The sequence below is a fragment of the Streptomyces sp. NPDC088745 genome, assembly GCF_044751045.1.
GTDB classification, from domain to species: domain Bacteria; phylum Actinomycetota; class Actinomycetes; order Streptomycetales; family Streptomycetaceae; genus Streptomyces; species Streptomyces cremeus.
In genome coordinates this window covers 118,457-176,127 of the sequence record NZ_JBIVLB010000009.1, presented here as the reverse complement: position 1 = coordinate 176,127, position 57,671 = coordinate 118,457, and the positions used below count along the sequence as shown (strand labels likewise).

The 57,671-nt window shown below is 73.4% G+C and carries 48 protein-coding genes (2 of these 48 running past the window's edge); 36 read left to right on the top strand and 12 right to left on the bottom strand.

Translation table 11 applies throughout. From position 1 onward, the window contains the following. From ACIP93_RS24075 to ACIP93_RS24065, 3 genes are all read right to left on the bottom strand, one after another. Positions 1 to 620, bottom strand: the 5' portion of a protein-coding gene (locus ACIP93_RS24075; RefSeq protein ID WP_401761582.1) for an ATP-binding cassette domain-containing protein. 367 nt of this gene lie to the left of the window's left edge; only the first 620 of its 987 coding nucleotides appear in the window; it begins with the start codon at positions 618 to 620; its stop codon lies off the left edge, out of view. 53 nt (positions 621 to 673) lie between these two features. Continuing rightward, positions 674 to 943, bottom strand: a complete 270-nt coding sequence (locus tag ACIP93_RS24070; RefSeq protein WP_345226072.1) for a hypothetical protein — start codon at positions 941 to 943, stop codon at positions 674 to 676. A 90-nt stretch (positions 944 to 1,033) separates the two neighbouring features. After that, positions 1,034 to 2,704 carry an AMP-binding protein gene (locus tag ACIP93_RS24065; RefSeq protein ID WP_401761580.1) on the bottom strand — a complete coding sequence of 557 codons (1,671 nt, stop codon included), beginning with the start codon at positions 2,702 to 2,704 and terminating at the stop codon, positions 1,034 to 1,036. A gap of 147 nt (positions 2,705 to 2,851) precedes the next feature. On the opposite strand from ACIP93_RS24065, the gene ACIP93_RS24060 reads away from it, so the two are divergent. Together ACIP93_RS24060 and ACIP93_RS24055 are read left to right on the top strand one after the other, a co-directional pair. Continuing rightward, a complete protein-coding gene (locus ACIP93_RS24060) occupies positions 2,852 to 4,459 on the top strand; it encodes a (2,3-dihydroxybenzoyl)adenylate synthase (RefSeq protein WP_401761578.1) in 1,608 nt (535 codons plus the stop codon). Further along, the gene (locus tag ACIP93_RS24055; RefSeq protein WP_401761576.1) at positions 4,456 to 5,304 is read left to right on the top strand and encodes a 4'-phosphopantetheinyl transferase; all 849 of its coding nucleotides are present in this window, start codon (positions 4,456 to 4,458) and stop codon (positions 5,302 to 5,304) included. Before ACIP93_RS24060 ends, ACIP93_RS24055 begins: the two co-directional genes overlap by 4 nt. On the opposite strand, the gene ACIP93_RS24050 is transcribed toward ACIP93_RS24055, so the two are convergent. Next, positions 5,259 to 6,473 carry a cytochrome P450 gene (locus ACIP93_RS24050; RefSeq protein ID WP_401761750.1) on the bottom strand — a complete coding sequence of 405 codons (1,215 nt, stop codon included), beginning with the start codon at positions 6,471 to 6,473 and terminating at the stop codon, positions 5,259 to 5,261. The genes ACIP93_RS24055 and ACIP93_RS24050 overlap by 46 nt on opposite strands. A gap of 254 nt (positions 6,474 to 6,727) precedes the next feature. Here ACIP93_RS24050 and ACIP93_RS24045 point away from each other — a divergent pair, with 254 nt between their 5' ends. Next, the gene (locus tag ACIP93_RS24045; protein WP_401761574.1) at positions 6,728 to 7,966 is read left to right on the top strand and encodes a cytochrome P450; all 1,239 of its coding nucleotides are present in this window, start codon (positions 6,728 to 6,730) and stop codon (positions 7,964 to 7,966) included. An 82-nt stretch (positions 7,967 to 8,048) separates the two neighbouring features. Here the strand turns inward: ACIP93_RS24045 and ACIP93_RS24040 are convergent, their stop codons facing one another. Continuing rightward, a complete protein-coding gene (locus ACIP93_RS24040) occupies positions 8,049 to 10,403 on the bottom strand; it encodes a BTAD domain-containing putative transcriptional regulator (RefSeq protein WP_401761572.1) in 2,355 nt (784 codons plus the stop codon). Between the two features lie 768 nt (positions 10,404 to 11,171). Here ACIP93_RS24040 and ACIP93_RS24035 point away from each other — a divergent pair. Then, complete coding sequence (locus tag ACIP93_RS24035) at positions 11,172 to 11,591, top strand: hypothetical protein (RefSeq protein WP_401761570.1); 420 nt, start codon at positions 11,172 to 11,174, stop codon at positions 11,589 to 11,591. Between the two features lie 266 nt (positions 11,592 to 11,857). On the opposite strand, the gene ACIP93_RS24030 is transcribed toward ACIP93_RS24035, so the two are convergent. Beyond that, complete coding sequence (locus ACIP93_RS24030) at positions 11,858 to 12,409, bottom strand: hypothetical protein (protein WP_401761568.1); 552 nt, start codon at positions 12,407 to 12,409, stop codon at positions 11,858 to 11,860. A 398-nt stretch (positions 12,410 to 12,807) separates the two neighbouring features. On the opposite strand from ACIP93_RS24030, the gene ACIP93_RS24025 reads away from it, so the two are divergent. Beyond that, positions 12,808 to 13,050, top strand: coding sequence for a hypothetical protein (locus ACIP93_RS24025; protein WP_401761566.1), 243 nt, complete (start codon positions 12,808 to 12,810; stop codon positions 13,048 to 13,050). A 44-nt stretch (positions 13,051 to 13,094) separates the two neighbouring features. On the opposite strand, the gene ACIP93_RS24020 is transcribed toward ACIP93_RS24025, so the two are convergent. Continuing rightward, the gene (locus ACIP93_RS24020; RefSeq protein WP_401761564.1) at positions 13,095 to 13,673 is read right to left on the bottom strand and encodes a YbaK/EbsC family protein; all 579 of its coding nucleotides are present in this window, start codon (positions 13,671 to 13,673) and stop codon (positions 13,095 to 13,097) included. Positions 13,674 to 14,024: 351 nt separating this feature from the next. Between ACIP93_RS24020 and ACIP93_RS24015 the strand changes: the two genes are divergently transcribed. From ACIP93_RS24015 to ACIP93_RS24005, 3 genes are all read left to right on the top strand, one after another. Continuing rightward, positions 14,025 to 14,246 (top strand): DUF2945 domain-containing protein, encoded by a 222-nt coding sequence (locus tag ACIP93_RS24015; RefSeq protein ID WP_401761562.1) that lies wholly within the window; start codon positions 14,025 to 14,027, stop codon positions 14,244 to 14,246. 953 nt (positions 14,247 to 15,199) lie between these two features. After that, positions 15,200 to 15,958, top strand: a complete 759-nt coding sequence (locus ACIP93_RS24010) for a MerR family transcriptional regulator (protein WP_401761560.1) — start codon at positions 15,200 to 15,202, stop codon at positions 15,956 to 15,958. Positions 15,959 to 16,775: 817 nt separating this feature from the next. Then, complete coding sequence (locus ACIP93_RS24005) at positions 16,776 to 17,129, top strand: beta/gamma crystallin domain-containing protein (RefSeq protein ID WP_345226048.1); 354 nt, start codon at positions 16,776 to 16,778, stop codon at positions 17,127 to 17,129. Positions 17,130 to 17,471: 342 nt separating this feature from the next. Here the strand turns inward: ACIP93_RS24005 and ACIP93_RS24000 are convergent, their stop codons facing one another. After that, on the bottom strand, positions 17,472 to 18,005 hold the full coding sequence (locus ACIP93_RS24000; RefSeq protein ID WP_401761558.1) for an EF-hand domain-containing protein: 534 nt from the start codon (positions 18,003 to 18,005) through the stop codon (positions 17,472 to 17,474). A 478-nt stretch (positions 18,006 to 18,483) separates the two neighbouring features. On the opposite strand from ACIP93_RS24000, the gene ACIP93_RS23995 reads away from it, so the two are divergent. From ACIP93_RS23995 to ACIP93_RS23975, 5 genes are all read left to right on the top strand, one after another. Further along, the gene (locus ACIP93_RS23995) at positions 18,484 to 19,239 is read left to right on the top strand and encodes a (5-formylfuran-3-yl)methyl phosphate synthase (RefSeq protein WP_401761556.1); all 756 of its coding nucleotides are present in this window, start codon (positions 18,484 to 18,486) and stop codon (positions 19,237 to 19,239) included. 8 nt (positions 19,240 to 19,247) lie between these two features. Beyond that, entirely contained in the window at positions 19,248 to 20,711 is a 1,464-nt protein-coding gene (locus tag ACIP93_RS23990) for an aldehyde dehydrogenase family protein (RefSeq protein WP_401761554.1), read from the top strand. Beyond that, on the top strand, positions 20,708 to 21,808 hold the full coding sequence (locus ACIP93_RS23985; RefSeq protein ID WP_401761553.1) for an NAD(P)-dependent alcohol dehydrogenase: 1,101 nt from the start codon (positions 20,708 to 20,710) through the stop codon (positions 21,806 to 21,808). Before ACIP93_RS23990 ends, ACIP93_RS23985 begins: the two co-directional genes overlap by 4 nt. A gap of 66 nt (positions 21,809 to 21,874) precedes the next feature. Then, entirely contained in the window at positions 21,875 to 22,783 is a 909-nt protein-coding gene (locus ACIP93_RS23980; protein WP_401761551.1) for a class I SAM-dependent methyltransferase, read from the top strand. A 107-nt stretch (positions 22,784 to 22,890) separates the two neighbouring features. Then, on the top strand, positions 22,891 to 23,268 hold the full coding sequence (locus ACIP93_RS23975) for an FKBP-type peptidyl-prolyl cis-trans isomerase (RefSeq protein ID WP_345226032.1): 378 nt from the start codon (positions 22,891 to 22,893) through the stop codon (positions 23,266 to 23,268). A 31-nt stretch (positions 23,269 to 23,299) separates the two neighbouring features. Here ACIP93_RS23975 and ACIP93_RS23970 read toward each other — a convergent pair whose 3' ends face one another. Together ACIP93_RS23970 and ACIP93_RS23965 are read right to left on the bottom strand one after the other, a co-directional pair. Further along, positions 23,300 to 24,994: an alpha-amylase family protein gene (locus tag ACIP93_RS23970; RefSeq protein WP_401761550.1), complete on the bottom strand. Its 1,695-nt coding sequence runs from the start codon at positions 24,992 to 24,994 to the stop codon at positions 23,300 to 23,302. Further along, entirely contained in the window at positions 24,991 to 25,989 is a 999-nt protein-coding gene (locus ACIP93_RS23965; protein WP_345226027.1) for a TIGR03885 family FMN-dependent LLM class oxidoreductase, read from the bottom strand. Before ACIP93_RS23965 ends, ACIP93_RS23970 begins: the two co-directional genes overlap by 4 nt. Before the next feature lie 290 nt (positions 25,990 to 26,279). Between ACIP93_RS23965 and ACIP93_RS23960 the strand changes: the two genes are divergently transcribed. From ACIP93_RS23960 to ACIP93_RS23855, 22 genes are all read left to right on the top strand, one after another. Further along, positions 26,280 to 27,050, top strand: coding sequence for a methyltransferase domain-containing protein (locus ACIP93_RS23960; protein ID WP_401761748.1), 771 nt, complete (start codon positions 26,280 to 26,282; stop codon positions 27,048 to 27,050). 431 nt (positions 27,051 to 27,481) lie between these two features. Then, positions 27,482 to 28,966 (top strand): sugar transferase, encoded by a 1,485-nt coding sequence (locus ACIP93_RS23955; RefSeq protein ID WP_401761549.1) that lies wholly within the window; start codon positions 27,482 to 27,484, stop codon positions 28,964 to 28,966. A 58-nt stretch (positions 28,967 to 29,024) separates the two neighbouring features. Next, entirely contained in the window at positions 29,025 to 30,350 is a 1,326-nt protein-coding gene (locus ACIP93_RS23950) for a nucleotide sugar dehydrogenase (protein WP_345226023.1), read from the top strand. Continuing rightward, positions 30,340 to 31,608, top strand: a complete 1,269-nt coding sequence (locus ACIP93_RS23945) for a glycosyltransferase family 4 protein (protein ID WP_401761547.1) — start codon at positions 30,340 to 30,342, stop codon at positions 31,606 to 31,608. The genes ACIP93_RS23950 and ACIP93_RS23945 overlap by 11 nt, the downstream gene beginning before the upstream one ends. Next, positions 31,605 to 32,981, top strand: a complete 1,377-nt coding sequence (locus tag ACIP93_RS23940; RefSeq protein WP_401761545.1) for a Wzz/FepE/Etk N-terminal domain-containing protein — start codon at positions 31,605 to 31,607, stop codon at positions 32,979 to 32,981. The genes ACIP93_RS23945 and ACIP93_RS23940 overlap by 4 nt, the downstream gene beginning before the upstream one ends. Then, positions 32,978 to 34,516 carry a Wzz/FepE/Etk N-terminal domain-containing protein gene (locus tag ACIP93_RS23935; RefSeq protein ID WP_401761543.1) on the top strand — a complete coding sequence of 513 codons (1,539 nt, stop codon included), beginning with the start codon at positions 32,978 to 32,980 and terminating at the stop codon, positions 34,514 to 34,516. Before ACIP93_RS23940 ends, ACIP93_RS23935 begins: the two co-directional genes overlap by 4 nt. 3 nt (positions 34,517 to 34,519) lie before the next feature. After that, positions 34,520 to 36,457: an asparagine synthase (glutamine-hydrolyzing) gene (gene asnB / locus ACIP93_RS23930; RefSeq protein ID WP_401761541.1), complete on the top strand. Its 1,938-nt coding sequence runs from the start codon at positions 34,520 to 34,522 to the stop codon at positions 36,455 to 36,457. 9 nt (positions 36,458 to 36,466) lie between these two features. Next, positions 36,467 to 38,641 carry a bi-domain-containing oxidoreductase gene (locus ACIP93_RS23925; protein ID WP_345226011.1) on the top strand — a complete coding sequence of 725 codons (2,175 nt, stop codon included), beginning with the start codon at positions 36,467 to 36,469 and terminating at the stop codon, positions 38,639 to 38,641. Continuing rightward, complete coding sequence (locus tag ACIP93_RS23920; protein ID WP_401761539.1) at positions 38,638 to 40,578, top strand: alginate lyase family protein; 1,941 nt, start codon at positions 38,638 to 38,640, stop codon at positions 40,576 to 40,578. The genes ACIP93_RS23925 and ACIP93_RS23920 overlap by 4 nt, the downstream gene beginning before the upstream one ends. Then, entirely contained in the window at positions 40,575 to 42,101 is a 1,527-nt protein-coding gene (locus ACIP93_RS23915; protein ID WP_401761537.1) for a right-handed parallel beta-helix repeat-containing protein, read from the top strand. The genes ACIP93_RS23920 and ACIP93_RS23915 overlap by 4 nt, the downstream gene beginning before the upstream one ends. Continuing rightward, positions 42,094 to 43,380 (top strand): O-antigen ligase family protein, encoded by a 1,287-nt coding sequence (locus ACIP93_RS23910; RefSeq protein ID WP_380837520.1) that lies wholly within the window; start codon positions 42,094 to 42,096, stop codon positions 43,378 to 43,380. The genes ACIP93_RS23915 and ACIP93_RS23910 overlap by 8 nt, the downstream gene beginning before the upstream one ends. Before the next feature lie 2 nt (positions 43,381 to 43,382). Then, positions 43,383 to 44,663: a glycosyltransferase gene (locus tag ACIP93_RS23905; protein ID WP_401761747.1), complete on the top strand. Its 1,281-nt coding sequence runs from the start codon at positions 43,383 to 43,385 to the stop codon at positions 44,661 to 44,663. After that, on the top strand, positions 44,660 to 45,913 hold the full coding sequence (locus ACIP93_RS23900) for a class I SAM-dependent methyltransferase (protein WP_401761535.1): 1,254 nt from the start codon (positions 44,660 to 44,662) through the stop codon (positions 45,911 to 45,913). The genes ACIP93_RS23905 and ACIP93_RS23900 overlap by 4 nt, the downstream gene beginning before the upstream one ends. Further along, a complete protein-coding gene (locus tag ACIP93_RS23895; protein ID WP_345226003.1) occupies positions 45,910 to 46,704 on the top strand; it encodes a glucose-1-phosphate cytidylyltransferase in 795 nt (264 codons plus the stop codon). The genes ACIP93_RS23900 and ACIP93_RS23895 overlap by 4 nt, the downstream gene beginning before the upstream one ends. After that, positions 46,701 to 47,348 carry a PIG-L deacetylase family protein gene (locus ACIP93_RS23890; RefSeq protein WP_401761533.1) on the top strand — a complete coding sequence of 216 codons (648 nt, stop codon included), beginning with the start codon at positions 46,701 to 46,703 and terminating at the stop codon, positions 47,346 to 47,348. Before ACIP93_RS23895 ends, ACIP93_RS23890 begins: the two co-directional genes overlap by 4 nt. A 4-nt stretch (positions 47,349 to 47,352) precedes the next feature. Beyond that, positions 47,353 to 48,378, top strand: coding sequence for an NAD-dependent epimerase/dehydratase family protein (locus tag ACIP93_RS23885; RefSeq protein ID WP_401761531.1), 1,026 nt, complete (start codon positions 47,353 to 47,355; stop codon positions 48,376 to 48,378). Next, positions 48,375 to 49,649, top strand: coding sequence for a DUF4910 domain-containing protein (locus tag ACIP93_RS23880; protein WP_380837517.1), 1,275 nt, complete (start codon positions 48,375 to 48,377; stop codon positions 49,647 to 49,649). The genes ACIP93_RS23885 and ACIP93_RS23880 overlap by 4 nt, the downstream gene beginning before the upstream one ends. A 5-nt stretch (positions 49,650 to 49,654) precedes the next feature. After that, positions 49,655 to 50,956, top strand: a complete 1,302-nt coding sequence (locus ACIP93_RS23875; protein WP_401761528.1) for a hypothetical protein — start codon at positions 49,655 to 49,657, stop codon at positions 50,954 to 50,956. Between the two features lie 44 nt (positions 50,957 to 51,000). Beyond that, positions 51,001 to 51,948 carry a glycosyltransferase family 2 protein gene (locus tag ACIP93_RS23870; protein ID WP_345225997.1) on the top strand — a complete coding sequence of 316 codons (948 nt, stop codon included), beginning with the start codon at positions 51,001 to 51,003 and terminating at the stop codon, positions 51,946 to 51,948. Then, a complete protein-coding gene (locus ACIP93_RS23865) occupies positions 51,945 to 53,192 on the top strand; it encodes a polysaccharide pyruvyl transferase family protein (protein WP_401761526.1) in 1,248 nt (415 codons plus the stop codon). The genes ACIP93_RS23870 and ACIP93_RS23865 overlap by 4 nt, the downstream gene beginning before the upstream one ends. Continuing rightward, on the top strand, positions 53,189 to 53,746 hold the full coding sequence (gene rfbC, locus ACIP93_RS23860) for a dTDP-4-dehydrorhamnose 3,5-epimerase (protein ID WP_401761524.1): 558 nt from the start codon (positions 53,189 to 53,191) through the stop codon (positions 53,744 to 53,746). Before ACIP93_RS23865 ends, rfbC begins: the two co-directional genes overlap by 4 nt. Position 53,747: 1 nt before the next feature. Further along, on the top strand, positions 53,748 to 55,064 hold the full coding sequence (locus ACIP93_RS23855; protein ID WP_401761746.1) for a glutamate-1-semialdehyde 2,1-aminomutase: 1,317 nt from the start codon (positions 53,748 to 53,750) through the stop codon (positions 55,062 to 55,064). A 3-nt stretch (positions 55,065 to 55,067) separates the two neighbouring features. Here the strand turns inward: ACIP93_RS23855 and ACIP93_RS23850 are convergent, their stop codons facing one another. Then, positions 55,068 to 55,760 (bottom strand): phosphatase PAP2 family protein, encoded by a 693-nt coding sequence (locus ACIP93_RS23850; protein ID WP_345225990.1) that lies wholly within the window; start codon positions 55,758 to 55,760, stop codon positions 55,068 to 55,070. A 155-nt stretch (positions 55,761 to 55,915) separates the two neighbouring features. Beyond that, on the bottom strand, positions 55,916 to 57,061 hold the full coding sequence (locus tag ACIP93_RS23845) for a hypothetical protein (protein WP_401761522.1): 1,146 nt from the start codon (positions 57,059 to 57,061) through the stop codon (positions 55,916 to 55,918). Between the two features lie 410 nt (positions 57,062 to 57,471). Between ACIP93_RS23845 and ACIP93_RS23840 the strand changes: the two genes are divergently transcribed. Beyond that, a protein-coding gene (locus tag ACIP93_RS23840; protein ID WP_401761520.1) for an MFS transporter crosses the window boundary here: on the top strand, positions 57,472 to 57,671 show its 5' portion. Its footprint extends 1,126 nt past the window's final position; the window shows 200 of its 1,326 coding nt (coding positions 1–200); it begins with the start codon at positions 57,472 to 57,474; the stop codon falls past the right edge of the window.

Below are 57,671 nucleotides of genomic sequence, written 5' to 3'. Positions count from 1 at the left end.
ACGACGATGCGGTCAGCGAGCTGGTCGGCCTCCTCCAGGTACTGCGTGGTCAGCAGCACGGCGACGCCGCGCGCGGCCTCGGCCCTGACCATCTCCCACAGGAGTTTGCGGCTGCGCGGGTCGAGCCCGGTGGTGGGCTCGTCCAGGACGAGCACCGGCCGCGGTACGACGAGGCTGACGGCGAGGTCGAGGCGTCGGCGCATGCCTCCGGAGAGGTAGCCGACGGGGGTGTACGCGGCGTCGCCGAGCTCGAACCGCTCCAGCATCTCGCCCGCCCGCTGCTGGGCCTCGCCCTTGCCGAGGCCCAGCAGGCGGCCGAAGAAGACGAGGTTCTCGCGGGGGTTGATCTGTTCGTCGAGGGCGGCGAACTGTCCGGTGAGGGCGATGTTGGCGCGCACCAGGGAGGGGTCGGTCGCGGGGTCGTGGCCCAGGACGCGGATGGTGCCGCCGTCGGGCTGCAACAGCGTGGTGAGGCAGTTGATGAGGGTGGTCTTGCCCGCTCCGTTGGGGCCGAGCAGGCCCACCACGGTTCCGGCGGGGATCCGCAGCGACACCCGGTCGAGTGCGGTCTGTTCACCGAAACGCTTGGTGAGGTCCGAGAGGGCGATCGCCTCGGTCATCGTGGCTCCTTCATTGCGTCAGGACGTCGTCGTGCGGGAAGGCGGTGCGTTTCTCACGACGGCGTCCGGACCTCGACCTGGCTCAGGACGTAGGCGAGCACCTGCTCGGTGGTCTGGATGGCGCGTCCGGTCTGCTCGTCGATCGGCGGCAGGTCGAAGTCGTCCTCGATCGCGAACGCCATCTCCAGCAGGGCCAGGGAGTGGAACCCCAGGTCCTCGACGAGACGCATGTCCTTGCCCGGCTCGAACTTCTCCCGTTCGGGGGCGAGTTGCTCGATGATCGCGAGCACGGTCTCGCGCACCTCTTCACTGGAGTAGGACATGGGGTCTCCTGTTCTGGGGGCCGGTCGGGCGGGGCGGTGCGGAGCCGGCCGGGTCGGAGTGGTGCGGGGCCGGCCGGACGGAGCTGCCGGTCAGGTCCGGGAGGTGCCGGCCGTGGCGGCGGGCGCCCCGTCGAAGACCTGTTCCTGGCTGAGCCGCTGCCAGAGCTGTCGGCGGCGGCTCTTGCCGCTGCTGGTACGGGGGATGGCGCCGCGCGGCACCCGTGCCACGTGCCGGCGGGTGCCGGGGCAGGCGGAGGCGAGCACGTCCTCGGCCAGTTCGGCGGCCCGTTCGTCGAGCCCCTCCAGCACGGCCACGGCGTGTGCCCGCCCGTCCGCCTCGCCGAGCACGACGCAGACACGGCTCAGGTTGAGTCCGGCCCGCCCGAGCATCAGCTCGACGTCCTCGGCGAAGAGCGAGCGGGCGTGCACCTTGACGCTGTCGCCGAGCCTGCCCAGTACGTAGAACTCCCCCGCCAGCGCGAAGGCGACGTCGCGGGTGAGGAGCCGGCCGCCGGTGAGGGCGGTGCTCCCGGCGGGGCCGTCCGCGAGGTAGCCGTCGGCCAACGAGGTCCCGGCGACGGCCAGTTCGCCGACGTGCCCCTCGGGGAGCGGTTCTCCGTCCTCGTCCACCACGGCCACCGTCAGACCGTCCAGGGCGCGGCCGCAGCTCGTCACCTGAACCGTCTCCCGGTCCGTGTCCCCGTCGGCGAGGCTCACCCGTGCCCCGACGCGCAGGTCGTCGCGGCGCACGCGGACGGCGCGCGGAACCTCCTCGACGGGCACTCCGGTGACGGCGAGGGTGCTCTCGGCCAGTCCGTAGGCGGGAGTGAGGGTGTGCGGGGCCAGGCCGTGCGGGCGCAGCAGGGCGGTGAAGCGGGTCACCAGCGCGGGGTCGATGCGTTCGGCCCCGACGATGACCGCCCGTACACCGGACAGGTCGGCGCCCTCCAGGTCTCCGTGGCCGACGCGGTCCACGATGCGCTGGAGGCCGAACGCCGGGGTGGCGGTGATCGTCGCGGGCCGCTCCACCCGGTTCGCGTCGAAGCGGGCGAGGTACGACAACGGGTGGCGCAGGAAGGTTTCGGGCCTGCACACGGCGAGCCGGTTGTTGCCGGAGACCGGCACCACCAGGCAGCCGATGAGCCCCATGTCATGGTGCATCGGCAGCCACGAGCACCAGGAGTCGTCGCGTCCGGCCCGCTCCCAGGCGCGGATCGCGGCGGTGTTGGCGTCCAGTGCGGCATGGCTGATCCGCACCCCGCGCGGGCGGCCCGAGCTGCCCGAGGTGAACTGGACCAGCGCCTGCTCGGCCGGGTCCCGCCTGCCGGGTCCGGCCTCGGCCAGCTCCTCCAGGAGCAGCAGACGGGTGTGCGGTGCGGCTTCCGCCAGGACGTCCGCGGCGAAGTCGTGGTGGGCCGCGTCCACCACGACGGCGTCGGCGCCCACGGCCCCGACGACGGAGCGGACGTGCGCGCGGGCGGCCTCGCCCGACATCCGGGTGGGCGGCGCCAGTACGCTCACCACGCACCCGGCGGCCTGCACCCCGTAGAACGCGGCGACGAGGTCGGGTCCGGTGGAGCACAGCAGCGGCACGACCGCTCCGCGCGGGACTCCGGCCGCGACGAGCCCGCCGGAGATCCGGGTGGCCGCGTCGGCGAGCTCCGGGTAGGGCCGGTAGACGTGGGAGGTCTCGTCGAACATCTCCACACCGGTGTCGTCGCGGGGGGCGTCGAGCCAGCTCAGCGTGTGGGGTCGGCTCATCCATCACTCCTCGGCGGGTGGCCCGGGGGCCGGGGTGTCTTCGGCGACGGTGGTGACGATAGGAGCGATCGCGTCGTCGGCCGTCGTCTCTTTCACGGCTCTGTTCGGCCCGTCCGGCACGGTGTGGCGGGCCGGAACACTGGCGGCATGGATGAGTTCACGCCGTGGAGCGACGAGGACGCCGCCCGCTACCGGGCCGCCGGCATCTGGCGGGGGGTGCCGCTGGGCGACGCGCTCACCGAAGTGGCGCTCGCCCGCCCCGACCGGACCGCCGCCGTGGATCGCCGGCGCCGCGTCACGCACGGGGAGGTGCGCGCCGAGGCCGACGAGATCGCCCGCGGTCTGCTGGCCCGGGGGGTGAACCCCGGTGACCGGGTCATGGTGCAGTTGCCGAACGTCGTGGAGTTCCTCACCGTCACGGTCGGGATGTTCCGTGCGGGCATCGTCCCGGTGTTCGCGCTGCCGGGGCACCGGGAGAGCGAGGTGCGCCACCTCATCGAGGCCTCCGGGGCGGTCGGTTACGTCACCGCGGGCCGCTTCCAGGGCTTCGACTACCGCACCGTGGCCCGCCACGCCGCGACCCTGCCGGGCGTCCGTACGGTGATCGTGGCGGACGGCGACAGCGGCGACCTCACCCCGCTGGACCGGGTGCGCGCCCAGGGCGCCGGCACGGAGCCGCTGCCGGCGGTCGACCCGTCGGGCGTCGCGTTCCTCCTGCTGAGCGGCGGCAGCACGGGCAGGCCGAAGCTGATCCCGCGGACGCACGACGACTACCTCTTCAACATCGACGCCTGCGCGCGGGCGTTGGAGTTCGACGCGGAGAGCGTGTACCTGGCGGCGAACCCGGCCGCCCACAACGCCGCCCTGGGCTGCCCGGGGGTGCTGGGTGCGCTGCGGGTGGGCGGAAAGGCGGTGCTCGCCGCGAGCCCGTCCCCCGACGAGGTGTTCCCGCTGGTCGAGAAGGAGGGTGTCACCCACACCACGGTGGTGCCCGCGCTCGCCGCGCTGTGGTCCAAGGTCGCCGCGAAGCGGCCGGTGGACATGACGGGCGTGCTCCTCCAGGTGGGCAGCTCGAAGTTCGACGAGCAGGCCGCCGGGCGCGCTCAGGCGGCGCTCGGGTGCCGGATCACGAACTGGTTCGGCATCGGCGAGGGCCTGCTCACGTACACGCGCCTGGACGATCCGGAAGAAGTCGTGCACGGCACCGAGGGCCGCCCCCTCTCCGATCTGGACGAACTGCGCCTGGTGGACGAGGAGTTGCGCGTGGTGCCGCCGGGAGAGGTGGGCGAACTCGTCACGCGCGGCCCGTACACCATCAACGGCTACTGGAACGCCCCGGAGGCGAACCGCACCTCCTTCACCCCCGACGGCTTCTTCCGCACCGGGGACCTGGCCAGGCTGACCCCCGAGGGCAACCTGGTGATCGTCGGCCGGGCGAAGGACGTGATCAACCGGGGCGGCGAGAAGGTGTCGGCCGACGAGATCGAGGGGCACCTGCGCGGCCACGAGGCGATCGACGACGCGGCGGTGGTGGCCCGTCCGGACGCCGACCTCGGCGAGGCCACGCTCGCGTTCGTGGTCCCCGCCGGCGCGGGGCGGACACCTTCACTGGTGGAGATCAAGCGGTACCTGGCGGGCAAGGGCCTGGCCACGTTCAAACTCCCCGACGAGGTGCGGGAGGTGCCGGTGCTGCCGCGCACCCCCGTCGGCAAGATCGACAAGGTGGCCCTGCGGGCGACGGTGGAAGCGGGTTGAGCCGCAGGACCGCGGCTCCGGGCGCCCGTACGACCCGTACGACGAAAGCGTTCGCCTCCGGTACGGAGGGTACGGCAGCGGTGTCCGGCGTCGTCCGGACACTGCTCCCCCGGTACGCGGCCGCCCTGGACAGCACCCAGGAGCTGACCGGCCCGGCGCTCTTCGCGGCGGAACTCCGGCAGGTCGCCGACGTGTCGCCGGGGCGACGGGACGAGTACGCCACCGTGCGGCGCCTCGCGCGCGCCTGCCTGGCCGAACTGGGCCTCCCGCCGGCTCCGCTGGTGCGGGGCGCCGACGGGGCGCCCGGGTGGCCGCCGGGCACGGTCGGCTCGCTGACGCACTGCCGGGGGTACCGGGCGGCCGCGGTGGCGCGGGCCCGGGACGCCGACGGCCTGGGCATCGACGCCGAGCCGTGCGCCCCGCTGCCCGGCCGGGTGCTGGCACAGGTGACGTCGGCGGCCGAGCGGGCCCACCTGGCGGAGCTGGCGGCGGCCCGGCCCGACGTCCCGTGGTGCCGGGTGCTGTTCAGCGCCAAGGAGGCGTACTACAAGGTCTGGTATCCGGCGACGGGGTGCTGGCTGGGCTTCGACGACGCCGAGGTCGCCCTCCGGCCGGACGCGGAGAGCGGTACGTTCGTGGTGCGGCCGGTCTCCGGCGGCGCCCGGCGGAAGCGCCGGGCGGACGCCCTCTTCGACCCGGTCGCCACCGGCTTCCCGGCCCTGCGCGGCCGGTGGGCCGCCGGTGCGGGCGTCGTGGTGACCGCGATCGCCGCTCCGGCGGGCTCGTTGCCGTGCCCCGCTCAGGCGGGCCGCACGGCGACCGGCACGCTGCGGTGCGCCCAGTAGGGAAACCGGAAGCCGCCCGCGCTGGGCTCCCACACGTTCTCGCCCGCCGACTCGATGTCCGCGAACCGGGCCACCAGTCGCTCGAAGACCACCGCCCCCTCCATCCGCGCCAGTGCCGCGCCGAGGCAGTGGTGCACCCCGCCGCCGAAACTGAGGTGGGGGTTGGGCGACCGGGTCAGGTCGGCGCGGCCCGGGTCGTGGAACACCTGCTCGTCGTGATTGGCGGAAGCGAGCAGCAGCACGACGACCCGCCCCTTGCGGATGGTCAGCCCGGCGATCTCGATGGGCTCCAGGGCCAGCCGGGTGGTGGCGTGGATGGGCGCGTCGTACCGCATGAACTCCTCCAGCGCGCTGCCGGAGACGCCGGGGTCCTCCCGCAACTGCCTCTGGGTGTGCGGCTGCCGGACGAAGAGGTCGCCGCCGGTGGCGATGGCGTTGGTGGTCGTCTCGAAGCCCGCGTAGTAGACGAACAGCGCGTTGTCGATGATCTCCTCGTCGGTCAGCGGCTCCTCGCCGTCCCTGACGGCGGTGAGCATCCGCGACAGCAGGTCCTCGCCGGGTCGCCGCCTGCGCTCGCGGACCAGCCCGGCCATGTAGTCCCGCAGTTCGACCACGGCCCCGTGCGCCTCCCGCTGCTTCTCCGGCGGGATGAACACGGCGAAGGCCTGGGCGAGCGAGGTGGACAGACGGGCGATCTCGGCCCGGTCGGGGCGGGGGATGTCGAGGAGTTCACTCATCACCGTCATGGGGACGGGCACGGCCAGGTCGGCGACCAGGTCGAAGCGGCGTTCGTCGGCGAACCGGTCCAGCATGCCGTCGACCAGCCGGGCGACGGGTTCGCGCATCCCGCGCACCATGGCCGGGCTGAGCGACTTCACGAGCAGGCGGCGAAGCCGGGTGTGGCCCGGCGGGTCGCGGTCGACGACGATGCGCCGCAGGTAGTCGTTGGCGGGCCCCTCGCCCACCGACACCTTCTGGTACTCCTCGGGGAACTCCCGGCCGAGCCGGGGGTCGCGCAGCAGCGCGGAGACCTCTTCGTGCCGGGGGAAGACCCACTGCCCCGGGCCGCCCCGGCAGACCGGACCGTACGCGCGCAGCCGCCGGTAGACCGGGTACGGGTCGCGCATGGCGCGCGCGTCGTCCAGCAGGAAGCGCGGCATGTTCAGCACGGTGTTCAACGCTGCGTCACCTCCCGGCACCCTCGGGTGCGCGGCTCGGGTCCGGTCGTTCCCCTGGCCCGCCCAGTCTGGGAGCCGGGGGCGGGGCGGCGGACGGCGGTGAAGGACTGGCGACAGGTTCCCCCGCACGCCCGCCCGCGGACTGTCAGGCTCACCGGTGCACCACGCGCACCCCGGACCACCCCGCGCGAGCACCACGCGCGCCCACCGGACACCCCGTGCAAGCAACAGGAGGCGTCGGCCGCATGCGAGAGCTGCCCGTGAAGTTCGACTCCCGCGATCCCGCCGTGGTCGCGGACCCCTACCGGGTGTACGCCGGTCTGCGCGAGGCCGGGCGCCTCGCCCGGGGCGCGGCCGGCCAGTGGGTGGTCTCGCACCACAGGGACGTCAGCCGGCTGCTCAAGGACCGCAGGCTGGGGCACGAATACCCGCCGGAGTACCACGAGTTCTCCACCGGGACGGGTCCCGCCAACGATTTCCTGAAGCGGATCGTGCTGGACCAGGACGCACCCGCGCACACCTTCCTGCGAGGCATCATGCAGCGCTCCTTCAGCCCGAAGCTGATGCGCAGGCTGGAGGAGTACGTCGCCGAACAGGTGGACCGGCTGATGGCCGAGGCGCAGCGGCGGGCGGGCTCCGACGGGGTGCTGGACGTGGTCGGCGACCTGGCCTTCCCGCTGCCGGTCACCGTGGTGTGCGAGCTGATCGGCATCCCGGACGTGGACCGGGACGCGGTACGCCCGCACGCGGTGGAGCTGGCCAAGGCGTTCGCCCTGTACGTGCCCGTCGAGGAGCGGGCGGCCGCGCACGACGCGGTGACCTGGCTGCGCGCCTACGTGTCGGAGCTGGTCGAGGAGCGGGCCAAGCGGCCCGCCGACGACCTGATCAGCAATCTGCTCGACGCGCAGCGCACACAGCCCGGCTTCGACCGCGAGACGCTGGTCGACAACGTCGTCTTCCTGTTCTTCGCGGGCTTCGAGACGACCACCAACCTGATCTCGACGATCTTCTCGGCGCTGCTCCGGCACCCGGAGCAACTGGCCCTGCTGCGGCGGCGTCCGCAGCTCGCGGTGCCGGGCGTCGAGGAGTTCCTGCGCTACGACGCGCCGATCCAGGCCACCGCACGCTATGTGCGGGAGGCGGTGGAGATCGACGGCCGCACCGTGCGCGCGGGCCGCATCCTGGTACTGCTGCTGGGCTCCGCCAACCACGACCCGGAACGGTTCGCCGACCCGGAACGGCTGGACATCACCCGCGACCCCAATCCGCACGTCAGCTTCGGCGGCGGTGTGCACCACTGCCTGGGCGCGGCGCTGGCCCAGGTGGAGGGACGCGCGGTGCTGCGGTGGCTGGCCCACGCCCCGGGCACGCCCACCGCGGCGGGCGCCGTGGAGCGGCGGCCCAGCGTCACCTTCCGCGCCTACCGCAGCATTCCGGTGCGGCTGGAGCCCGCCGGACGGACCCGGCCGGTGTCCGCGCCCTGAGGTCCGCCCGTCGCACGCACGGGACCCGCGACGGGGGCGGGGGCCCGTGGGAACTCCTCCCACGGGGCCCGCCCCCGCCCGGTCACAGCACGGGCTCCTCCGAGCGGACGCCCGGCCCCACCGCGGCCGTCAGCATCGCGCTCTGCTCCAGCAGTCCGCTGCCCCGGCACGCCTCTGCCAGGTCGAGCAGCGCCGTCCGGTACGCCTCGGCCCCGCCCGGACCGGCGGGCCCGGCCTCGTACACCCGGCCCCGGTGTTCGCGCGACAGGACGAACCGCAGGTTGCGCGCGAGCCGGGCGGCCGGACCGAAGAACTCCTCGTGCCGGGCGGCGCACAGCACCGCCAGCATCGCCGGCAGCCCCCGCTCGCAGATCTCCGTCGCCTCCTTCTGCCCGTGGAGCACGGGGACGCGGGGTCCGGGGGCCGGTTCCGCGGCGGTTCCCGGCAGGGCGTCGGCCGGTCCCCGGAGCAGGAGGCAGCAGCGCGTGGTGACGGCCAGGTGGTGGGCGAGCAGCCGCCGCAGCGCCGCGTGCCGCCCGTCGCCGCGCAGCAACTGTTCGAACTCCCCCGTGCCGGCCGCGACACCGGCCACGAGCCCGTGCAGGGCGTAGCGGCCGATGCCGGGCTGTTCCAGGAGGTTCGCGTCGAGCAGGGCCTCCAGCAGCAGTTCGGCGTCGGCCGGACCGGTGCCGAGCAGGGCGGCCGCCTCGTACACGTCCAGACTCGTGTCCGGCAGCAGGGCGATCACGTTCAGGGCGTGGCGCTGCGCCTCGCTCAGCGCGTCGACGGAGAGCTGGAGCACCAGGCGGACGCTGCGGTCGCCCGCCTGGAGTTCGGCGGCCCGGCGGCGCATGTCGCCCAGGCGCTCGACCAGGTGGGAAAGCCCCCAGGTGGGGCGGCTGCGCAGTTTGGCGGCGGCCAGGCGCAGGGCCAGCGGAAGTCCTCCGCAGTAGGCGACGAGCCGGTCGGTCGCCTCGGACTCCAGTTCGTCCCCGAGGAGGCGCTGGACGAGGGCGCGGGAGTCTCCCGCGCTCATCCGGGGGACCGGGCAGGGTTCGGTGCCGTCGAGGCCGTAGAGGCGACGACGGCTGGTGATCAGCACGAGGGAGCCGTTGCCCGGTGGCAGCAGGGGGACGATCTGGGCCTCGCTCGCGGCGTTGTCGAGCAGCAGCAGCACCCTGTCGTCGGCGAGTTGGGCACGCCACAGGGCCACCTGGCTGTCCAGGTCCGCGGGGATGCGTCTGCCCTTGATGCCCAGGGAGCGCAGCAGCACCTGGAGCACTTCGGCGGGTTCGCGGGGCCGCTCGTGCGGGCTGAATCCGTGCAGGTCGACGTAGAACTGGCCGTCCGGGCACTCCTCGGCCAGCCGGTGGGCCACGTGCAGGGCGAGTGCCGTCTTGCCGATGCCGCCCATGCCGTCGACGCAGATCAGCAGCGGGCCGGGGCCCCGGGAGCCCGCGCGGGCGGTGCGCAGCAGGGTGTCGACCTCCTCGCGGCGGCCGACGAAGTCGGTCAGCCCGTGGGGCAGGGTGCAGGTGGCCCGCGGCCGTGCCGTGCGGTCCCGGGGAGGGGCCGACTGTCTACCCGCGTCGAGCTCGAAGGACTCGGGCCGGGCGTTCTTCTCGGACGGGCGCGGCGCGCCTCCGGACCGCAGGTAGGCGAACGCGCCGCCGCGCAGTACCGCCTCGTGCACCTGGGCCAGCGAGTGGTCGGGGTCGATGCCCAGTTCGTCGCGGAGCAGGGTGCGTATCTCCGCGTACTCGGCGAGGGCGTCGGCCTGTCTTCCGGAGAGGGACAGCGCGAGCATGAGCTGCGCGCGCAGGTCCTCGGCGAGGGGGTGCTGCGCCACGAGGCCCCGCAGGTCCTCTATCACCAGGGCGGGCGGCGAGACGCGCAGTCGCAGCGCGATGAGTTCCTTCTGGACCGCGAGGCGGCGCTCCTCCACCACCCGTGCGGTGGCGCGGATGAGGCCGTTCTCCACTTCGTCGCTGTCGACGACGTCGGCCGCGACCTGCCCCCGGAAGAGCGACAGGGCCGTCTGCAGCTCCTGGATGAGCTCGGCCTCGCTCGCGCCGCCCTCCTTGAGCGTGCGGGCCCGCAGGCGGCGTTGGTTGAACTCCACCAGGTCGGACTCGGTCGCGCCGACGTTCAGCCGGTAGTTCGGTCCGTCGGTGAGGAGGTAGCCGCCCGCGCCCGGTATCGCCTGGCGGAGTTGCGCGACCGCCTTGCGCACCTGGTTGGAGGCGGTGGCCGGGCAGCACGAGCCCCACACGGCCCTGGCGAGGCGGGGGGTGCTGAGCACCTCGCCGGGTGACAGCATCAGGACGGTGAGCACACGGCGGGCCACGGTGCTGGGCAGCCGGGCGGGGACGTCCCCGCACCGTACCGCCACGGACCCGAGCACCTGGAAGCGCAGGTCTCCTGCTCCCGAGGTCATGCGACCGGCTCGCAGAGCACGGTCCGAGCCGTCCGGTGTTCTCCCACGGAGGCCGGGCGTCGGTGGTCGGCCGATGCGCCGGGGCCTCGCCCCGGGAAGGCGCTCACTCCTAATCGTCCCGGAGGTCCGGCCGGGGTCGCGGCGTGCCGGGCCTCCGGGGCCCCTGATCCGGACACCGTACAAACGGACTTCAAGCCATCCATTCATTCCCCCTCGGACCGCACCGGGGCCGAAACCTTACCCCTGGTGCTGATCAGTTAGCCCACGCTGCCGGGCGGCAATCCCGGAAGTGTCTAAAGACTTGGTATTACGGGCGGACTCGACACCCTGAACCGGGACGATGCCGTTCATCACCGGTGCTCCGCTACACATGTCTGCGCCACGAAGCAGGATGCGGTTCAGGCCATCAGTGCCCGATGAGCGCCGGAAGAACCGGGCCGGAACTTTGCGACACGCCCGCCGGAACTCGCCAACCGGCCTCGACTGCAGGAAATTTGCTTGTGAAACCGGTTTCGGGGCGACGAACCGCGTCGTGGGGTCCGGTCAGGGGGCGTTCTGGTGGGTACTGCGTGGTATGCAGCCGGTTTCACGCGGAATGCGGCCACGCTGGTGGAGTCCCGTCGGTGCCGGCGTTGCGGATGGAGACGTGGGCATTGAAGCCGTAACTCCGTTTGTCCAGGCGGTGGTTGGCCGATCATGCGGGGTCCGCGGCGGCGGTGAAGGTGACGGGGCCGGGCATGGGGAGCGGTTTCCGGCGGAGTCACGGGCATGCGCGGCGCAGGAGTGGGCGGTGACGGGGTCAGGCCGGTGAGAGTGGCGAGGGTCTGCGAACTGCAGGCCACCGACCCCGCGGTCGCCGACGTCGTCAGCGGACGCTTTCCGGCCGCCGAGCGCCTGATGGTCATCTGCGGCCAGGCACACGACGCCGCGACACGGATCATCGAGCGGGCCCGGCTGGCCGGTGCCGTCCGCCCGGACTTCACCAGCGAGGACCTCCTGCTCTTCTTCGGCACCAACGCTGCGCTCGCTCGCGCAGTCGCCGACACCGCCCCCGACGCCTGGCGACGCCAGGTGGCCTTCCTGCTCCAGGGAGTAGGCACGGGAACAGCCCACGCGCCGCTCTCCGTTCCCCCGCTGGCCTCACAGCAGGTGTACGAAGTGCTGGGCAGGCTCACCACCGCGCCGTAGCGGGCGGGGACCGGTTCATGGGCGAGGCCCGTGGTTCCCGGCCGAATTCTCCGACCCGGACTGGAGGAATTCCTCCCTCGGCAAGCTCCTGGCTCCTGCCCGTGCGACAGTGCGACCGCTCTGCTCGCAGCCCTGGCCGCCTACACTCCGGGCACGCTCTCCGACGCCGCCGCCTGTGGCCTGCGGCACCGCCCGCCGCAGCAGCCTGAGACCGGTGCCGGCATGCGGTCCCGGCCTACGAGGGGCCTACTTTGGCGTCCTGCTCGTCAGGGGGTCCTGGTTCCGGTTCCTCGCCGTGCGTGCCCCTGAGGGTCCCGCCGGCCGCGTGTGAAGGCCAGGACGCTTCCCGCGACGGCGATCAGGGCCAGCGCGAGAGCGATGCTGATGCCGCCCCGGGTGTCCCAGTACACGTCCTCCAGGCTGATCAGCAAGGCGGCCTCGTCGACGACGAGGGCGAGCCCCACTCCGTACGCCAGTCCCGTCCAGGCCCTGGTGCGCGCCGAGCGGTGGACCAGGCCGACCGCCCCCACCAGGGCGAGCAGCAGGATTCCCCACACGTAGTGGTGGAGGTGCACTCCCCCGGCCTGCACGTCGCCCACCCCGGCCATGTCGATGTGAATGAGCCAGGTCAGCAGCCGCATGCCACCGAAGGTGACGGTGAAACCCCACCAGGCCAGCACGAGACCCCTGCGCTCCGGGGTGATGCCGGGCAGGAGCCGCTGCCAGCCCGTCCGACGGCTCCGGACAGTGGTGCTCCGTCCCGACTCGGCCGGGTCACTTCCCTCGTTCGGCGCCGACGCGCCCTGGTGCGGTGTCACAGTGCTTCTTCCTCGATGAACATATGAATTCACGACAAGCCATCGGCCCGCCTCTCGGCAGACCGACCATCAAGTCCTGCACATGACCGATGCTCCTCCACCGTCGCCCCCAGGGCGCAGGCTCGCGCGGCCTCCGTCTCCAGGTCGTCGACACGGCCATGCGGGAGGCGCATGGCCGTTCTCCATCTGGAAACCGAGACTCGGCCGGTGCTGCTCCGGGCCCCCCGGGCGAACCCACTGCGGCTCGCGATCCTCCTCCTGCCGGCCCAGAAGGGCCCGGCAGAAGCCCGCGAACGCTGGCGGATCGGGGGTACCGGGGACAAAGGCACCGAAAGTCATCGTCACCCCTGCCTCTTGCCCTTTCCCGGCAGAATCACCCTCCACCGGACGCACTGGACGTGCTGGACCACGTCCTGGCCCCGATGTACATCCACGTGCTGTTCGGCGCGGGGGTCACACCGGAGTACGTCGACGGGCTGGCCCAGCGCATCCGCCGACGCCGGAACCTGCTGCACCGCTCTCGTGTCCTTGCGGACCACACTCAGCGGCTGCCGGCCGAAAACCGCATCCCCCGCCCACCGCTGCGCCGACACCAGCGCGGCAAGGGACCCGGAGCGATGGGCCTGGAGCCTCTCGCCTGAGCGGCGCGAGTCGATGCTGGTGGAGGCCCCGGGGTGAAGGTGGGTCAGGCCGCGAGGCCGGTGAGGACGACGACGCCGGGGAGCTGGGCGAAGGCGCTGCCCGGGACGACGAGCTTGCCGGTCCGGCGACCGCTGCCGATCAGTACCTGTTCCCACTCCAGGAGACTCGCGTCGACGAGGAGCGGCCAGTCGGCCGGGAGTCCGATCGGGGTGATGCCTCCGTACTCCATGCCGGTGAGGCCGACGGCGGTGTCCATCGGGGCGAACGAGACTTTGCGGGCGCCGAGTTGCCGGCGTACGACCCCGTTCACGTCGGCGCGGGCGGCGGACGGGACAACGCAGGCCGCGAAGGTGGTCTCACCGCCGCGCTTGGCGGCGACGATCACGCAGTTCGCCGAAGCGGCGAGCAGGTCGTCCCCGTAGTGCTCGACGAAGGCGGCGGTGTCGGCGACCGCCGGATCCGTCTCCGTGTAAAGGACATCCGCTGCGGACACCGGGCCTTCCCAGTCGCGGACGGCGGCTGCGACGGGCGCCACGAGGTCGTCCAGGCGGTCGCGGGCCGGGCTGAGGTCCGTGAAACGCTCGAAGAGGGAATTCCCGTGGGTGCTCGCGGGTGTACTCATGCGGGCCATGGTGCCGCACCCGGGTACGGGGTTACAGCCGGAGTCCGGCATGTGGTCTTCATGGCCGCCGGCGTCACCCTGATGTTCCCCCGCCGCGACGGTCCGCCGTCGCTTCCACGACCCGCTGCCCAGCGAGTCGCCGACCGGGCCCGGAGTCGGCGCAACCCCGGAAAATGAACTGGCGCGGTGGTGGCTGTCGCAATGTGGTCGGCCGTTTTCACCGCTTGGGCGTCGGGACAGCCAAACCTGCACACCAGCGTTCCCCTTTCGCCCCGGCCTCGTCCTGGATGCACGGAGGCAGACCCTGCCCGAGAATGGCGGACACGAACAGCAACTCCCCAGGAGTGCGAGATGACGAAAAAGAAGGACCTTCGCAAAGGCGACAAGGTGACCTGGTCGAGTCATGGAAACACCGTGCCCGGCTCAGTGCGGAAAAAGATCACCGAGCGGACCGAGGCTTCCGGGCGGACGGTGGACGCGTCCGAGGACGAGCCGCAGTACGAAGTGGAAAGCGAGAAGACGGGAAAGACCGCGGTCCACAAGCCCGAGGCCCTGCGCAAGAAGAAGTCCTGACCTCACGGACGTACGAGAGTGTGCCGTTCTGGCAAGCCTGTGACTGAGCCGGTGGGAGCGCAGGGCGGTCCTGGCAGAGCCCGCGCAAGAGGGAGCGGAAGTCCAGCGGCCACGTGTCCGTTTTCAGGGATCCGACGCACTCGTACGGCGAGGAATCATTTCACCCCGGACAGCGGGAGCCATTCGCGAGGACGTGCGGAAGGCAGACATCAACCATGAGGGGGCGGTCCCGGCCCACCGTCGGCCAGAGAGTGCCAGCGACGCGACGGCGAGATCCCTGGGTTTCCGTGTTCAAGGCTTTGGAAACAGTCGAGCAAGCCCGTAGGCACCTGTACGCCTTCCACCCGCTCACCGGCACCGCCGATCTCGAACTCGGCCGGGCGGTCGACCTGCTACGGGCAGCGGGGCACGAGGACTGGACAGATCACGGCAAAGGGAACCGCCAGGCCGTCACTGGAGAGGCGAACTTTCGTGCTCTCCGCTTTGCGATCCCTCCGCCGCGACTGACAGCGCTCCGGCCGCCCAGCTCACCCACCGCGAACACCCCTGGCAGGGCGGACCGCCGCTGATCGCGAAAGCCGAGGTCGACATGCCTCTGCACACTGCGGTCCACAGGCACCCAGTGGGAGGGACAGCCCGGTGCCAGTCAGCTCTGCCGCCGAGACGGAACTCGGCTACAGGGGTGCCGGCCGCAGGACGACGCCCTCACCCGTGACACGCTGAGCCGTCCGCACACCTGGAGCGCCGGTACGTCGGTCAGGCGGGTCCACGAGTGCGTCGACTAGGCCGTGTCTTGGAAGTTACTGGTGTGCTGAGTGGGCCGTCGGGGAAAGTCGCGGGCGGCTATCCAGATCGTGAGGGTGCGGGCTTGCGGTTGCCGCTGCGGCAGCTTCTACCGTCCTCAACAGGGCCGGAGAAACCGGCTCGGTGACGCGATCGTGAGGGAGACAGCGATGGACTGGCCTATCGCGGAGGTCGCCCGGATGTCGGGCGTGACCGCCCGGACCCTGCGGCACTACGACGAGGTCGGCCTGCTGCCGCCCGCCCGGATCGGGGCCAACGGCCACCGCTACTACGAGGAGCATCAGTTGCTGCGGTTGCAGCAGATTCTCGTGCTGCGGGCGCTGGGCGTAGGGCTTCCTGAGGTCGGCCGGATCCTGGCTGAGCAGGTCGACGAGGTGGACGCGCTGCGCGGCCACCACCTGCGACTGCTTGCTGAGCGGGACCGGCTCGACGCCCTGGCAGGCACCGTCTCCCGCACGATCGCCGACCTGGAACAGTCCAGAAAGGACGGCAACCCCATGACCATCAACCGACCGGAGAACCTGTTCGAGGGCATCCAGCCCTCCCAGTACCAGGAGAGCTTGCGCGACTTCCCCGAGCACGCCGAGGAAGTTGCCCGAAGGGTCGCCGTAATGACCCCGCAGGACATCGAGGCCGGGCAGCGCGAGCGAACGGCGCAGATGATCCTGCTGGCCGACCTGATGGCCGCCGGCCACCCGGCCGACGCCGCGCCCGTGCAGGCCCAGATCGACGCCCAGTACCAGGCCATGACCGAACTGCGGCCCGTGTCGGCCGAGGAGTACCGCGCCGTCGGGCGCTCCTGCGTGGACAACAGCGCTTGGCGCTCCGCGTACGAGGCGATCGCACCGGGCCTGGCCGCGTACCAGCGCGACGCCATCGAGGCGTACGCCACAACTCGGCTCAGCTGACTGGGCGCCGGGCTGTCACGGGGGACCAGCCCGGAAAGCAGTTGGTCCGTCGCACCAACAGGCCCACCTCGCCCGGCCTATCAGTCGCCGAGCGAGGTGCTGCCCGTCATCGTGACCATCGAGCCCAGGCCGAATGAGTGCCTCCAAACAGCAGAACGATCGCTGCTGGCACTCGCGAACAAGTTCACCGGGGCTGGCACTTACGCCAGGTCACAGCCATTCGTTGATAGCTGCGACAAGGATGCTTGTCTCGAAGCGGACCGCAAGCTTGTCAAACCGGGTCTAGACGAGATCGCCACCGGATGGGTTCGCCGCACCGGACGGGCCCGCGAGGTGTGCGCGTCGTCCCAGCACCGGCGGGCCCAGGCCCCCGTACCACCCCGGACCCTGTCCGCTCCCCCGTCGAGGCTGCTGGCGGGTCACCGCTGTCGTGGCCCTCGTTCGCGGATCGTCGAGCCCCCGGCGGTCCGCCCCGCCCCGCCCGGACGGTTCGTGACGGGGAAATGAATGAGGAATGACGGGCCTGCCACAACAACGAACTGTTGCCCGGGCCGGCGCACCCGCGTGCCTGGTGCCGTCAGGTGGGAGTCGTGTCTTCTTCTCGTCGCCACCAATGACCGAAATTCTGTTCTATAAAGCCGCCGAATAGTCCGAATGAAGTTGATCAGGACATTTGGCAGCCGGTTCCAGCCATGTCCCATTTGAACGATTGCCATGTACAGGCATCCTGCTCGATCGTGATCGTGCAAGCGGAAAAAATGTCCCGGGAACGACCACGGACAAGGTCACGTCCGGGCTCGGCAATAGGGGAGTTCTTGTGCTTTCGAAAACCAAGAGGTTCGCCCGCTCCGCAACCGTGGCGGTCGCCGCCGCGGCCGCGTTCACCGTGGTGATGCCCAGTGGCAACGCCTTCGCCATCGACAGGGTCGAGTGCCGTGGCGGTGAGAATTTCCTCAAGATCTGGTCGCACAGCAACGGCCAGCAGAGCGTGGACTGCTACGCCAACAAGGGTCGGACCAACTTCGGCAACTGGTGGGTCGACCGGATCTCCACGGGAAACAACGACCTGATCTACTACGACGCCAACGGTGACTCCGTACGCGTCAACCGCTGGACCGACATTTCCTTCCCGAACCGCCCGCCGAAGGTGAAGGACATCGAAATCCTCTGACGGGCAGCGGCTCGAATGAGAACGAGTCGATAACCCGGTGCACCGATTGGCCATATCCGCACCATGGCCAATTCCGCATCTCGCCGACCACGCCTCTTCCGGCGTGGTCGGCGTATGTCATTTCGGCCAGGGCCGCCGGGAGAACCATTCCTTGCCTTCCAGGGGGCGGCGCCCCCTGTCGGCCCTGCGCGCGCTCAGGCGAGTCCGTCGGCCCGGCCGGATTCCGCGCGGTCGAAGAGCGCCACCCGGTACCCCGCGGTCGACCACGCGGCACCGGGAGCCCTGCGCTCGTGAGGAGATCCGGTGGCTCGCTCCGTACGGGGAGCCACCGGGCTGCCCGGATCAGCCGACGGCGGAGCCGGCCAGCAGGTCCGCGGGGATGCCGCCCTTGTCGGGGGCGTAGAAGTTCCTGATCTCGGTCTCCCAGGCGTCGACGGCGATCCGGTCGGAGTCGTCGGGTCCGAGGGCCTCGAAGAGGGCGTTGATGTTCGGCAGGTCGAAGCCGACCCCGCGCAGCATGCCGGTGAAGGCCGGCCGGGCGACCCTGCCGCTGCCGTCGGTGTCTCCCATGCGGGCGAAGGAGGCCGCGAACTCCGCGATCGCCCCGTCGAAGCGCTCCGGCGACAGGACGCACTCCTGGTACTCGTCGTAGGTGATCCGCCCGTCGCGGTTGGCATCGAGTTCACCGGCGAGGGTGTTCCAGTAGCGGGTGAACCCGGCCCGCATGGCGTTCTTGCGCGCCTCGTCGGCATCGGGCACGGCCGCGGCGACCCGGTCGCTCATCAGCGCGAAGTCGTCGGATTCCAGGACCCCGTTGCCGTCGGCGTCGAACAGGGTGAAGACGACCTTCACGCGGTTGACTGCTTCGTCACGCATGCATTCCTACCTCTCGTCGGGCACAACAGAACTCGGGACGGCCGGGTGGTACCACTCCGGCCGGGTCAGGGCCGTACCGGTGGACGACGGTGGACGCCGTGCCGGGCAGCAGGCCCGCGTCTGCGGGGAACCGCAGCCGTCGCGCTGTCACTATGCGGGCTGCTGATCGCCCTGTCCCGGGAGGCACCCGGTGGTCAGCAGAAAGAGTGAATCTGGCGTTGCCCGGACATAACGGGCCGGGTGCGTCGCCTCCGGCGTCCCGTACGGAGCGGTGGGCGCGGGCACCCGCGGCGGGCGCCCGGAGTACCGGAGTGCACGGCGCACTCGGAAGGCGCGCAGTGCTCAATTCGGTCTCTGCGCGCCCTACCGGGGCCCACGGGCTGCCCGCACGATGAGCACACACCGCAAGATGCCCAAGCGACCCCGCCACCCCACCCGGCCACCCGGGCGGACGGCTGTGCGGGGAAAGGAGTGCGCGTTGCTGCTTCTCATCTCCCCGGACGGCGTCCAGGAAGCCCACGACTGCGCGAAGGCGGCGGAGCACCTCGACATCGTGGACGTCAAGAAACCCGACGAGGGCTCACTCGGCGCGAACTTCCCCTGGGTCATCCGGGAGATACGCGAGGCCGTGCCGGCGCACAAACCGGTGTCCGCCACCGTGGGAGACGTGCCGTACAAGCCCGGCACCGTGGCTCAGGCAGCACTCGGCGCGGTGGTCTCCGGCGCCACGTACATCAAGGTCGGCCTCTACGGATGCACGACTCCCGAGCAGGCCGTCGAGGTCATGCGAGGAGTCGTGCGGGCGGTGAAGGACCATCGGCCGGACGCCTTCGTCGTCGCCTCCGGTTACGCCGACGCGCACCGGATCGGCTGCGTCAATCCGCTCGCGCTGCCCGACATCGCCCACCGCTCCGGCTCGGACGCGGCCATGCTCGACACCGCGGTGAAGGACGGGACACGGCTGTTCGACCACGTGCCGCCGGAAGTCTGTGAGGAGTTCGTACGGCGCGCCCACGACGCCGGCCTGCTCGCCGCACTGGCGGGCAGTGTGCGGGTGGGGGACCTCGGTGCGCTGACCCGGATCGGCACGGACATCGTGGGGGTGCGCGGGGCCGTCTGCGAAGGCGGCGACCGCAACGCGGGGAGGATCAAACCGCATCTGGTGGCCGCCTTCCGGGCCGAGATGGACCGGCACGCCGGGGAACACACGGCCGCCGTCACCGCCGCGGGGTGACCGCCGGAATGAGAGCGCGACAGTCCGGGCGGGCCCCGGGGCTCCCGGCCGCGCCGCGTTCCCCGGGGGAACGTTCCCCCGGGGAGGTGTTCGCCGTTCTCGACCCGGCGACCGGCGAGGTCTTCGGCGAGGCCGTCGACCAGCGACCGGACGAACTGGACGCCGTCATTCGCGGGGCCGGCGAGGCGTGGCGCCACTGGCGTGCCGACCCGGACGCCCGTACCGCCGCCCTGTTCGCGGCAGCCGATGCCGTGGAGGCCGCCGCGGCCGACCTCGCCCCGCTGCTCACGCGGGAACAGGGAAAGCCCCTGGCCGAGTCGCACCACGAGGTCGCCCGTACGGCGGCCCGCCTGCGGTTCTTCGCCGAGTCGGCCCCTCAGTCCCTTCAGCCGCAGCCCATCGAGGACGGCCGGCCGGTACGCAGCGAGATCCACTGGCGCTCCCTCGGGCCCGTCGCGGCGATCGTCCCGTGGAACTTTCCCCTCCAGCTCGCGTCGGCGAAGTTCGCGCCCGCGCTCGCCGCCGGCAACACCGTGGTGCTCAAGCCCTCTCCCCACACCCCGTTGGCCACCCGGCTGCTGGGGTCCGTGCTCTCCGCCGTGCTGCCCGAGGGGGTGCTGACGATCGTCACCGGGCGGGAACCCCTGGGGGCGCGTCTCGCCGCCCATCCGGGAATCCGCCACGTGACCTTCACGGGGTCGGTTCCCACCGGCCGGGCCGTCGCGCGCGGTGCGGCGGACTCGCTGGCCCGCGTCACCCTGGAGCTGGGGGGCAACGACGCGGCCGTCCTGCTGGACGACGTGGAGGTGGAGGAGGTGGCCGACCGGCTGTTCTGGTCGGCGTTCCGCAACTGCGGACAGGTCTGCATGGCCGTCAAGCGCGTCTACGCCCCGGCCCGGCTCTACTCCGACGTGGTCGAGGCGCTCGCCCAGCGGGCGAAGGCCACGGTCGTCGGAGCGGGCCTCGACCCGGGCACGCAGCTGGGTCCCGTCAACAACGCCACCCAGCTCGCCCGGGTCGAGGACTGCACGTCACGCGCCCTGGCGGACGGCGCGCGCGCCGCGGCGGGGGGCCACCGGCTGGACCGGCCGGGCTACTTCTTCGCCCCGACCGTCCTGGCGGACGTCCCCGCCGACAGCCCGGTGGTGACGGAGGAGCAGTTCGGCCCCGTGCTGCCGGTGCTGCCCTACCGGGACCTCGACGAGGCCCTGGACGCCGCCAACAACACCGGCTTCGGGCTGGGCGGTTCGGCCTGGGGGACCGACCTCGACCGGGCGGAGGAGGCGGCCGGCCGGCTGGAGTGCGGGACGGCGTGGATCAACCACCACGCCGAACTGTCCCTCGCCCAGCCCTTCGCCGGAACCAAGGACAGCGGAGTGGGGGTCGCGGGCGGTCCGTGGGGGCTCCACGGCAACCTCCGGCCCTTCGTCGTGCACCGCCCGCGGGAGGAACGGCCGGAGGGAGGGCGGTGAGATTCGGCGCGGCCGTACTGCGGTCGTACGACGGCCCGTTCACCGTCGAGGACGTGCGGCACGCGGGACCGTCCGACGGCGAGGTCCTGGTGCGGATCGCGGGCTGCGGAATGTGCCGGACCGACCTCGCGGTGCGCCACTCGGCGGGGCGCTCGCCGCTGCCCGCGGTGCTGGGCCACGAAGGCGCCGGAACCGTGGTGGCGACGGGCGGCCCGCACACCGGCCTGAGCGACGGCGACCACGTCGTACTGAGCTTCGACTCCTGCGGCCGCTGCCGCAACTGCTTGGGCGCGGCGCCCGCCTACTGCGACTCCTTCGCCGCGCTGAACCTCTTCGGTGGGCGCGTCGAAGACCCCGTGCGGTTCACCGACCGGGCCGGCGACGCGCTGGCTCCCCGCTGGTTCGGCCAGTCCGCGTTCGCCGCCTACGCGGTGGTCCGGGCGCGCAACGCCGTACGGGTCGACCCCTCGCTCCCCGTCGAACTGCTCGGTCCGCTCGGCTGCGGGTTCCTCACCGGTGCCGGAGCGGTTCTCAACACCTTCGGCGCCGGACCCGGCGACACCCTCGCGGTGTTCGGCGCGGGAGCGGTGGGCCTGGCCGCGGTGATGGCGGCCACCGCCGCCGGAGCGTTCACCGTGGCCGTCGACCGGCACCCCGAACGCCTGGCCCTGGCCGAAGACCTCGGTGCGACCGCGCTGCACTCCGGAACTCCCGACCTGCCGGCCCGTATCGGACGTCTGACCGACGGCGGGGCGCACTGCGCACTGGACACCACGGCCTCCCCCGGGTTGATCAACGACGCGCTGCGGTCCCTGCGTCCGACCGGCCACCTGGGCCTGGTGGCACGGCTGCACACCGCCCTGCCCCTCGAACCGGGTGCGCTGGACCGCGGCAGGACCCTCTCCCACCTCTGCGAGGGGGACGCGGTGCCAGGACTGCTGATCCCGCGCCTCATCGCGCTCTGGCAGGCCGGACGCTTCCCGTTCGACCGGCTGATCCGTACGTATCCGCTCGCCGACATCAACGAGGCGGAGCAGGACTGCGCAGCGGGCCGCGTGGTCAAACCCGTCCTCGTCCCGCCGGACGGGGACGCGTGAGGACGCCACCGGCCCCGACGGCCCGCCACCGCCCGAGCCCGCCACCGCTTCGACGACGGAGGAAACGTGATCGGTCCAACCCCCTGCGACACCGGTACGGAAGGCGTGGAAGGAGGGGTGGGGGTGACCGCCCTTCTGGTGGCCGCGGCGCGGGCCATCGAGACCCACCGGCACGACTCCCTGGCCGCGGACGCCTACGCGGAGCACTTCGTCCGCGCCGCCCCGGCGTCCGCCGACTGGCCGGTGCGTCCGCCACAGGTCCCGGACGGGGACGCGGACCCGTTGTGGGGCCGGTTCGCCCGCTACTTCGGTCTGCGGACAAGGGTCCTCGACGACTTCCTCCTGCGCTCGGTGCACACCGGCGGCGCCCGACAAGTGGTGCTGCTCGGCGCGGGGCTGGACTCCCGGGCCTTCCGGCTCGACTGGCCCGCGGGCTGCGTGGTCTTCGAGGTCGACCGGGCAGGAGTGCTGTCGTTCAAGCGCCGGGTGCTGGACGGGCTCTCCGCCGTACCGACGACCACACGTGTGCCCGTCGCGGCCGATCTCCGGGAGGACTGGGCCGCGGCACTCACCGACGCCGGATTCGACCCGGCCGCACCGAGCGTCTGGCTGGCCGAGGGACTGCTCTTCTATCTGCCGCCCGCCGCGGAAACGTCCCTCATCGGCACGGTGGACCGGCTGACCACGGCAGGCAGCGCCCTGGCGTACGAGGTCAAACTCGACGAGGACCTGCTGGCACACCGCGACAGCCCGCTCTACACCGCCACGGCTGAGCAGATCGGCATCGACCTGCTCACCCTCTTCGACCTGGCGCCGCGGCCCGACTCCGTGGGCCACCTCACCGGCCGGGGCTGGTCCGCTTCGGTCCACGTCCCCTACGAGTTCACCCAGCGGCACGGCCGCGGCCCCCTGCCCGAACCGAACGACGCCCTGGGCGGCAACCGGTGGGTGTTCGCCCGCAAACGGCGGTCGTGACGATCTCGGGCGGCCCTCGGTGGCCGGGCGGGGCGGGGCTGTGCGGCTGCCGGGTTTGATGTACTGGGGGCGATCGGTGTTTTCGGCGAGGAGCGATTGAGGCTGTGATGAGTGGACCGACCAAGCCCGTGGTCGACGTGCCCGAGGGGGAGGCTCCCGAGGAGCTGACCGTGCGGGACCTCGTGGTCGGGGACGGGGCGGAGGCGAAGCCGGGCAGGGTCGTGCGGGTGCACTACGTCGGGGTCGCCTTCGCTTCGGGGAAGGAGTTCGACTCCTCCTGGGAGCGGGGTGAGCCGTTCAAGTTCGCCGTCGGGGGCGGCCGGGTCATCAAGGGGTGGGACCGGGGGCTGAGGGGAATGCGGGTCGGCGGGCGGCGTGAGATCGTCGTCCCGCCGAGGCTCGGTTACGGGAAGGAGTCCCCTTCGCCGTTGATCCCGCCGCATTCCACGCTCGTCTTCGTGGTGGACCTGGTCTCCGTCGTCTGATGCCTCCCGGCCCCCGTGCCGCCGCCCGGTGTCAGGTGCTCGTCGTCCGGTCCGGGTCGTCCCGTCGGGTCGACACGCGCAGCCAGCGGTAGCCGTACGGCTCCAGGCCGAGGTGCAGGCGGCCGTCGGACCGGGTGGTGAGGGTCGCCCCGGTGAGGACGTCGGTCAGTTCGGCGTCCGGGCCGAGGCCGGGGACCGTCAGGGACGCCGTGGCCCTGTCGCCGGAGAAGTTGTGGGCGGCGAGGACCGCCCCCTCGGGCAGCGAACTCAGGTGGGCCAGCACCGCCGGGTCCGCGCTGTCGAGCAGGTCGAACTCCCCCCAGGCCAGTTCCGGCGCCTGTCGGTAGCTCTCGATCAGCAGGCGCATGCGGGCGAGGAAGGAGCCGGGGTCGCGGGCCTGGTCGTGCACGTTGACCTGTTCCGGGCCGTACGCCCCGTCCGCGACCGGGTTGGGGAAGTCGGCGGGGTCGGCGGTGGAGAAGCCGCCGTTCTCGTCGGCGGTCCACTGCATGGGGGTACGGACCGCCTGGCGGCCCTCCGCGGCGAGGTTCTCGCCCATGCCGATCTCCTCTCCGTAGAAGAGGACGGGGGTGCCGGGCAGCGTGAACAGCAGGCTGTAGGCGAGTTCCAGGCGGCGCCGGTCGCCGTCGACCATGGGGGGCAGCCGTCGGCGCAGGCCGCGGTCGTAGAGCTGCATGTCCTTCTCGGGGCCGAACGCGGCGAAGACCTCGGCGCGTTCGGCGTCGGTCAGCTTGTCGAGGGTGAGCTCGTCGTGGTTGCGCACGAAGGTCGCCCAGTGGGCGTCCCGCGGCGCCGCCGGGCGCTCGCGCAGGCTGCGGGCGAGGGGGGTGGCCTCGCCGCGGGCCAGGGACAGGTACATCTGCTGCATGCCGATGAAGTCGAAGCACATGGTCAGCTCGTCGCCCCGGCCGGAGCTGGGCTCGCCGAAGAAGAGCGCCGTGTCGTCGTAGGGCAGGTTGACCTCGCCGAGCAGGACCGCGTCGCCGCTGCGCCGGCCGAGGAAGGCGCGCAGGTCGGCCAGGTACTCGTGCGGGTCGGGGAGCCGGTCCGCGTCCCGCTGGCCGTCGGTCTCCAGCAGGAAGGGCACCGCGTCCACCCGGAAGCCGGAGAGGCCGAGCTGGGTCCAGAAGCCCATGATGCGGGCTATCTCGTCGCGGACCCGGGGGTTGGCGATGTTCAGGTCGGGCTGCTGCTTGTAGAAGCGGTGCAGGTAGTACTGGCCGGTGGTCTCGTCGTACTCCCACAGGCTGTCCTCGGCGTCGGGGAAGACCACGCCCTCGGGGCCGTCCTGGGGCGGTTCGTCCGCCCAGACGTACCAGTCGCGGTGGGCGGAGTCCTTGGCGGAGCGGGCGTCCTGGAACCAGGGGTGGTGCTCCGAGGTGTGGTTGACCACCAGGTCGGCGATGACGCGGATGCCCCGGTCGCGTGCGGTGCGGACGAACTCGGTGAAGTCGCCGAGCGTGCCGAGGCGTTCGTCGACGCCGTAGAAGTCGGTGATGTCGTAGCCGTCGTCGCGCTCACGGGTCGGGTAGAAGGGCATCAGCCACACACAGGTGACGCCCAGCCGCACCAGGTGGTCGATGCGCTGGGTGAGTCCGGCGAAGTCGCCGGTGCCGTCGCCGTCGCTGTCCTGGTACGTCTCCACGTCCAGGCAGTACACGACGGCGTTCTTCCACCACAGGTCGGACGTCCGGGTGAGCCTCATCGGGAACCGCCTGCCGTGGAGGGGGGTGCGGGGGTGACGTCCAGTTGCGGGAGCACCTTGGCGCCGAAGGCGTCCAGGAAGGCGCTCTGTTCCCGGCCCACGTGGTGCACCATGACGGCGTCGAAGCCGAGTTCGGCGTACTCCCGGAGCCAGGCGGCGTGCTGGGCGAGGTCGTCGGAGACGTTGACGGAGCGGGCCACCTGTTCGGGGGTGACGTGCTCGCTGACCGCGTCGAAGACCTCGGCGGAGTCGATGTCCCAACTGGCGGGCGGACCGTGGACGTTGGTGCGCCACTGGTCGTGGGCGAGGGCGAGCGCGGTCTCCCGGTCGGGGGCCCAGCTGACGTGGACCTGGAGGTGGAGGGGGCCCCTGCCGCCCGCCGAGCGGTACGCGTCGACGATGCGGCGCAGTCGTTCGGCGGGGGCGTTGACGGTGATGAGTCCGTCCGCCCAGTCCGCGCACCAGCGCGCCGTCCGCTCGCTGCACGCGGCGCCGATCAGCGGGGGCACCGTGTCGGGGCGGGTCCACAGCCTGGCCCGGTCCACGGTCACCAGGCCGTCGTGGCTCACCTCCTCGCCGTGCAGCAGGGCGCGGATGATGTCGACGCACTCCCGCAGGCGGGCGTTGCGCACGTCCTTGCGCGGCCACCCCGCGCCGGTGATGTGCTCGTTGGAGGCCTCGCCGCTGCCGAGCGCGGCCCAGAAGCGGCCCGGGTACATGGCGGCCAGGCTGCCGATCGCCTGCGCGACGATCGCCGGGTGGTAGCGCTGGCCGGGGGCGTTGACCACCCCGAACGGGATGGACCCGGTGGCCTGGAGCGCGGCCCCCAGCCACGACCACGCGAATCCCGACTCGCCCTGGCGGGTGCTCCAGGGCGAGAAGTGGTCCGAGCACATCGCGGCCGTGAAGCCGACCTGCTCGGCCTGGACGGCCGCCGCCAACAGGGCGGCGGGAGGGACCTGTTCGTGCGAGGCGTGAAAGCCGTAGACGGTCATGCAGCTCCGCCTACCCCTCTCCGGGGGGATCATCGGCGGCATTCCGGACCGCTGTCCGGGGCCGGGGGCTCGCGCCGGGCGTGGCCGCGCGCCCGGCCGCTCCCGATGGTGTGCGCGACGGCATCGGCGGGGCCGGTTCCCGGCCGTGTGCCGCCGTGTGCTGCCATGTGCCGCTGTATGCCGCTGTGTGCCGCCGTGCGCCCGGCGTGAAATGCGGCGTCCCGCTGCGCCCGTGCGCCCGCGAACCTAAGCTGACGCGGACCGTGCCGACGACCATGGGGGCGAGCTCGATGAGGCCGAGGGACAGGGGAATCTCAGCGGTGAAGACGGGGGTCAAGAGGCTCCTGGGACGTACCGGGTTCGACATCGTGCGCAGTACCAACAACCGTCAGGGAGTGGACGACTTCCTGCCGTTCGAGGCGACGATGCGGGCCGCCCGGGTGGCGGGGCTGTCGGTCGGCGACCACATCGACCAGGTCATGAACGGCACGCCCGGGGCCACCCGCTCCACCGTCGACAGGCTGGGCGAGCTGGGCGTGTTCGCCGCCGGTCCGCGGACGGTGCTGGAGATCGGCCCCGGGTCGGGGCGGTACCTGGAGAGGACCCTCAAGGAGTGCTCGCCGGAGCGGTACGAGATCTACGAGACGGCGGCACCCTGGGCGGCGTACCTGGTGGAGACGTTCGGGGTGGTGGCCCGACCGGCCGACGGCGCGGGTCTCGCTCCGACGCCCGACGCGAGCGTGGACCTCGTGCAGGCGCACAAGGTCTTCAACACGGTGACCTTCCTCGTCGCGGCCCGCTACTTCTTCGAGATGGCCCGGGTGGTCCGGCCCGGCGGGCGGATCGTCTTCGACGTCATGACGGAGAACTGCCTGGACCCGGCGGCGATGCGCGCCTGGGCCACCCGGGGCGGGCCGGGGCACGACTCGTACCCGGCGGCGATGCCCCGCCGGGCCTGCGTGGACCTCTTCGCGTCCCTCGGCTGCACCCTGGAGGCCGGGTTCCTGGCGCCCCTGGGCGTGGCCTCCACGGAGGTCCTCGTCTTCCGCAAGGAGACCTGAACGGACTCCCCGGGAAGACCGCCGGAGAGCCGTCCCGGCGGCCGCCCGCAAAGGGCGGTCACGAATTTCACACATCCTCTCTCCATCCCGACCCCGATGGTCTAGATTGACCGTGCTTCGACTGTTCGAGCACCGAGCAACCGTTAATGATCAATAGGTCCGGTCCTGCACACGGCCGGCCCGCCCGCGACCGGCAGGGCATCTGAGTCCCCTGCCGCCGGGGTGAGTTGTTCCAGCACCGCCGAAATGGTTCAGCACGTCACGCGCGCCGGGCAGCCGCCCTGCGCGTGCAGAACGATGAGGAACAGCGCGGCGCGGGAGGCCGGGGGGCGTCCCGCACGGAAGGAACAGCGCGGGGACCGGGGGGTCTCCCGGGGGGAGGAAGCGGTGTTGGGTGAACGCGTCGAATCACTGGCGGCCTGGGGGGTCCGGTGCAGCGAGGGGACTTAGTCCGCCCGTTTCCGCCGGCGCAGCGGCGTCCGGGAAACGGGTCGATCAGCAGGCCGACGGCCGACTGGGAGCAGCGGTACCGACGTACCGTGATCGTCGGCGACACCGTGGCCACCGCCGTCGTGGTCTTCACGATCGGCAACTTCTTCGGCGTACGGGACGCGGCCGACTGGCACGAGAAGTGGAACATCCTCGCCGTCGGCACCGAACTGCTCGTGGTGGGCTCGCTCGCCGCCAGCCGGTCGTGGGCCCCCGGTGTGCTCGGCCAGGGGGCGGAGGAGTTCCGCCGGCTCAGCCGCTCGCTGTTCATGGCGACCGTGATCCTGGCCCTCGGCGGAATCGCGACGACCTCGCGCAACGTCAAACTCTGGATCTTCGTCGCGATGCCGATGATCGTCGTCGTCACGATGGTCGCCCGCTATCTGCTGCGGCTGTGGCTGCACCGGCAGCGCAAGGAGGGCCGCTGTCTGCGGCCGGTGCTCGCCGCGGGAAGCCCGGAGACGGTGCGTGACCTGATCGCCCGGACCCGCAGGTTCCCGCACCTGGGCTGGCGGGTGGACGGGGTGTGCACCGGGGACGGCCTCGGGTTCGGCGGGGACGGGCTGGACGTGGACGGGGTGGCGGTGGTGGGCCGGCTCGCGGACGTCGCGGACCACGTGCGCCGCGACGGCTACCGGGTGGTCGCGGTCACCCCGGACCCGCACTGGTCGCCGCACCGCCTCCAGCGCCTGGCCTGGAACCTCGAAGGCAGCGAGGCCGAGATGGTCGTGGCGCCGGTGCTGATGGAGGTGGCGGGACCGCGCCTGCACGTGGACGCGGTGCTGGGCATTCCGCTGCTGCGGGTCAGCATGCCGGTGTTCACCGGCGGCCACCGGGTCGTCAAGGCGGTCGTGGACCGGCTGGGGGCGGCGTTCCTGCTGCTGCTGTTCGCTCCCCTGATGGTGCTGGTCGCCCTGCTCGTCCTCGTGGACAGCCGGGGCGGGGCGGTCTACCGCCAGCGCAGGGTCGGCAAGGACGGCCGCGAGTTCACCATCGTCAAGTTCCGCACCATGGTCGCCGGGGCGCACGGGGACCGCGCGGGGCTGGCCGCCCTGAACGAGGGCGCGGGCCTGCTGTTCAAGGTGCGCCGGGACCCGCGGGTGACCCGGGTGGGGTCGGTGCTGCGCCGGTATTCCATCGACGAACTCCCGCAGCTCTTCAACGTGCTGGCCGGGTCGATGTCGCTGGTCGGCCCGCGGCCGCCGCTGCCGGAGGAGTCGGCGGCGTACGGGCCGGACATCCGGCGGCGGCTGTTGGTGAAGCCCGGGCTGACCGGCCTGTGGCAGATCAGCGGACGCAGCGACCTCCCGTGGGAGGAGGCGGTGCGCCTGGACCTGCGGTACGTGGAGGACTGGTCGCTCGCCCTGGACGCGGTGATCCTGTGGAAGACGCTGCGAGCGGTGCTGCACGGACACGGGGCCTACTGATGGCCCGCCACGCACGTACCGCAGGCCGCGGCGGCCTGCCCGGGGGGAGGAACGGGGCATGAGGATCAGCGTTTTCGGACTCGGTTACGTGGGCTGCGTGTCGGCGGCGTGCCTGGCCGGCACGGGGCACGAGGTCGTCGGGGTGGACGTCAACCGGGTCAAGGTCGGCCTGGTCAACGACGGCCTGGCCCCGGTGGTCGAGGAACGGATCGGCGAGCTGACGGCCGACGTGGTGGCGTCGGGGGCGTTGCGGGCCACCGTCGACGTCCGCGAGGCGGTGCTCGGCAGCGAGGTGTCGCTCGTCTGCGTGGGTACGCCGTCGGAGTCCAACGGGAGCCTGTGCACGACCTATCTGGAGCGGGTCGCCGAGCAGATCGGCGCGGTGCTCGCCGACCGGGACCCGGCGGGCCCCCGGCACACCGTCGTCTTCCGCTCCACCATGCTCCCCGGCACCTGTCTGAACCTGCTGGTGCCGATCCTGGAGAAGGCCGCCGGGGGCACGGCGGGCGTGGACTTCGGGGTCGCGGTCAACCCGGAGTTCCTGCGCGAGGGCACCAGCGTGCGGGACTTCTTCGACCCGCCCAAGACCGTGATCGGCCAGCTCGACGAGGCCAGCGGCGACACGGTGGCCGCGCTGTACGCGAACCTGCCCGGCGAGGTGTTCCGGGTGCCGGTGGCGACGGCCGAGGCGATCAAGTACGCGGACAACGCCTTCCACGGCCTCAAGATCGGTTTCGCGAACGAGCTGGGCGCGGTCTGCCAGGCGCTGGGCGTGGACTCGCACCAGGTGATGGACGTCTTCCTGGCCGACCGCAAGCTCAACATCAGTCCCGCCTACCTGCGGCCCGGGTTCGCCTTCGGGGGTTCCTGCCTGCCCAAGGACCTGCGCAGCCTGGTGTACGCGGCGCAGCGGGCCGACGTGTCGGTGCCGATCCTCTCCCATGTGCTGCCGTCGAACGCCGACCACTTGCAGCGTGCGGTGGACCTGGTGGGGCGCACCGGGAAGCGGCGGGTGGGCCTGTTCGGCCTGTCCTTCAAGCCCGGCACCGACGACCTGCGCGAGAGCCCGCTGGTGGAGCTGGCGGAGCGGCTCTTCGGCAAGGGGTACGACCTGCTGATCTACGACGCGAACGTGAGCCTGTCGCGGCTGCTGGGCGCGAACCGCGAGTACATCGAGAACCGGCTGCCGCACCTGGCGCAGCTCCTCGCGGAGTCCGTGGCGGAGGTGCTCGACTTCGCCGAGGTGTGCCTGGTCGGCACCAGGGACCCGGCCGTCCTGGCGGCGCTGCCGCACGGCGACGGTCCGGTGATCGTCGACCTCGTCCGTCTTCCCGACGCCGAGACGCGTCGTACCGAACCGGGGTATCTGGGCCTTGCGTGGTGACGAGAACAGCGGAGGCCGGGCGGCGCGCCGGGCGCTGGTCCTGGTGGAGAACCTGTCGGTGCCGTTCGACCGGCGGGTGTGGCAGGAGTGCACGACGCTGCGCGACGCGGGCTGGGAGGTGCACGTCGTCTGCCCGCGGGGCGAGAAGCGGGACACCGAGGCGGAGGCGCTGGTCGACGGAGTGCGCGTCCACCGCTACCCGTTGCGGGCGGCCACCGGCGGCCCCGCCGGGTACGTGCGCGAGTACGCCGCCGCGCTGTGGCACACGGCGCGGCTGGCCCGCCGGGTCGGGCCGGTGCACGTGGTGCACGCGTGCAATCCGCCGGACCTGTTGTTCCTCGTGGCGCTGCGGCTCAAGCGGCTGGGGGCGCGGTTCGTCTTCGACCAGCACGACCTGGTGCCGGAGCTGTACCTGTCGCGGTTCGGCCGGGGCGAGGACCTGCTGTACCGGGCGGTGTGCGCGCTGGAGCGCTGGACGTACCGCAGCGCGGACATCGTGCTGGCCACGAACGAGAGCTACCGGGAGACGGCGATCGGGCGGGGCGGCAAGCGGCCCGGGGACGTGTTCGTGGTGCGCAGCGCGCCGCAGTCCGACCGCTTCCGACCGGTGCCGCCGGAAGCGGAGTTGAAGCGCGGCAAGCCGCATCTGCTGTGCTACCTGGGCGTCATGGGCCCCCAGGACGGCGTCGACTACGCGCTGCGGGCGCTGGCGGAGCTGCGCGACGGGCTGGGGCGGGCCGACTGGCACGCGGTGTTCGTCGGCTCCGGGGACGCCTTCGACGCGATGGTGGCTCTGTCCCGGGAGCTGGGTCTGGCGGAGCAGGTGGAGTTCACCGGGCGCGTCCCGGACGCCGATCTCGTGCGGTACCTGTCCACCGCCGATGTGTGCCTCTCCCCCGACCCGCGCAATCCGCTCAACGACGTGTCGACCATGAACAAGGTCCTGGAGTACATGGCGATGGGACGGGCGATCGTCTCGTTCGACCTGGTGGAGGCGCGCGTCTCGGCCGGTGCGGCGGCCGTGTACGCGCCCGCCAACGACGAGGCCGCGTTCGCCCGGCTGATCGGGGAGCTGCTGGACGATCCGGCCCGGCGGGAGCTCATGGGCAAGGCCGGTCAGGAGCGGATCGGCGGCGCGCTGTCCTGGCGCCACTCGCAGGCGCAGCTCCTGGCGGCCTACGACGCCGCGTGCCGTGGTCGCGTCGCACGTCCGGCGCGGGGGCCGGCGAGCCGGGTGCGAAGGAGGCCGCGCCCTTGAGCGACGACACGATCCGCCTCGCCACGATCGGCCGGATGCTGCGCCGCCGGTGGCGGATTCTCGCGGTGCTGACCCTGGTGGGGGCGCTCGCCGGGTACGGCGTCTCGGTGGTGTTCCCGCCCCGGTACACCGCGTCGGCCTCGGTGCTGCTGCCGGGGCAGTGGGAGCAGCGCGAACTGCTGACGCAGGTGGACATCGCGACGAGTTCGGTGGTGGCCGACCGCACGGCCGCGGCGCTCGGCTGGAGCGGTGTGGACGGCGAGGAGCTGCGGGAGCGGGTGGCGGCGTCGGCCGCGGAGGGGAACATCATCAAGCTCTCCGGCACGGCCGACACCCCGTCGCGCGCCCAGCGGCTCTCCGACGTCCTGGCCCGGCAGTTCGTCCTGTTCGCCACCCGCATCTCGGGCGGCAGCACCGACTCCGACGCGGAGGCCGAGGCGCTGCGGCAGCAGGTGGTGCAGGCCAACCGCCGCATCACCGAGCTGGCCGGCGCGGCCGATCCGGGGCGGTCGGTGGAGAGCGTGCAGGCCCGCACCTCGCTGGAGCGGCTGCGCACCGCGCTGGAGAAGGCGATGGAGAAGCTCGCCGAGGCCGACCCGGCGAACGACAGGGCCGCCATGGTCGTCATGGGTCCGGCGGCCCGGCCTGCGGGGCAGACGCCGCCGACCCGGGTGCAGCTCGTCGCGGCCGGGGCCGGGCTGTTCCTCCTGCTGGCCGTGGTGGGGCACCTCGCCGCCGCCCGGGCGGACCGCCGCCCGCGCACCGGCCCGGAGATCGCCGCGGCGCTGGGCTCGGCGCTGCTGGGCGCCGTCGACGTACCGGAGGAACCGCGTGCGCGGCGGCCGGGGGGCGGGGGCCCGCTGGGCGGGGCGCGCCGGCTGCTCGGCGTGGACACCCGGTGGGACGTGCCGCCGCCGCACCGGTCCGGCGACGACGCCGACCGGAGCATCCGCCACCGGCGGGTGTGCGCCCGGCTGCGGGAGCGGCTGCCGGTGCCGGGCGGGGTGCTGGTCGTGGTCCCGCAGGACGATCCGGTGGCGGGCCGGGCCGCCGGGCAGCTCGTCGAGGAGGCCGCGCACGCCTGGCAGGCGCCGCGGCCGGCCCTGCGGGTGGTGGAGGTCGCCGTGGTCCGCCCCACCGTGCCCGACCGCGAGGCCGAGGCCGGCGCCCTGGTCGTGCTGAGCGCGGGCACCCGGACCGCCGATGAGCTCGCCGGGATCGCGGAGGCCTGCGCGGACAGCGGCCACGACCTCGTCGGCGTCGTCGTCGCCGGTACGGTCGGCTCCCGCCCGGCGCGGGCCGCCCCCGCTCCCCCGGACGGCGCTCCCGCCGAACTCGCGGTGAGCGGCCGCGCGACGGGAGCCTCGACGTGACGGCGCACCCGGCGCCGCAGCGGACGGCCCCGGCTCCGCTCATCGACCTCCAGGCCCTGGTGGCCGCGGTGCGCAGGCGCCGCCGCCTGTGGTCCTCGCTGGCTCTGCTCGGGCTGCTGGGCGGGACGGCGCTCGCGGTGCTGCTGCCGCCCGCGCCGACCGCGGTGACCAAGGTCCTGGTCACGCACCGGGAGGACCAGCCCAATGACACCGGGACGCTGATCCGTACCGACGTGGCGCTCCTGGGCACCACCCGCGTCGCCGGCGCGGCCCTGCGCTCGCTGGGCTCCGCCGAACGGCCGGAGGACTTCCTGGAGGACTGCACGGCGGTCGGCCTCACCAACAACCTGTTGCAGATCGAGGTGACGGGCGACAGCGACGCCCAGGCGGTCGCCCGGGCCGGCGCCCTGGCCCGGGCGTTCGTCGCCGACCACGTGCGGCGGATGCGGGAGACCGCGAAGGCCGAGGCCGGAGCCCTGCTGGAGCAGCGCGACCGGATGCGCGTCGAGTTGGCCCGGGTCAACGAGTCGATCGGGCAGCAGCCCCCGACGACCGACCCGAAGGGCGCGGCCGGTGTGGAGACCCTGTACGCCCGCCGGGCCGAACTCAACTCCCGCATCGCCGACTTCGACCAGCGGGCCGCCGAGGCGGGCACCGGGACGCCCCGGCTGGTGTCCGGCACGCAGATCGTGGACGCCCCGCGCGCGCTCAGGCACTCCCTGCCCAAGGGGCTGGCCACCAGGGGCGGCCTCGGTCTGGTCCTCGGGCTCGTCATGGGTGTCGCGCTGGCCGCGGTCGGCGCGGTGGTCGGGGACCGCCCGGTGCTGCGCCGGGACATCGCCGCGCACCTCGGCGCTTCGGTGGTCGCGGAACTGCCCGGACGGCCGGGACGGCTGTGGCGGCGGCGCGCGACCCGGGCCGCCCGGGCCCGGCTGGTGTCGTCGCTGGCCCGTACGGTGCGGGGTTCGGTGGAGCCGCTGTCGCTCCTGGAACTGGGCTGCGCCCGCACCACGGGTGCGATCGCCCTGGACCTCGCGCGGACGCTGGGGCGGGAGGGGCCCGTGGCCGTCGTCGACGGCCTGCCGGGCGAGCGGCCGGCCGGGCTCCGCCGGAAGCCCGGGGACCCGGACGTGGTCGGCGGCGAGCGGGCCGGGGCCGTGCTGCCGCAGGAGCGCCGGATCGGCGTCGGTTCGGTGGCGCCCGGCACCGCGTGGACCGACCTGCGGTACCTCGGCGCCCGCACCGTGCTGGTGGTGCGCGCCGGGCACGGCAGCACCGCCTGGCTGCACACCGTGGCGCGGCAGCTCGCCGACCAGCGCCTTCCGGTGCTCGGGGTGGTGCTGGTCGACCCCGATCCGCGCGACCGTACCGACGGCACGCTGTGGGACCCGGTGCCCACCGCGCCGTGCGGCCCCGCCGACCGGGCCGACGGCCACGAGGAGCAGGGCAGGCCGAACGGGGTGCCGCAGCCGCGCACGGAGCGCTTGCCGCTGCGGGCCGCACGGGTTCCGGACGACGACAGGGAGGTGCGGTAGATCATGTGTGGCATCGCAGGGGCGTACCGGTGGCCGGACGGGAAGGCCGTCACGGACCGGCTCACCGACGTCCTGGCCCACCGCGGCCCGGACGGGGCGGGCCGTTACGACCGTCCGGCGGGCGACGGGTCGGTGCACCTGGGGCACCGCAGGCTCGCCGTCGTCGACCTGTCGGAGACCGGCGCGCAGCCGATGGTCCGGGACGGGCTCGCCCTCACCTACAACGGCGAGCTGTACAACGCGCCCGAGCTGCGCGCCGAGCTGGCGGCCCGCGGGGTCCGCTTCCGGGGCACGTCGGACACCGAGGTGCTCCTGCAGGCGTGGCGGCGCTGGGGCACGGACTGCCTGCCGAGGCTGCGCGGCATGTTCGCCTTCGGGATCTTCGACGAACGCACGGGCGACCTGGTGCTCGCCCGCGACCAGATGGGCGTCAAGCCCTTGTTCCTGGTCCGGCGCGGCGAGGGCCTGGTGTTCGCCTCGGAGCTGAAGGCGCTGGCCGCCGTGACGGGCGGGGCGCCGGCGGTGGACCACGCGGCGCTGGTGGCCTCGCTCCTCTACTACTGGGTGCCCGAATCCCGCTGCGCGCTGCGCGGTGCGGAGAAGCTGCCGCCGGGGAGCTGGCTGCGGGTGCGGGCCGACGGGCAGGTGCGGCGCGGCCGGTACTGGAACCTCAAGGACGTCGCCGCCGAGGGCCAGGCGCGGGCGCGCTCCGGTGAACTGCCGGACCTGGCGGCCGTGGTGGCGGAGTCGACCCGGCGGCACCTGCTGTCCGACGTGCCGGTGGCGACCTTCCTGTCCGGCGGTCTCGACTCCAGCTATCTGACCGCGCTGGCCGCCCGCGACCGGTCGGGGATCTCCGCGTACACGATCGGCTTCCGGGCGGCGGACGCCGCGTTCGAGGCGATGCCGGACGACCTGCGGTACGCCCGGCAGGTGGCGCGGCGGTTCGGGGTGGACCTGCACGAGATCGAGATCGCCCCGGACGTGCTCGACCTGCTGCCGCGGATGGCGTACAGCCTGGACGAGCCGATCGGCGACCCGGCCGCGATCAACACGTATCTGATCTGCCGGGCGGCCCGGGCGGCCGGGGTGAAGGTGATGCTGTCGGGGATGGGCGCGGACGAGCTGTTCGCCGGGTACCGCAAGCACCTGGCCAACCTGGTCGCCGTGCGCTACCAGCGGGTTCCGCGCCCGCTGCGGCGCGGGATTAGCGGCGCCGTGGACAAGCTGCCGGTCGCCACGGCGCGGCGCGGGTACCGGTCGGTGCGGTTCGCCAAGCGGTTCCTGTCGTTCGCGGAGCTGCCGGAGGAGGAGGCGTTCCGGCGCAGTTACACGATGTACGACCGGGCGGAGCTGCTGGCGCTGATCAGCCCGGACCTCGCGGGCACGGTCGACGACGTGCTGGGCGAGCACGCGGACGTGTACGCGGACAACGACCTCGACGACTTCGTGAACCGGATGTGCCTGGGCGACGCCCGGATGTTCCTGCCGGGTCTCAACCTCGCGTACACGGACCGCTCCAGCATGGCCGCCTCGACGGAGGTGCGGGTGCCGTACGTGGACGTCGAGGTGGTGAGGGCCGCGTTCGCCTTTCCGGGCGGCCGGAAGATCGCCGGGCGGCAGGGCAAGGCGGTCCTGAAGGAGGCGGCCGTCCCGGTCCTGCCGAAGGAGATCGTGTACCGGCCCAAGGGCCTGTTCAGCGCTCCGCTGCGGGCCTGGATGAGCCGGGATCTGGCGCCGCTGGTGCGCGAGGTGGTCAACGACGGGGTGCTGGTGCGCTCCGGGTTCCTGCGGCGGGACGCGCTGGCGCGGATGGTCGCCGAGGACGCGGCCGGGCGGCGGGACTTCTCCAAACACCTGTGGCACGTGCTGACCCTGGAGCACTGGTACCGCGACGCGACCTCGGGCCGGAGCGCCCGGACGACGGCTGAGGACATCTGAGGAGTTCGGGTGAAGCAGGTTGTGCAGAACTACCGGAGCGGCGAGCTGGCACTGCTCGACGTGCCGGAGCCGGGGTGCAAACCGGGCGGGGTGCTGGTGCGCACCCTGTACTCGCTGATCTCCACCGGCACGGAGCTGATGAAGGTGTCCGAGGCGGGCATGTCGATGCTCGGCAAGGCCCGCTCCCGCCCGGACCAGGTGGCCAAGGTCATGCAGAGCGTGACCACCCAGGGGGTGCCCGCGACGTACCGCAAGGTGATGGGCAGGCTCGACTCGTACACACCGCTGGGCTACTCGCTGTGCGGGGTGGTCGAGCGGGTCGGCGCCGGTGTCGACGACGTGAAGGCCGGCGACGTGGTGGCGTGCGCGGGCAACGAGCACGCGCTGCACGCCGAACTGAACTGGGTGCCCCGCAACCTCTGCGCCCCGGTGCCGGACGGGCTCGCTCCCCGGCAGGCCGCGTTCGGCACGGTCGGGTCGATCGCGTTGCAGGGGGTGCGCCAGGGGGAGCCGCAGCTCGGCGAGGTGGCCCTCGTCATCGGACTGGGGCTGATCGGGCAGTTGGTGGCGCAGTTGCTGACCGCCTCGGGGGTGCGGGTGGTGGGCGTCGACCCGGACCGGGGGCGCTGCGAACTGGCCGAGCGCCTGGGCGCGGTGGCCTGCGGCGATCCCACGTCGGCGGCCGTGGAGGGCGCGGTGGCCCGGCTCACCGACGGGCACGGCGTGGACCAGGTGTACCTGGCGGCCGGCGGCGGCAGCAACCAGCCGGTGGAGCTGGCCGCGCGCCTCAGCCGGGACCGGGGCCGGGTCGTCGACATCGGCAAGTGCCGCCTGGACCTGCCGTGGAACGCGTACTACGAGAAGGAGCTCGACGTCCGCTTCTCGCGTTCGTACGGTCCCGGGCGCTACGACCCGTCGTACGAGCTGGAGGGCCGTGACTACCCGATCGGCTACGTGCGCTGGACGGAGCGCCGCAACCTGGCGTGCTTCCTGGACCTGATGGCCCGGGGGCGGGTGAACGTGGAGCCGCTGATCTCGCACGTCGCCGGCTTCGCGGACGCGGTGGAGACGTATCGGCGCCTGGCGGAGGGCGAGTTGCGGGCCGTGGCGGTGCTGTTCCGGTATCCGCGGGGCGCGGGGACGGCGGAGGCGCCTTCGGTGACCGTGCCGGAGGTACGGCGTGCCGCGCCCGCCGGGACGCGGTCCGCCCGGACGCCGGTGCGGCTGGCCTTCGTCGGTGCGGGGAACTACGCGACGTCGATGCTGCTGCCGCACCTGGCGGGGCGCGAGGGCGTCGAGCTGTCGGCGGTCGTCACCACGACGTCGCTGTCCGGCGCCAACGCGCGGCGCACCTTCGGCTTCGGCCGCGCGACCACCGACCTGGACGCCGTGCTCGGCGACGACGCCATCGACGCGGTGTTCGTGGTCACCCGGCACAGCTCGCACGCCGCGCTGACCCGCAGGGCGCTCCTCAGCGGCAAGGCGGTGTTCGTGGAGAAGCCGCTCGCGCTCACCGAGGACGAACTCGCGGACGTCCTGGCCGCGGTGGAGGAGTCCGGCAACGACCGGCTCCAGGTGGGCTTCAACCGCCGGTTCGCGCCGCTGCTCCAGGAGGCGAAGCGGCGGTTCGGGGAGCGGACGGGCCCGGCGAGCCTGCGCTACCTGATCAACGCGGGCCCGCTCCAGCGGGGCAGTTGGTATGCGCGTCAGGACACCGAGGGTTCCCGGTTCGCCGGTGAGGGCGGCCACTTCATCGACACGGCGAGCTGGCTGCTGGGGGCCGATCCGGTGTCGGTGTACGCCGTCGCCCCGCCCGGCGGCGAGGACCTCCAGGTCGTCCTGCGCTACCCGGACGCCTCCACCGCCGCCCTCAGCTACGTCACCACCGGCGCGGCGGGCTTCCCCAAGGAGACCCTGGACCTGGTCGCGGACGGCAGGGTGCTGCGGCTGGACGACTTCGTACGGGCGTCGGTGCACGGGGAGAAGCGGTGGGTCAGCTCCCGGCTGCCCAGGGCCCGGGACAAGGGGCAGCACGCCGAACTGGCCGCGTTCGTGCGGGCGGTGCGCTCCGGGGGCCCGATGCCGGTGCCGCTGGAGTCGCTGGCCGCCACCACCGCGGCCACGCTCGCGGTGGGGACCGGGCTGCGCAGCGGGGCCCCGGTGACGCTGGCGAGGACGCGATGACCCCGAGCCCCGGCTGGTACCTGCGGCGGCTCTCCCGGATGGGGCCCCGCGAGATGGGCGGCCGGGCCCTGGACACCGTGCGCAGGCGGCGGTGGCGGTCGGACCGGCCGCACTGCCCGCCCGTGGCCGGCGCCCGTTTCACCGCCGTGCTGCCCGCCGGGGCGCTGAAGGCGGTGCCGCAGGAGGCGGCGGCGCGCCTGGTCGCGGAGGCGGACCGGCTGATGGCCGGGCGCGTCACGTACTTCGGGGTGGAGCGCGGCGACCTCGTGGACCCCGACTGGTGGTACGACCCGAGGACGGGCCGCCACGCCCCGTGGGGGTACGCCTTCGGGCTGCCCTACCGGGACGAGGAGCTGTCCGGGGACATCAAGCAGATCTGGGAGCTGTCGCGGCACCAGTACCTGACCGTGCTGGCCGCCGCCTACGCGGTGACCGGCGAGGACCGGTACGCGGAGCGGGTGGCGGCGCACCTGACGTCGTGGTGGGCGGCGAACGCGCCGCTGCGCGGGGTGCACTGGATCAGCGGCATCGAGCTGGGCGTCCGGCTGCTGTCCTGGGTGTGGGTGCGGCGGCTGCTCGACGGATGGCGGGGCGCGGCCGCCCTGTTCGAGGGCAATCCGGTGGCGCGCGACCAGATCTGGCACCACCAGCGCTGGCTGGCCGCCTTCCCCAGCCGGGGCTCCTCCGCGAACAACCACGTGATCGCGGAGGCGGCCGGGCAGTTCGCCGCGGCCTGCGCGTTCGACTGGTTCGCCGCGTCGGAGCGGTGGCGGGCGGACGCGCTGCGGTCGCTGGAGCGGCACCTGCGCGCCAACACCTTCCCCTCGGGGCTCAACCGGGAGCTGGCCACCGAGTACCACGGTCTCGTCCTGGAACTCGGTCTGGCCGCGCTGGCCGAGGCGGACGCCGCCGGCGTGCCGGTCCCGGCGACGGTGCGGCTGGTACTGCTACGGATGACCGACGCGCTCGCGGCCGTCGTGGACGACCGGCTGCGGCCGCCGCGCCAGGGGGACGCCGACGACGGGCACGGACTGGTCGTGGACGGTCCGGGCACCGACCGGTGGGCGTCGCTGCTGAGCACCGGGGACGCCGTGTTCGGCCGCCCGGCCTGGTGGCCGCCCGTCGCGGCCGCCGACGTGCGCACCCCGCTGCTGGCCGCGCTGGTCCGCCCGTACGGGAAGGGCGTGACACGTCCGGCGGCGCGTCCCCACCACTTCGCCGACGCCGGACTGACCCTGCTGCGCGGGCCGGGGAAGATCTGGGTGCGCTGCGACGGGGGGCCGCACGGGTTCCTGTCCATCGCCGCCCACGCGCACGCGGACGCGCTGTCGGTGGAGGTGCGGCAGGACGGGGTCGACGTGCTGGCCGACCCGGGGACGTACTGCTACCACGGGCAGCCCCGGTGGCGGGCGTACTTCCGCTCGACGCTCGGCCACAACACCCTGGAGCTGGACGGCGTCGACCAGTCCGCCTCCGGCGGTCCTTTCCTGTGGACCCGGCAGGCGCGCACCCGGGTGCGGGAGGCGACCGCGTCCCGCTGGTCCGCCGAGCACGACGGGTACGGGCGGTCCGTGCACCGGCGCGACGTCGAACTGGCCGCGCAGGCCCGGGAGCTGCGGATCGTGGACGAGGTGCGCGGGCCGCGCCGGGCGGTGCGTCTCGCGTTCCATCTCGGGCCGGAGGTCACCGCCGAGCTGGAGGCGGGGCGGGCCCGGCTCGGCTGGACGCGGGACGGCGAGGAGCGGTCCGCGGTGCTCGACCTGCCCGGACGGCTCGAGTGGCGGGCGCACCGCGGCGAGAGCCGGCCTCCGCTCGGCTGGTACTCCCCCGGTTTCGGGCGCAAGGAACCCGCCACCACGCTGGTCGGCACCGGGTTCACCGAGGACGGGCAGCGGTTCGTCACCGTGCTCGGGTTCGGCGACCGGGGGGACGCGTGAGGACGCCGGGGCGGCTGCGGACCTCATCGGCGGCGCTGCTGGTGCTCGCGGTGGCCGGCTGCACGGGGACGCCGGACGACGGGCGGCCGCCGGCGGCCGCGTCCGCGCCGACCGGTGCGCCCGCCGCCGTGGCCCGGATCTGCGCCGGGCCCGCCCCCGGGCCCGCGCAGGCCCCGCCCGGTGCGGTGACCGTCGACCCCTCGGTGGTCGGCGACCTGGCCGCCAAGACCGCGAGCAGCCCCGAGAACACCACGTTCTGGCTGCGTCCGGGCACGCACCGGCTCGTGCCGAAGCAGTACGCCCAGGTGCTGCCGAAGAAGGGGAACACCTACCTCGGCGCTCCGGGCGCGGTGCTCGACGGCGCCAAGGTGAACCAGTACGCGTTCGGCGGGCCCGCCCCCGACGTCACCCTGCGCCACCTGACCGTGCAGGGGTTCGTCCCGCCGCAGGACGAGGGCGTGGTCAACACCAGCTCCGCCGACGGCTGGGTGATCGAGCACAGCACCCTCCAGCGGAACTCCGGCGCCGCCATGATGGTCGGCGCCCGCCAGCGGATCCGCGCCAACTGCCTGCGGAACAACGGCCAGTACGGCGTGAACGGCTACAAGGACGGCGACACGGTCCGGGGCCTGGTGGTGGAGGGGAACGAGATCACCGGCAACAACACCGACGACTGGGAGCGCAGGCGCCCCGGCTGCGGCTGCACGGCCGGCATCAAGTTCTGGGCCGTCAACGGGGCCGACGTCCGCGGCAACTGGGTGCACCACAACCGGGGCGCGGGCCTGTGGGCCGACAACAACAACAACGACTTCCTCTTCGAGAACAACCTCATCGAGGCCAACGACGGCACCGGTCTGATGTACGAGACCAGCTACAACACGATCATCCGCAACAACACCTTCCGGCGGAACAACGTGGTCGAGGGCCGCAGGCTGGCCGACCGGGGCGACCCGTTCCCGTACGCGACGATCTACGTCTCCGAGGCGGGCGGCGAGCCGCGCGTGAAGGCCCGCACCGACAGGATCGAGATCTACCGGAACCTGCTGGAGAACAACTGGAACGGGATCACCCTGTGGGAGAACGCCAACCGGTTCTGCAACAGCCCCGCCAACACCTCGACCGGATACTGCACGCTGCTGGTGAAGGACACCGGGAGCTGTGCGCGGCCCGCGATCGCCGACCGGCCGCTCTACGACGACTGCCGGTGGAAGACGCAGCGGGTGGACGTGCACCACAACCGCTTCGTGCTGGACGGCGCGGCCCTGGGGTGCACGACGGAGTGCGCCCGGACGGCGGTGCTGTCGAACTACGGCACCTATCCCGACTGGTCGCCGTACAAGGCCAAGGCGGTCTCCGAGGCGCTGATCCACCGGCAGCACAACCGCTGGCACGACAACGAGTACCGCGGCCCGTGGAGCTTCGTCGCCGACGACCCGGCGGTCCGCGTCGACGCCGCGCAGTGGCAGGACGCGCCGTACCGGCAGGACGCCGGCAGCACCTTCACGCCGCGGGCGGGTGGTTGAGGTGGCCGCCGACCCGCTGCGCGACGGGGCCGGCCCAAAGCCGCGTCCCGCCGGGCCGCCGGGGGCCGCCCGGGCGGCCTGGGCGCTGCTGGGGCTCAATGTGCTCGGCAGCGCCGGGGCGCAGACCGTCTTCCCGATCCCGCGCTCCCTCATCCAGATGGTCACCATGGGGGCGCTGGCCGCCGCGTTCGCGCTGGCGCTCGCGGTCAACCCGCGGGCGAGCGTCCGGCCGAGCGCCTTCCTGTTCCTGCTGACGCTGCTGCTGGTGCCGAGCGTGCTCTCCAGCGCGACCCTGGAGTCCGGGTTCGGCGCGCTGTTCCGGTGCGGCCGGCTGACGCTGTTCGTGGCCACGCTGTGGCTGCTGAGCCGCTGGTGGGACGGCGGTACGGCGTTCGTGCGGACCCACGTCCGGATGTACTTCGCGGTGCTGGTGTCGGTGGTGGCGGGGCTGATCGTCTCACCGGGCGCCGCCCTGCCCGAGCTGTACGGGGGGCGGCTGGTCGGCGCGCTGTGGCCGCTGACGCCGCCGCAGATCGGGCAGTACGCGGCGGTGGTCGTCGGGCTGTCCGTGCTGCTGGCGCTGGACCGCCGGACCTCGTGGGGCGGCGCGCTGGCGGTGGTCGTGCCGTCGCTGGTGCTGCTCGTGCTGACCCACACCAGGACGGCGACGATCGGCATGCTGGCCGGGCTGGTGCTGGCGATCGGCTCGCTGGTGCTGACCAGTTCGGCGGCCCGCCGGTTCTTCGCCTGGACGGTGGTGTGCGCCGTGGTCGCCGCGGTCGGGTTCGCGTCCGCGCTCCAGGCGTGGTTCCTGCGCGGGCAGTCGCAGGAGTACTTCACCAGCCTCACCGGCCGCGCCACGGTGTGGGACGCGCTGCTGGACGCCCCCCGGACGCTCACCGAGCGGCTGTTCGGCACGGGCCTGAGCGACAAGTCCTTCGGCGGGCTGCCGATCGACAACAGCTGGCTGGCGGTCTACGACGAGCAGGGCCTGACCGGCACGGCGATCGTCGCCGCGATGTACCTGGTCCTGGGCGGTGTCGCGCTGCTGCGGCCGCCGTCGCCGCAGCGGGCCTGCGCGCTCTTCCTGATCAGTTACGTCGGGATCTCGTCGTACACCGAGGCCGGTCTGGGCGACGCGTCGGCGTACCTGCTGCACCTGGCCCTGGCCGCTTCGCTGCTCGCGGCGCCCGCCGGGGACGTCCCGGGGACCGCCCGCCCCGGGATGCCCGCCCCTCCCCCACGACCTGTTCCGCGCCGGGCCCGGAGGCTGACATGAGCATGCGTGTGCTGGTGGTGCACAACCGTTACTCCTCGGCGCAGCCGAGCGGTGAGAACAGGGTCGTGGACCAGGAGGTGGAGCTGCTGCGCGCGGCCGGCCACCGGGTCGGCGTGTTCCAGCGACGCAGCGACGACATCGCCGCCCGCTCCCTGCTCGGCAAGGCCGCCGTGCCGCTGCTGGTGCCGTGGAACCCGGCGGTGCGCGCCGAGCTGGCCGCCCGGCTGCGCGCCGAGCGGCCGGACGTGGTGCACGTCCACAACGTGTTCCCGCTGCTGTCGCCCGCCGTGCTGGCGGCCTGCGCCGACGCCGGGGTGCCGGCCGTGGCCACCCTGCACAACTACAACCAGATCTGCCCGCCGGGCACGCTGCGCCGCGGCGGCCGGCCGTGCACCGCGTGTGTCACGGCCCGCTCGCCGCTGCCCGCCGTGCGGCACGGCTGCTACCGCGACTCGCGGCTGGCGACGGTGCCGCTCGCGGTGGGCATGGCGGTCAACCGGCGGCGGTGGTGGACGGGCGTCGAGCGGTTCTTCTGCATCTCGCGGGCCCAGCTCGACCTGCTGGCCCGGGCGGGCCTGCCGCCCGGGCTGCTGGCGCTCAAGCCCAACTTCGTGCCCGACCCGGGGGTGTACCGCCGGGGCGCGGGCGAGCAGTTGCTCTTCCTGGGCCGGCTGTCGGAGGCCAAGGGCGTCCGGCTGCTGATGGCCGCGTGGGACGGGCTCGCCGCGGACGGCGGCCCGGGCGTGCCGCTGGTGATCGCCGGCGCCGGCCCGCTGGAGCGGGAGGTGGCCGCCTGGGCGGCGGGCCGCGCCGACGTGCGGTACGTGGGCCTGTACGACCCGGCGCAGTGCCGCCGGGCCGTCGCGCGGTCGGTGGCGGTGGTGGCGCCCTCGATGGCGCTGGAGACGTTCGGCCTGGTGGCCGCCGAGGCGATGGCGGCCGGGGTGCCGGTGGTGGCCGCCGGGCACGGCGGTTTCACCGAGCTGGTCGAGGACGGGGTGGGCGGGCTGCTGCACCGGCCGGGCGACGCGGCCTCGCTCGCGGCCTGCCTGCGCCTGGTCGCGTCGGACCCGGCGGCCAACGCGGAGATGGGCCGGGCGGCCCGGCTCCGCTACGAGCAGGGGTTCAGCCCGTCCGTCGGGCTGGACCGTCTGGTGGAGGGGTACCGCTCCGCGATCGCGGGGCGGGCGTCCGGTGGCGCGAACGGCGCGTCACCGGTGGGGACAGCGGGCTCGCGGCGGATTCGGGACGCGGGCGGGGATGGGGATGGGGACAGCAGATGACACGATGCCGACTGTGCGGCGCGGCGGCGCCGGTGAGCGTCGTCGACCTGGGGGCGACCCCGCCGTGCGAGAGCTTCCTCGCGGCGGAGCAGCTCGACGTACCGGAGACGACGTACCCGCTGCACCTGCGGGTCTGCACGGAGTGCTGGCTGGTGCAGCTTCCGCCGCTGATCACACCGGAGGAGACGTTCAGCGAGTACGCGTACTTCTCCTCCTTCTCCAGCTCCTGGGTGGAGCACGCGCGCACCTTCGTCGCCGGGGTCGTGGAGCGGGTGGGGCTCGGCCCGGACTCCTTCGTCGTCGAGGTGGCCAGCAACGACGGGTACCTGCTGCAGCACGTGGTGGAGCGGGGGATCCGCTGTCTGGGCGTCGAGCCGTCGGTGAACGTGGGGGCCGCGGCGCGGGAGGCGGGGGTGCCCACGCTGACGGAGTTCCTGTCGCCCGCCACCGGTGCGGCGGTGCGCGCCGAGCACGGTCCGGCGGACCTGGTGGTGGCGAACAACGTGTACGCGCACATCCCCGACGTGACCGGCTTCACCCGGGGGCTGCGCGCCCTGGTGGCCGACGACGGCTGGGTCTGCGTCGAGGTGCAGCACCTGCTGACGCTGATCGAGGAGAACCAGTACGACACGATCTACCACGAGCACTTCCAGTACTACACGGTCGCCTCCGCGAGCCGGGCGCTGGCCAGCGGCGGGCTCGCCCTGGTGGACGTGGAACTGCTGCCCACGCACGGCGGTTCGATCCGGCTGTGGGCGAGGCCGGCGGAAACGGCCGGTGCGCCGTCCCGGCGCGTCGCCGACGTGCTGGACAGGGAGAAGGCGGCCGGGCTCCAGGAGCTGTCGGGGTACGCCGAGTTCTCCGCCCGGGTGGCGAAGGTGCGCCGGGACCTGCTGCGGTTCCTGATCGAGGCGGCCGAGCAGGGGAAGACGGTCGTCGGCTACGGGGCGCCCGGCAAGGGCAACACGCTGCTCAACCACTGCGGCGTCCGACCCGACCTGCTGGCGTACACGGTCGACCGGAACCCGTACAAGCACGGCAGGTTCACCCCCGGCAGCCGCATCCCGGTCCTGGCGCCCGAGCGGATCGCCGAGGACCGGCCGGACTACGTGCTGGTACTGCCGTGGAACCTGCGGGAGGAGCTGACCGAGCAGTTGTCGTACGTGCACGACTGGGGCGGCCGTCTGGTCTTTCCCATACCGGAACTGAGCGTCGTGGAGGTCCTGCCGGTGAAGGAGAGCGCGGTATGAAGGTGGTCCTGTTCTGCGGCGGGTACGGGATGCGGATGCGCAACGGCGCGGCCGACGACGTGCCGAAGCCGATGGCCATGGTCGGGCCGCGTCCGCTCATCTGGCACGTGATGCGCTACTACGCGCACTTCGGGCACCGGGAGTTCATCCTGTGCCTGGGGTACGGGGCGCACCACATCAAGGACTTCTTCCTGCACTACGAGGAGACGACGTCCAACGACTTCGTGCTGCGCGGCGGCCGGACGGAGCTGCTGTCCACCGACATCGCGGACTGGACGATCACGTTCGCGCAGACCGGCATCGAGTCGCCGATCGGGGAACGGCTGCGCCGGGTGCGCCACCACCTGGACGGCGACGAGATGTTCCTCGCCAACTACGCGGACGTGCTCACCGACGCCCCGCTGCCGGAGATGATCGAGAAGTTCTCCCGGCGGGACGCCGGGGCGTCGATGATGGTGGTGCCGCCGCAGTCCTCCTTCCACTGCGTGGAGTTGGGGGAGAACGGCCTGGTGGGCGGCATCACGGCGGTGAGCGAGCTGCCGCTGTGGGAGAACGGCGGCTACTTCGTGCTCCGCCAGGAGGTCTTCGACCACCTCCCCGAGGGCGGCGACCTGGTCGCGGACGGCTGCGGCCGGCTCGCCAAGCGGGGGCGGCTGGTGGCGCACCGGCACCGCGGCTTCTGGAAGCCGACCGACACGGTGAAGGAGCGGGCCGCGCTCGACGACGCGTACGCCCGGGGCGAGCGCCCGTGGGCCGTGTGGGAGCGCGACGCCGTGCGGGCGGACGCGTGATCGGGCTCGGCGCGGGCGCCCTGGAGCGGGTCGTCGCGGTGGGCGCGCACTGCGACGACATCGCCATCGGCGCGGGCGGCACCCTGCTGACCCTGTGCCGGGCACGCCCGGGCATCCGGATCGACGCGCTGGTGCTCACCGGCGGCGGCACCGGGCGCGAGCAGGAGGAGCGGGCCGCGCTCACCGCCTTCTGTCCCGATGCGGACCTGCGGCTGACCGTGCTGAAGCTGGCGGACGGGCGGTTTCCCGCGCAGTGGGAGGAGGCCAAGGCCGCCGTGGAGGAGCTGCGCGGGCGCAGCGACCCCGAGCTGGTGCTCGCGCCGCGCACCGACGACGCCCACCAGGACCACCGGGGGCTGGCCCGGCTCGTGCCCACCGCGTTCCGCGACCACCTCGTGCTCGGCTACGAGATCGTCAAGTGGGACGGCGACCTCGGGCGGATGCAGGCCTACCAGCCGCTCACGCCCGAAGGGGCCGAGCACAAGGTGCGGCTGCTGCGGGAGCACTACCCCTCGCAGCGGCACCGCCCCTGGTACGACCGCGAGGCCTTCCTCGGTCTCGCCCGCATCCGGGGCGTCGAATGCCACGCCCGGTACGCCGAGGCGTTCGCCGTCACCAAACTCACGCTCCATCTGGGGGACTGACACCATGCGCGTACTGCTCACCGGACACCAGGGCTACCTGGGCACCGTGATGGCCCCGGTGCTCGCCGCCGCCGGGCACGAGGTCGTGGGCCTCGACTCCGGGCTCTTCGCCGACTGCGTGCTGGGCCCCGCGCCCGACGACCCGGCGGGGCACCGGGTGGACCTGCGGGACGTCACCGCCGGGCACCTGGCCGGGGTGGACGCGGTGATCCACCTCGCCGCGCTGTCCAACGACCCGCTGGGCTCGCTGGCGCCGGAACTGACCTACGCCATCAATCACCACGCGTCCGTGCGGCTGGCGAAGCTGGCCCGGGACGCGGGCGTGCGGCGCTTCCTGTACGCGTCGACCTGTTCGGTGTACGGGGCCAGTGGCGGTGACGAGCTGGTGGCCGAGGACGCCCCGCTGCGCCCGGTGACCCCGTACGCGGAGTCCAAGGTGCGCGTGGAGGACGATCTGCACGCGCTGGCCGACGCCGACTTCAGCCCGGTGCACCTGCGCAACGCGACCGCGTTCGGGTTCTCGCCCCGGCTGCGCGCCGACATCGTGCTGAACAACCTGGTGGGCCACGCCCTGCTGTCCGGCGAGGTGCTGGTGCTGTCCGACGGCACCCCGTGGCGGCCGCTGGTGCACGCCGCCGACATCGCCCGCGCCTTCACGGCCGCGCTGACCGCGCCGCGGGAGAGGGTGCACGACCGGGCGTTCAACATCGGCACCGAGGTCAACAACGTCCGGGTCAGCGAGATCGCCGAACAGGTCGCCGACGCGGTGTCCGGGGCGAAGGTGGTGGTCACCGGGGAGCACGGGGCCGATCCGCGCTCCTACCGGGTGGACTTCTCCCGCTTCCGGGCGGCTGTTCCCGGCTTCGAGTGCGTGTGGACGGTGCGCCGGGGCGCCGACGAACTCGCCGACGCCTACCGGAGGTTCGGCCTGACCCAGGAGGGCTTCGAGCAGCGTTTCACCCGGCTGGCCGTGCTGCGTGCGGCGTCCGGGGCCGGCACGGTCGACGACACGCTGCGGTGGCGCGGATGACGGGGGCGGCGGCGGGCGAGGAGATGCACGCGCTGGTGCGGCGGCTGTACCCGCTGTGCCGCAGCATCACCGGCGACGGGGTGCGCGCCACCCTGGACATCGTCGGCGAGTACCTGCCGCTCCAGGTGCGCGAGGTGCCCACGGGGACCCAGGTGCTGGACTGGACGGTGCCGCAGGAGTGGAACATCCGGGACGCGTACATCGCCGACGGCGCGGGGCGGCGGGTGGTGGACTTCGCCGCGTCCAGCCTGCACGTGCTCGGCTACAGCGTGCCGGTGCACCGGACCATGCCGCTGGCGGAGCTGCGCGAGCACCTGCACACCCTGCCGGACCAGCCCCGCCTGGTGCCCTACCGCACCAGTTACTACGCCCCGCGCTGGGGGTTCTGCCTGGCGCAGGAGACCTTGGACGCGCTGCCGGACGGCGACTACGAGGTGTGCGTCGACTCGACCCTGGCCGACGGGCACCTCACCTACGCCGAGCACGTGGTGCCCGGACGGGTCGCCGACGAGGTGCTGGTCTCCTGCCACACCTGCCATCCCTCGCTGGCCAACGACAACCTGGCCGGCATCGCGGTGGCCACGTTCCTGGCCCGGGAGCTGGCGGAGCGACAGCCGTACCACACCTACCGGTTCCTCTACGCGCCCGGCACCGTCGGGGCGATCACCTGGCTGGCCCGCAACCGGGTCGAGCGCGTCCGGCACGGGCTCGTCCTGGCGTGTGCGGGCGACCGGGGCGCCGTGACGTACAAGAAGAGCCGGCGCGGCGACGCGGAGATCGACCGGGTGATGCGGCACGTCCTGGAGACCTCAGGGCGCCCGCACACCATCAAGGAGTTCACTCCGTACGGGTACGACGAGCGGCAGTACTGCTCCCCCGGGTTCGACCTCGGGGTGGGCTCGCTCACCCGGACGCCGTACGCCGGGTATCCCGAGTACCACACCTCGGCCGACGACCCGGACTTCGTGACCCCGGACGCGATGGCCGACACCCTCGCCGTCTGCCGCGAGGCGTTCGCGGTGCTCGACCGCAACCGGCGCTATGTCAATCAAAGCCCTTATGGGGAGCCCCAGTTGGGGCGGCGGGGTCTCTACGACCCGCTCGGCGGGCGCAGTGACGCCAAGGAGGCCCAGCTCGCCATGCTGTGGGTGCTCAGCATGTCCGACGGCACGCACAGCCTCCTCGACGTCGCCGAGCGCTCGGGGCTGCCCTTCGACACCGTCGGCGCGGCGGCCGACGCGCTGCGCGGCGCCGGGCTGATCAAGGCGTGAACCGGGTGACCACCGAGGAGGAGAAGACGGCGGGGCCGACGGGGCCGGTGCGTTCGGCCGGGCGGCGGGCGACGGCCGGGCGGCTGACCTGGGGGCTCGCCGACCAGGCGGCCTCCAGCCTGACCAACTTCGCGGTGGGCCTGTATGTCGCGCGCTCGCTCGGGCTGGGCGCGTTCGGCGTGTTCAGCCTGGCCTGGCTGACGTACGGCGTGGTGCTCAACGTCGCGCGCGGGCTGGCCACCGACCCCCTCGTGGTGCGTTTCAGCGGGGTGGCGGAGGGCGTCTGGCGGGCGGCGGCCGGCCGCGCTTCGGGGGCCGCGCTCGGCGTCGGCACCGTGCTGGGCGCGGTGTCGGTGCCGGCCGGGCTGGGGCTCGGGGGGCCGGTGGGGTCCGCGTTCGTGTGCCTGGGGGTGGTCCTGCCGGGGCTGCTGCTCCAGGACGCGTGGCGGTTCGCGTTCTTCGCGGCGGGCGCCGGGCGCAAGGCGTTCGTCAACGACCTCGTGTGGGGTCTCGCCCTCGTGCCCGCACTGCTGGCCGCCGCCCGGGTGGGCACCGTGGCGGCCTTCGTGCTGGCCTGGGGGGCGTCCGCGGCGGTGGCCGCCGGCTACGGCTGCCTCCAGTGCGGGACGCCTCCCCGGCCCGCCCGGGCGCCGGGGTGGCTGCGCGAGCAGCGCGACCTGGGCCTGCGCTACCTGGTGGAGAACGTCAGCCTCAGCGGGGCCGCCCAGCTCCGGGCGTACGGGCTGGGCGCGATCGCCGGGGTGGGCGCGGTGGGCGCGGTGCGGGGCGCGGAGCTGCTGCTCGGCCCGTTCCTCGCCGTGCTGATGGGGCTCTCGCTGGTCACCGTCGCGGAGGCGGCGCGGGTGCTGCGGCGGGCCCCGCACCGGCTGGCCCGGTTCTGCTTCCTGCTCGGCGGCGGGCAGGCGCTCGCCGCGCTGCTGTGGGGGGCGGCGCTGCTGCTGGTGCCGGACCGGGCCGGCGAGCTGCTGCTGGGCGGGGTCTGGGCGGCCGCCGCGCAGCTCGTCGTGCCGGCGGCCGTCGGGGTGGCGGGGGCGGGGCTGGGCACCGGGGCGGCGGCCGGGCTGCGGGCGCTCGCGGCCGCCCGGCGCAGCCTGCGCTGCCAGTTGTTCGCCTCCGTCTGCTACGTCGGGGGCGGGCTCGGCGGGGCGGCGGCAGGCGGCGCCCTCGGATCGGCGTGGGGGGTCGCCGCCGCCACCGTCGTCAGCTCGGGCGTGTGGTGGCTGGAGCTGCGCTCCGCGCTGCGCCACCGGCCACCGTTCCCCCGCCCCGCGAACCCCTTGCCGTAACCGGTGAGGTTCCTGATGTCTCGTTCCCGCGAAGTGAGGACAGCATGACCGATCGTCCCCGGCTCAGCATCGGCCTTCCCGTCCACAACGGCGAGGAGTACCTCGCGGAGTCCCTGGAGGCCCTGCTCGGCCAGACCTACGAGGACTTCGAGCTGGTCGTCTCCGACAACGCGTCGACCGACGCCACCCAGGACATCTGCCGCCGGTACGCGGAGAAGGACTCCCGCATCCGGTACCTCCGGCTGCCGAGGAACGTCGGCGCCGCCCCGAACCACAACTACGTCTTCACCCGGTGCCGCGGCGAACTCTTCAAGTGGGCCTCGCACGACGACCTGTACGCGCGGACCCTGCTGGAGCGCTGCGTGGCGGCGCTGGACGAGCACCCCGACGTGGTCCTCGCCCATGCCGACCAGGCCGTCATCGACGAGCAGGGCCGGGTGAAGGTCCCGTACGCGTACACCCTCGCCACCGACTCGCCGCGCGCCCCGGTCCGCTTCCGCAGCATGCTCTTCGAGCCCGGCGGCGACGACTTCTACGGGGTGCTGCGCGCCGACGTGCTGCGCCGGGTGAAGCCGCACGATAGCTACCACCACGCGGACCGCACCTTCGTCGCCGAGATCGGGCTGCACGGGCGCTTCCACCAGGTGCCCGAGCTGCTGTACTTCCGCCGCGACCACCCCACGCGGGCCGAGCGGGCGAACCCCTCCAAGCGCTCCCGGTGCGTCAACCTGGACCCGCGCCGGGCGGGTCCGCTGCATCCGACGCCGCGGCTGCTGGCCGAGTACGTCGGGGGCTTCGTCTCGGCGATCCGGCGGGCCCCGCTGTCCTCGGCGGACCGGCGCGCCTGCTACCTGGCCCTGGCCGAGTGGGCGGCGAGCCGGGCCAGGCCGGGCGCCGGGGAACGGGTGGAGGACCGGACGCCGGTCGATCCGGAGCTGCTCGCGGTGTCGGTGGACGCGCTGGTCGCCGGGCGCGAGGGGCGGCGGACGTGACCTCCGCACGGCTGCGCGTGCTGCCCGCCCGAGCGGACGGGCCCCCGGTGCGGGTGGGGGTGTTCGGGCTGCTCGGCTCGGGGAACCTCGGCAACGACGGGTCCCTGGAGGCCGTGCTCCGGTACCTGCGCGCCGAGCACCCGGACGTGGTCGTGGACGCCCTGTGCGGCGGCCCCGAGACCGTCACGGCCCGGTACGGGATCGCGGCGACCCGGCTGCACTGGTACCGGGGCGAGTACCGCACGGCGTCCCGGGCGGGCGCGATCGCGGGCAAGGCGCTGGGCAAGGCCGTCGACGCGGTGCGCACCGCCGCCTGGGTGCGGCGGCACGACGCGGTGATCGTGCCGGGCATGGGCGTGCTGGAGGCGACGCTGCCGCTGCGGCCGTGGGGCTTCCCGTACGCGCTGTTCCTGCTCTGCGCGAGCGGGCGGGTGCTGCGGACGCCGGTCGCGCTGGTCGGGGTCGGCGCGGCGCCGGTCAGGGACCGGGCGACGCGGGCCCTGGTGCGGTGGTCGGGGCGGCTGGCGGCGTACCGCTCGTACCGGGACGACCTGTCCCGGGACGCCCTGCGGGAGATGGGCGTCGACACCTCGGGCGACCGGGTCCACCCGGACCTCGCGTTCGCGCTGCCCGCGCCGGAAGCCGGGGCGGGCCCGGGGCCGGTGTGCGTGGGGGTCATGGACTTCCACGGCGGCAACGACGACCGGCCCAGGGCCGAGGAGATCCACCGGCGGTATCTCGACGGGACGACTGGTTTCGTACGGGCGCTGGTCGAGGACGGCAGGCGGGTGCGGCTGCTCACCGGTGACGCCTGCGACGCGCCGGTGGCCGCCGCGATCCTCGACGCGGTGGACTCGCCGCTGGTCAGCGTGTCCGAGGCCGCTTGTCTGACCGATCTGATGGCGGAGACGGCGGCCGCCGGGAGCGTGGTGGCCACCCGCTACCACAACCTCGTCTGCGCGCTGCGGACCGCCACCCCGACGCTCGCGCTCAGCTACGCGGCGAAGAGCGACGCGCTCATGGACCGGATGGGAGTGGGCGACCACCGCCACCCGGCACGCGAGGTCGACGCGGAGCAACTGCTCGCGCGGTTCCGCGCGTTGGAGAAGGACGCGGCGGACGTACGACAGACCCTTGCCGAACACCTGGGCGAGGTGCGGCAGCAACTCCGTTCGGCCTTCGCCGACTTGTCCAGGGCCCTGTTCCCAGCGGCCGCCCCCGACGAACCGCGGGAGACTCCGTGAAAGTGACCGAAGTGGCCGAGATCGACGGGGCGTTCCTCTTCGACCCGACGCCGCACGTCGACGCACGCGGCTTCTTCTGCCGCACCTTCGACGTGGAGGTGATCCGCTCGGTGGGCCTGGACCCGCACGCCTTCGTCCAGGACAGCGTGTCCCGCTCGGCCCGGGGCGTACTGCGCGGACTGCACCTGCGGGCCGGCCGGGGCGAGGCGAAGCTGGTGCGGTGCTCGTACGGGAGGATCTTCGACGTCGTCGTGGACCTGCGGCCCGGCTCCCCCACGTACCGGGGCCGGGCCTGCTTCGAGCTGTCCGACGCCACCCAGCGCACCCTCTACGTCCCGGCGGGCTGCGCGCACGGCTTCCAGGCGCTGACGGAGACCGCCGACACCTCCTACCGCATCGACAGGCCGCACGACCCGGCCGAGGACGTGACGATCGCCTTCGACGACCCGGAACTCGCCATCGCGTGGCCGCTGCCGCCCGCGCTGCTGTCCGCGCGGGACCGGGAGGCGCCGAGCCTCGCCGAGGCGCTGAAGCAGGTACGGGGAGGTGCCTGAGGTGGACGTCGAGGAGTTCGGCCTGCCCCGGTCGCGGGCGGCGAACGAGCGGCTGCACGCCCTGGTGCCGGGCGGCGCGCACACGTACGCCAAGGGCTGTGACCAGTACCCCGAGAACCTGGCCCCGGTCATCAGCCACGGCCGGGGCGCGCACGTGTGGGACGTGGACGGCAACCGGTACGTCGAGTACGGGTCCGGGCTGCGCTCGGTCAGCCTCGGCCACGCCCATCCGCGGGTGAACGAGGCGGTGCACCGGGAGATCGACCGGGGCGTCAGCTTCGCCCGCCCGTCGGTCGTCGAGGCCCGGGCGGCGGAACGCTTCCTGGCGACGGTGCCGACGGCCGAGATGGTGAAGTTCGCCAAGAACGGCTCGGACGTCACCACCGCCGCGGTGCGCCTGGCGCGCGCCGTCACCGGGCGCGCGCGGGTGGCGGTCTGCGGCGACCACCCGTTCTTCTCCGCCGACGACTGGTTCGTCGCGACGACGCCGATGTCCGCCGGGATTCCGGCGGCGGTCGCCGAGCTGACGGTGTCCTTCCCGTACGGGGACCTGGCCGCCACCGAGGACCTGCTCACCCGGTACGCCGGTGAGGTCGCCTGCCTGGTCCTGGAGCCCGGCGAGCCCGCCCCCGGATATCTGGAGGGGCTGCGCGCGCTGGCCGACCGGCACGGCTGCGTGCTGGTCTTCGACGAGATGATCACCGGGTTGCGCTGGTCCGAGGCGGGCGCGCAGGGCCTGTACGGGGTGGTGCCCGACCTCTCCACCTTCGGCAAGGCGCTGGGCAACGGGTTCGCGGTGTCCGCGCTGGCGGGGCGGCGCGAGCTGATGGAGCGGGGCGGGCTGCGGCACGCGGGCGAGCGGGTGTTCCTGCTGTCGACCACGCACGGGGCGGAGACGCACGCCCTGGCCGCCGCGATGGCCGTGCAGAGCACGTACACCGAGGAGGGCGTCACGGCCCGACTGCACGCGATCGGGGACCGGTTGGCGGCCGGGGTGCGGGCGGCGGCGGCCGGCGCGGGCGTCGGCGGCCACGTCGTCGTGCGGGGCCGGGCCAGCAACCTGGTCTTCGCCACCCTGGACGAGCGGGGGCGGCCCTCGCAGGAGTACCGCACGCTGTTCCTGCGCCATCTCCTCGCGAACGGGGTGCTGGCGCCGTCCTTCGTGGTGAGCAGCGCGCTCACCGACGCGGACGTCGACCGCACGGTCGAGGCGGTGGCCGGGGCGTGCACGGTGTACCGCAAGGCGCTGGACGCGGGTGATCCCACGCCCTGGACGGGCGGACGGCCGGTGCGGCCGGTGTTCCGCAGCCGGGCGTGACCGTCAGGCGCGTCCGCCCCGGCCGGCGTCGGCCACCCGGTCGACCAGCCGGGCCGTCGCCGGCACCACCGCGAGCGCGGTGCACCAGCCGCCGACGGCGTCGGTCGGGTAGTGCGCGCTGAGCGCGGCCTGTGCCCACCCCATGACCCCGCCGGCGAGCAGGGACGCGGCGAGCACCAGCAGCGTCCCGGCCGCTCTCCCCAGCCCCCACCGGCCCGCCGCGAGCAGCGCCAGGACCAGCGCGAACGCGGTGAGGAAGGCGGTGTGCCCACTGGGGTAGGACAGATTGCCGTCCCCGTGGATGGTGCGTCCCACCACGTACTTGAGCGCTTTCGCCGCCCCCACGGCGACGGCCGCGCCCGCCACCACGAGCACCGCCGCGCGCGGCCGCCGCATCAGCAGGCACGCCGCCACGGCGGCCACCACCAGGACGGCCGCCCCCAGGGGCTCCCCCAGGAAGTCCGCGGCCAGGGCGACACCGCGCCAGGGCGGTCCGACGCTGTCCGCTCTCGGGTCGACGAGCCGGCCGTCCACCGCGCTCGGCTCGCTGTCCCCGGCGTACGCCGCACCGAGCGCGGCGACCACGAGCGCGGCCAGGACCGCGACCGCCCCGAGCCGGCCGCGCAGTGCCGACGGCAGCACCGCGGACGCCGCCGGGGCCGGTGTCCGCGCGCTCCCGTGCTGCCGTGGCTCCACGAACTCCCCCTGCGGTCGGCCCACTTGGACTTTCGAACGGCCTCTCGTCCGGCCGGACGTACGGCCTGTGGCCACCCTGCCCGCACCCCGGTCGCGGAAACCGCCGTCGGGCGCGGCCGCTCCTCCCCCGGCGGGTCCGGGCGGGCCCGGCGGGTCTACTTGCCCGCCCCCCGGAAGCGGCCGAAGGCCTTGGTGAGGGCGCCCAGCGGTGAGGCGGGTGCGTCGGGGGCCGCCGGACGGGGCAGGACGGTGCCGCCGGTCGCCTCGGCGAGGGCCGCGTGCGCCGCCTCGGCCGCCTCCTGGTAGCGGTCGCGGGACGTGGTCATCGCGTCGAGCGCCTCGGCGTACATGACGGCCATGCGCTGGGCGTGGACGAGTTCCTCGTCCGGGGTGAGCAGGTGCCAGCCCCGGCGCAGCCGGTTCAGGGCGGTCTCGGCGTCGGCGGACATCGGCTGCGGGAGGGCGGCGAACGCGCCGATCCGCTCCAGGAGTTCGGTGGGGATCGAGCCGTCGAGGAAGACGGTGCTCACCGTGAAGTCCTCCGCCGTGTAGGCGGCGTCGGGCGGCGAGGTGGGCAGCACGACGGCCCCGCCGCGCGGCAGCCGTACGTCCAGCTCCCGTTTGACGGCGAAGTCGGCGATCTGCGCCTGCTCGGGGGTCGCCCGGTGCTCGATCACCCGGTGGCGCAGGCTCGGCGGCAGATGTCCGGTGAGCGGGCGCTGCCCCAGCGCGTCCGGCGTCATGGCCTCGTGCACGAGGAGGTGGACGTACCAGCTCTGCCGGGCGCAGTCGCGCAGCAGGTGGCGCAGGTCGTCGTCGTCCTTGGGCAGGTGGTTCGCCTCGCGCAGGCGCACGTCGGCGGCCGTGTCGTGGTCCCAGGGGACGCGGTCGCTGTCCGGCCAGAACATCGTCGCGGGCGACGGCCAGTACACGTCCCACACGTCCTCGGCCTCGGCGGCGAGCACCCAGGTGACGCCCGCGCCCTCCTTGCGGCGGCCGTCGGGGTCGTACGTGACGAGCTGGGCGCGCACGGTGATGTCGCCGTCGCCGACCCGCCAGCGGGCCTCGAAGAGGCGGCGGGCCGTGGGGCCGGGGTCGGCGGACTCGTCCCGCGGGTGCAGGACGGTGGAGCGGGCCGCCTCGACGGGGTCGAGGTCCAGGAAGTCGTCGAGCACCCCGGCCGCCTTGAGGGCGATCAGGTTGCGCCGGACGTCCTGCTCGGGCTCGGGCCCGAGGTGGCGCCCGCGCCCCAGCCATGCGGTGTCGGGGACGGTGGTCGAGGTGCTGCTGTTCTTCGCCATGGAGTCGTTCTGTGAGGAGTCGGGGCCCGACCAGTATGGTCCGTGGACCTGTGGAAGGTACCGGTGCCCCGCCCCTGGCTTCGCGGCGCGTGCCGGGCCGGGGCCGGGGCGGTGGTGCGGGGCTCCCTACCCCGGCTCGATCCCGCTACCCCTCCCCGTCCGTCGTCATCCGGTTTCGCGGCGCCGCCGCGCGCGGCATGTCCCGCCGTGCGCGGGCGACTTCGGGCCGGGCTCCCGCTGAGTGGGAAACCGTCCGGACGAGCGGTGGCGCGGCGGCCCGCCGCCCGCACAATCGTCCCCACGCGAGGGGCGCGCCGCCCGTGCCCCGCCCTTCCACGCGAGGGGCCGTGCCGCCCGCGTCCGCCCCTCCCTTCTCTTCCCTCCGCACCGCCCACTCCCACAGGAGCGTCATGCCGGCCTTCCCCGTCCCCACGGGCGCCCCTCCCGCCGGAGGGGCCGCCGCCGACGCCGCGCAGATGCGCCGCGTGGCCTTCTCCAGCCTGCTCGGCACCGTGGTGGAGTACTACGACTTCCTGCTGTACGGAACCGTCGCGGCCCTCGTCTTCGGCACCGCCTTCTTCCCCGGGGCCAGCGTCGCGGCAGGCACCGT

Coding starts and splice junctions, on each gene's coding strand:
- ACIP93_RS23845 (WP_401761522.1), bottom strand. CDS start 57,061: ATGGCGAAGAACAGCAGCACCTCGACCACCGTCCCCGACACCGCATGG.
- ACIP93_RS23965 (WP_345226027.1), bottom strand. CDS start 25,989: ATGACCGTCTACGGCTTTCACGCCTCGCACGAACAGGTCCCTCCCGCC.
- ACIP93_RS24060 (WP_401761578.1), top strand. CDS start 2,852: ATGGATGAGTTCACGCCGTGGAGCGACGAGGACGCCGCCCGCTACCGG.
- ACIP93_RS24045 (WP_401761574.1), top strand. CDS start 6,728: ATGCGAGAGCTGCCCGTGAAGTTCGACTCCCGCGATCCCGCCGTGGTC.
- ACIP93_RS24035 (WP_401761570.1), top strand. CDS start 11,172: ATGCGCGGCGCAGGAGTGGGCGGTGACGGGGTCAGGCCGGTGAGAGTG.
- ACIP93_RS24000 (WP_401761558.1), bottom strand. CDS start 18,005: ATGCGTGACGAAGCAGTCAACCGCGTGAAGGTCGTCTTCACCCTGTTC.
- ACIP93_RS24015 (WP_401761562.1), top strand. CDS start 14,025: ATGACGAAAAAGAAGGACCTTCGCAAAGGCGACAAGGTGACCTGGTCG.
- ACIP93_RS24065 (WP_401761580.1), bottom strand. CDS start 2,704: ATGAGCCGACCCCACACGCTGAGCTGGCTCGACGCCCCCCGCGACGAC.
- ACIP93_RS23920 (WP_401761539.1), top strand. CDS start 38,638: ATGACCCCGAGCCCCGGCTGGTACCTGCGGCGGCTCTCCCGGATGGGG.
- ACIP93_RS23895 (WP_345226003.1), top strand. CDS start 45,910: ATGAAGGTGGTCCTGTTCTGCGGCGGGTACGGGATGCGGATGCGCAAC.
- ACIP93_RS23975 (WP_345226032.1), top strand. CDS start 22,891: ATGAGTGGACCGACCAAGCCCGTGGTCGACGTGCCCGAGGGGGAGGCT.
- ACIP93_RS23960 (WP_401761748.1), top strand. CDS start 26,280: ATGAGGCCGAGGGACAGGGGAATCTCAGCGGTGAAGACGGGGGTCAAG.
- ACIP93_RS24070 (WP_345226072.1), bottom strand. CDS start 943: ATGTCCTACTCCAGTGAAGAGGTGCGCGAGACCGTGCTCGCGATCATC.
- ACIP93_RS23885 (WP_401761531.1), top strand. CDS start 47,353: ATGCGCGTACTGCTCACCGGACACCAGGGCTACCTGGGCACCGTGATG.
- ACIP93_RS23870 (WP_345225997.1), top strand. CDS start 51,001: ATGACCGATCGTCCCCGGCTCAGCATCGGCCTTCCCGTCCACAACGGC.
- ACIP93_RS23970 (WP_401761550.1), bottom strand. CDS start 24,994: ATGAGGCTCACCCGGACGTCCGACCTGTGGTGGAAGAACGCCGTCGTG.
- ACIP93_RS23990 (WP_401761554.1), top strand. CDS start 19,248: ATGAGAGCGCGACAGTCCGGGCGGGCCCCGGGGCTCCCGGCCGCGCCG.
- ACIP93_RS23950 (WP_345226023.1), top strand. CDS start 29,025: ATGAGGATCAGCGTTTTCGGACTCGGTTACGTGGGCTGCGTGTCGGCG.
- ACIP93_RS24040 (WP_401761572.1), bottom strand. CDS start 10,403: ATGACCTCGGGAGCAGGAGACCTGCGCTTCCAGGTGCTCGGGTCCGTG.
- ACIP93_RS24020 (WP_401761564.1), bottom strand. CDS start 13,673: ATGAGTACACCCGCGAGCACCCACGGGAATTCCCTCTTCGAGCGTTTC.
- ACIP93_RS23905 (WP_401761747.1), top strand. CDS start 43,383: ATGCGTGTGCTGGTGGTGCACAACCGTTACTCCTCGGCGCAGCCGAGC.
- ACIP93_RS24010 (WP_401761560.1), top strand. CDS start 15,200: ATGGACTGGCCTATCGCGGAGGTCGCCCGGATGTCGGGCGTGACCGCC.
- ACIP93_RS23900 (WP_401761535.1), top strand. CDS start 44,660: ATGACACGATGCCGACTGTGCGGCGCGGCGGCGCCGGTGAGCGTCGTC.
- ACIP93_RS23880 (WP_380837517.1), top strand. CDS start 48,375: ATGACGGGGGCGGCGGCGGGCGAGGAGATGCACGCGCTGGTGCGGCGG.
- asnB (WP_401761541.1), top strand. CDS start 34,520: ATGTGTGGCATCGCAGGGGCGTACCGGTGGCCGGACGGGAAGGCCGTC.